At 65.5% G+C, this 57671-nt stretch carries 35 protein-coding genes and 1 tRNA gene (1 of these 36 running past the window's edge); 19 read left to right on the top strand and 17 right to left on the bottom strand.

All coding sequences use genetic code 11. From position 1 onward, the window contains the following. A protein-coding gene (gene ispH / locus ACTJJK_RS02280) for a 4-hydroxy-3-methylbut-2-enyl diphosphate reductase (protein WP_031371904.1) crosses the window boundary here: on the top strand, positions 1 to 541 show its 3' portion. 410 nt of this gene lie to the left of the window's left edge; the window shows 541 of its 951 coding nt (coding positions 411-951); its start codon lies beyond the left edge, outside the window; it ends in the stop codon at positions 539 to 541. A 42-nt stretch (positions 542 to 583) separates the two neighbouring features. Here ispH and ACTJJK_RS02275 read toward each other — a convergent pair whose 3' ends face one another. Then, entirely contained in the window at positions 584 to 1831 is a 1248-nt protein-coding gene (locus ACTJJK_RS02275; protein WP_440729358.1) for a cation:proton antiporter, read from the bottom strand. A 212-nt stretch (positions 1832 to 2043) separates the two neighbouring features. Between ACTJJK_RS02275 and ACTJJK_RS02270 the strand changes: the two genes are divergently transcribed. The 6 genes from ACTJJK_RS02270 to ACTJJK_RS02245 all read left to right on the top strand — a co-directional run bounded on the left by ACTJJK_RS02270 (position 2044) and on the right by ACTJJK_RS02245 (position 17951). Next, positions 2044 to 2119 (top strand) — tRNA-Thr (locus ACTJJK_RS02270). Between the two features lie 617 nt (positions 2120 to 2736). Continuing rightward, positions 2737 to 4896: a type I secretion system permease/ATPase gene (locus tag ACTJJK_RS02265; protein ID WP_440729357.1), complete on the top strand. Its 2160-nt coding sequence runs from the start codon at positions 2737 to 2739 to the stop codon at positions 4894 to 4896. Between the two features lie 4 nt (positions 4897 to 4900). Continuing rightward, a complete protein-coding gene (locus tag ACTJJK_RS02260) occupies positions 4901 to 6322 on the top strand; it encodes an HlyD family type I secretion periplasmic adaptor subunit (protein WP_440729356.1) in 1422 nt (473 codons plus the stop codon). 26 nt (positions 6323 to 6348) lie between these two features. Next, a complete protein-coding gene (locus tag ACTJJK_RS02255; protein WP_440729355.1) occupies positions 6349 to 6954 on the top strand; it encodes a hypothetical protein in 606 nt (201 codons plus the stop codon). Between the two features lie 21 nt (positions 6955 to 6975). Beyond that, entirely contained in the window at positions 6976 to 16917 is a 9942-nt protein-coding gene (locus ACTJJK_RS02250; RefSeq protein ID WP_440729354.1) for a calcium-binding protein, read from the top strand. A gap of 371 nt (positions 16918 to 17288) precedes the next feature. Continuing rightward, positions 17289 to 17951 carry a hypothetical protein gene (locus ACTJJK_RS02245; RefSeq protein ID WP_440729353.1) on the top strand — a complete coding sequence of 221 codons (663 nt, stop codon included), beginning with the start codon at positions 17289 to 17291 and terminating at the stop codon, positions 17949 to 17951. A 105-nt stretch (positions 17952 to 18056) separates the two neighbouring features. Here ACTJJK_RS02245 and ACTJJK_RS02240 read toward each other — a convergent pair whose 3' ends face one another. After that, entirely contained in the window at positions 18057 to 22415 is a 4359-nt protein-coding gene (locus tag ACTJJK_RS02240; protein WP_440729352.1) for an Ig-like domain-containing protein, read from the bottom strand. Between the two features lie 524 nt (positions 22416 to 22939). Between ACTJJK_RS02240 and ACTJJK_RS02235 the strand changes: the two genes are divergently transcribed. From ACTJJK_RS02235 to ACTJJK_RS02225, 3 genes are all read left to right on the top strand, one after another. Beyond that, the gene (locus ACTJJK_RS02235) at positions 22940 to 23233 is read left to right on the top strand and encodes a hypothetical protein (protein WP_031371736.1); all 294 of its coding nucleotides are present in this window, start codon (positions 22940 to 22942) and stop codon (positions 23231 to 23233) included. 279 nt (positions 23234 to 23512) lie between these two features. Further along, positions 23513 to 24928 (top strand): DNA repair protein RadA, encoded by a 1416-nt coding sequence (radA, locus tag ACTJJK_RS02230; protein WP_031371737.1) that lies wholly within the window; start codon positions 23513 to 23515, stop codon positions 24926 to 24928. Further along, on the top strand, positions 24925 to 25515 hold the full coding sequence (locus ACTJJK_RS02225; protein ID WP_440729351.1) for a hypothetical protein: 591 nt from the start codon (positions 24925 to 24927) through the stop codon (positions 25513 to 25515). The genes radA and ACTJJK_RS02225 overlap by 4 nt, the downstream gene beginning before the upstream one ends. Positions 25516 to 25560: 45 nt before the next feature. Here the strand turns inward: ACTJJK_RS02225 and ACTJJK_RS02220 are convergent, their stop codons facing one another. Together ACTJJK_RS02220 and ACTJJK_RS02215 are read right to left on the bottom strand one after the other, a co-directional pair. Beyond that, a complete protein-coding gene (locus ACTJJK_RS02220; RefSeq protein WP_223619380.1) occupies positions 25561 to 25986 on the bottom strand; it encodes a glutaredoxin family protein in 426 nt (141 codons plus the stop codon). A gap of 490 nt (positions 25987 to 26476) precedes the next feature. Next, positions 26477 to 27025 (bottom strand): hypothetical protein, encoded by a 549-nt coding sequence (locus tag ACTJJK_RS02215; RefSeq protein ID WP_152566189.1) that lies wholly within the window; start codon positions 27023 to 27025, stop codon positions 26477 to 26479. 44 nt (positions 27026 to 27069) lie between these two features. On the opposite strand from ACTJJK_RS02215, the gene ACTJJK_RS02210 reads away from it, so the two are divergent. Beyond that, the gene (locus tag ACTJJK_RS02210; RefSeq protein ID WP_200875817.1) at positions 27070 to 28785 is read left to right on the top strand and encodes a hydrogenase maturation protein; all 1716 of its coding nucleotides are present in this window, start codon (positions 27070 to 27072) and stop codon (positions 28783 to 28785) included. A 146-nt stretch (positions 28786 to 28931) separates the two neighbouring features. Here ACTJJK_RS02210 and ACTJJK_RS02205 read toward each other — a convergent pair whose 3' ends face one another. From ACTJJK_RS02205 to ACTJJK_RS02180, 6 genes are all read right to left on the bottom strand, one after another. After that, positions 28932 to 30512 carry a DHA2 family efflux MFS transporter permease subunit gene (locus tag ACTJJK_RS02205; RefSeq protein ID WP_031371742.1) on the bottom strand — a complete coding sequence of 527 codons (1581 nt, stop codon included), beginning with the start codon at positions 30510 to 30512 and terminating at the stop codon, positions 28932 to 28934. Positions 30513 to 30789: 277 nt separating this feature from the next. Then, positions 30790 to 31983, bottom strand: coding sequence for an efflux RND transporter periplasmic adaptor subunit (locus ACTJJK_RS02200; RefSeq protein WP_440729350.1), 1194 nt, complete (start codon positions 31981 to 31983; stop codon positions 30790 to 30792). Next, positions 31980 to 33515, bottom strand: a complete 1536-nt coding sequence (locus tag ACTJJK_RS02195; RefSeq protein WP_440729349.1) for an efflux transporter outer membrane subunit — start codon at positions 33513 to 33515, stop codon at positions 31980 to 31982. Before ACTJJK_RS02195 ends, ACTJJK_RS02200 begins: the two co-directional genes overlap by 4 nt. 3 nt (positions 33516 to 33518) lie before the next feature. Next, complete coding sequence (locus ACTJJK_RS02190) at positions 33519 to 33977, bottom strand: MarR family winged helix-turn-helix transcriptional regulator (protein WP_031371745.1); 459 nt, start codon at positions 33975 to 33977, stop codon at positions 33519 to 33521. A 204-nt stretch (positions 33978 to 34181) separates the two neighbouring features. Continuing rightward, positions 34182 to 34847: a CPBP family intramembrane glutamic endopeptidase gene (locus tag ACTJJK_RS02185; RefSeq protein ID WP_051884831.1), complete on the bottom strand. Its 666-nt coding sequence runs from the start codon at positions 34845 to 34847 to the stop codon at positions 34182 to 34184. Positions 34848 to 34877: 30 nt separating this feature from the next. Continuing rightward, positions 34878 to 35669, bottom strand: coding sequence for a cytochrome C assembly family protein (locus tag ACTJJK_RS02180; protein ID WP_223619386.1), 792 nt, complete (start codon positions 35667 to 35669; stop codon positions 34878 to 34880). Between the two features lie 151 nt (positions 35670 to 35820). Here ACTJJK_RS02180 and ffh point away from each other — a divergent pair, with 151 nt between their 5' ends. The 6 genes from ffh to ACTJJK_RS02150 all read left to right on the top strand — a co-directional run bounded on the left by ffh (position 35821) and on the right by ACTJJK_RS02150 (position 40465). Further along, positions 35821 to 37188, top strand: coding sequence for a signal recognition particle protein (ffh, locus tag ACTJJK_RS02175; RefSeq protein WP_223619387.1), 1368 nt, complete (start codon positions 35821 to 35823; stop codon positions 37186 to 37188). 306 nt (positions 37189 to 37494) lie between these two features. Beyond that, positions 37495 to 37752 (top strand): 30S ribosomal protein S16, encoded by a 258-nt coding sequence (gene rpsP / locus ACTJJK_RS02170; protein ID WP_031371749.1) that lies wholly within the window; start codon positions 37495 to 37497, stop codon positions 37750 to 37752. Positions 37753 to 37796: 44 nt separating this feature from the next. Next, complete coding sequence (gene rimM / locus ACTJJK_RS02165) at positions 37797 to 38312, top strand: ribosome maturation factor RimM (RefSeq protein WP_031371750.1); 516 nt, start codon at positions 37797 to 37799, stop codon at positions 38310 to 38312. 112 nt (positions 38313 to 38424) lie between these two features. Then, complete coding sequence (trmD, locus tag ACTJJK_RS02160) at positions 38425 to 39261, top strand: tRNA (guanosine(37)-N1)-methyltransferase TrmD (RefSeq protein WP_440729348.1); 837 nt, start codon at positions 38425 to 38427, stop codon at positions 39259 to 39261. 136 nt (positions 39262 to 39397) lie between these two features. After that, complete coding sequence (gene rplS / locus ACTJJK_RS02155) at positions 39398 to 39805, top strand: 50S ribosomal protein L19 (RefSeq protein ID WP_223619390.1); 408 nt, start codon at positions 39398 to 39400, stop codon at positions 39803 to 39805. A 294-nt stretch (positions 39806 to 40099) separates the two neighbouring features. Beyond that, positions 40100 to 40465: a hypothetical protein gene (locus ACTJJK_RS02150; RefSeq protein ID WP_152566190.1), complete on the top strand. Its 366-nt coding sequence runs from the start codon at positions 40100 to 40102 to the stop codon at positions 40463 to 40465. 70 nt (positions 40466 to 40535) lie between these two features. On the opposite strand, the gene ACTJJK_RS02145 is transcribed toward ACTJJK_RS02150, so the two are convergent. Beyond that, the gene (locus ACTJJK_RS02145) at positions 40536 to 42080 is read right to left on the bottom strand and encodes an MATE family efflux transporter (protein WP_440729347.1); all 1545 of its coding nucleotides are present in this window, start codon (positions 42078 to 42080) and stop codon (positions 40536 to 40538) included. Between the two features lie 137 nt (positions 42081 to 42217). Between ACTJJK_RS02145 and ACTJJK_RS02140 the strand changes: the two genes are divergently transcribed. Next, entirely contained in the window at positions 42218 to 42637 is a 420-nt protein-coding gene (locus tag ACTJJK_RS02140) for an RNA-binding S4 domain-containing protein (protein WP_408953300.1), read from the top strand. Positions 42638 to 42745: 108 nt separating this feature from the next. On the opposite strand, the gene ACTJJK_RS02135 is transcribed toward ACTJJK_RS02140, so the two are convergent. The 6 genes from ACTJJK_RS02135 to ACTJJK_RS02110 all read right to left on the bottom strand — a co-directional run bounded on the left by ACTJJK_RS02135 (position 42746) and on the right by ACTJJK_RS02110 (position 54530). Continuing rightward, positions 42746 to 43375, bottom strand: coding sequence for a DUF937 domain-containing protein (locus ACTJJK_RS02135; protein ID WP_440729346.1), 630 nt, complete (start codon positions 43373 to 43375; stop codon positions 42746 to 42748). A gap of 256 nt (positions 43376 to 43631) precedes the next feature. Continuing rightward, positions 43632 to 45812: a catalase/peroxidase HPI gene (gene katG, locus ACTJJK_RS02130; protein ID WP_440729345.1), complete on the bottom strand. Its 2181-nt coding sequence runs from the start codon at positions 45810 to 45812 to the stop codon at positions 43632 to 43634. A gap of 594 nt (positions 45813 to 46406) precedes the next feature. Further along, positions 46407 to 49544 carry an AAA family ATPase gene (locus ACTJJK_RS02125; RefSeq protein WP_440729344.1) on the bottom strand — a complete coding sequence of 1046 codons (3138 nt, stop codon included), beginning with the start codon at positions 49542 to 49544 and terminating at the stop codon, positions 46407 to 46409. Between the two features lie 476 nt (positions 49545 to 50020). Next, the gene (gene mutS, locus ACTJJK_RS02120) at positions 50021 to 52564 is read right to left on the bottom strand and encodes a DNA mismatch repair protein MutS (protein ID WP_440729416.1); all 2544 of its coding nucleotides are present in this window, start codon (positions 52562 to 52564) and stop codon (positions 50021 to 50023) included. Positions 52565 to 52759: 195 nt separating this feature from the next. Next, the gene (locus ACTJJK_RS02115) at positions 52760 to 53392 is read right to left on the bottom strand and encodes a hypothetical protein (protein ID WP_440729343.1); all 633 of its coding nucleotides are present in this window, start codon (positions 53390 to 53392) and stop codon (positions 52760 to 52762) included. Positions 53393 to 53516: 124 nt separating this feature from the next. Beyond that, a complete protein-coding gene (locus ACTJJK_RS02110) occupies positions 53517 to 54530 on the bottom strand; it encodes a M15 family metallopeptidase (protein ID WP_440729342.1) in 1014 nt (337 codons plus the stop codon). Between the two features lie 547 nt (positions 54531 to 55077). Between ACTJJK_RS02110 and ACTJJK_RS02105 the strand changes: the two genes are divergently transcribed. Further along, positions 55078 to 57606: a TonB-dependent receptor gene (locus ACTJJK_RS02105; protein WP_440729341.1), complete on the top strand. Its 2529-nt coding sequence runs from the start codon at positions 55078 to 55080 to the stop codon at positions 57604 to 57606. Positions 57607 to 57671 lie beyond the last annotated feature (65 nt).

The following is a 57671-nucleotide window of genomic DNA, read 5'->3' as shown; positions in this document are numbered from 1 at the left end:
AGCCGGTTCCGGTCGGATCTATCTGGTCGAGGACATCGACGACGTCGCCGCGCTCGAAGTCGACCAACCCGAAAACCTGGCCTACACCACCCAGACCACCTTGTCGGTCGACGACACCCGCGCGGTGATCGAGGCCATGCGCGCGAAGTACCCGGCGATCCAGGGTCCGCGCCACGACGACATCTGCTACGCCACCCAGAACCGTCAGGACGCCGTGCGCGCGCTGGCCGCGCGTTGCGACCTGGTGCTGGTGGTCGGTTCGCCGAACAGCTCCAATTCCAATCGCCTGCGCGAGCTGTCCGAGCGCGAGGGCGTCGAGGCCCACCTGATCGACGGCGCGATCGAGATCGACCCGAACTGGGTGCGCGGCCGCAAGCACATCGGCATCACCGCCGGCGCTTCGGCGCCCGAGGTGCTGGTGCGCGGCGTGATCGAACGCCTGCGCGAACTCGGCGCCGAGCGCGTCAACGAACTCGACGGCGAGCCCGAGAACATGGTCTTCGCCCTGCCCAAGGAACTGCGCCTGCAATTGGTCGGTTGAGGGCTCGGCCCGGTCGCTCGAGCGGTTGCTTCGGCCGCTCGCTCAGACGTATTCGCGATCGGCATCCGGGGCGGCGCTGCGACGCCCCACGATCGAACGGAACAGCGGGCCGGTCAGCACGGTCGACAGCACCGCCAGCATGACCAGCGCGGCGTAGGCCGGTTCCGACAACAGTTCCTTGTCGCGCAGCACGGTCGCCGCGACGATCTCCATCAGCCCCTTGCATTGCAGCAGCGCGCCGATCGCCAGCGCATCCCGGCGCGAGAACCGTGCCGACGGCGGGCAGATCAGCAAGGCGGCCAGCTTCGCCGCGACCGACAGGGCCAACAGGGCCACCGTGGCCTGCAGCGAACTCCAACCGAGCGCGTCGCCGTCGATGCGCAGGCCGCTGTGGCCGAAGAACAGCGGCGCCAGGCCGACCAGGGCGAACTGGCCGATCCGTTCGACCGGCAAGCGCCGGATCCAGCTCGGCGCCATGATCGCGCCGCCGAAGTAGGCGCCTAGCAGCGCGTGCAGCCCCAGTTGCGAACTGGCCCATGAGCAGGCGCCGAGGTACAGCGGCATGGCCAGCCAGATCGCGATTTTCGGCGGCACCCAGGCCTTGCGTTCGGCCACCGCGGCGGCCGCGGCGAGAACCAGCGGCACCACGACCGCGAGCGCATCCAGCCCCGACCAGCCGGCGAAGCCGGCGCCGCCGTCGGCGATCAACAGCAGCGCCGCCAGGCCGACCCACAGCACCGCGTCGTCGACGACCGCGATGCCGACCGCTACCTGGGTCAAGGCGCGGTGCTCGGCCTTGAGTTCGCGCACGATGCCGATCAGGACCGGCAAGGCGCTGACCGCGACGCAAAGCCCGATCGCGACCGCGCCGAGCCAGTCCTGGCCCCGTGGCGCAGCCCAGCCGGGCAGGCCGGTGAAATAAGCATGGGCGGCGACCGTGCCGACCAGGAACGGCAGCGCCAGCGCCAGCGCGGCACTGAGCACGAAACGGGGCAGGGACGAGCCGAGCGCACGCGCAGCCGCCGGCGAGGGCGCGGCCGGATCTCCGCCGTGGCGGGTCTCCAGGCCGGCGGTGAAGGCCAGCGCCAGCACCCCGACCCAGCCGAACCGGTCGCCGACGGCCGAGGGCACGCCGACCTGCGCCGGCAGGCCGCCCATCGCCGCCAGCCCGAGGCCGATCGCGATCGGCACTACCGCCAGCGGTATCGAGCGGCCCAACAGGCGCCAGATGCCCCAGGACAACAGGATGAAGATCGACGAATCGACGAGCGCGGCGAGGATGGGTTGCATGGCGCGGATGATAACGGCGCCGCGGAATGTGCTGTGCCAGCGTCGTTGCTGGGCTCATTCCACAGTGCAGGGACTCGTGCCGAGCTCATCGAAGTCGATATGCGCGGCGGCGCTGCGGTAGGTACCTCGGTGGTTCCCATTCGCTCGCCAGGGCCGTTCCGGCCCCGGTCGATTGACCGCGCAGACCGTCGCCGCCTAGAATTGCGGTCTTAGCCGGAATAGCTCAGTTGGTAGAGCGGCGCATTCGTAATGCGTAGGTCGTAGGTTCGATTCCTATTTCCGGCACCACGTAACCCAGAAGGCAAGCCAACCGCCCGGCCAACGATCCAATGGCTGGTCGCCTTCCGGAAGCGCTTCAAAGCCCCGCCCAAAGCGGGGCTTTTTTGTGGAGCGGCATGCGGGCTTGGAAAGATACAGTTGCCAGCCAAAGGTTCCGATAGCCGGCCTTCCTGAGACAGTCCATAGTCCAGCAGGGACTTTTTTGTGAGGGGCGGCTCCATGAATTTTGGAGCCCGGCCCCAGTCTTCGCCTACTCCACTCGCATGACGCTCGTGGCAGATTTTGTAGGGCCGATTTAGAGCAATCGTCATCTGTGCTTTTAAGCAGTTCTCAACGGAACGCCCTCTTAAGCATTTATATGAAAGAAACTCGTCCGGGCGATTTTGATTCGGTCAGTTTGTTCCATCGCCCGATCTCAAGTCCTGACACGAGCTCGCCTTAGACTTATCGGGGTCAGGGGGTTCGCAAGTAAGCACATTCATCTGGCAGGTCGTTTGATGAACAAGCTGAATATGCATGCGAACTGCCGATTATTTCTTGACAGTCGAACCTTCCCGATGTGACGCTGATCGTATTGGGGAAGGCATTCATTGCAGTGCCATAGCATCACTTGAAGGGCGGTTCGAATGTCACAGGGAAGTGCGGCGCTTGCGGTCGTAGACACCGTCGTTGCGCCTGGTAATCCGCCGGATCTCGCTCTGGCCGGGCTGGTCTTGTTGGCCCAGTTTCACGGTATCGCCGCCGATGCCGCTCAGCTCAGCCACCAACACGGTGCCGGTAGCGAAGCGTTCGACGACACTCGACTTTTGCTTGCCGCCAAACAGCTCGGGCTGAAAGCGCGCATCAATGCGCAGCCTGCCGGGCGTATCGGCATGGCGAGCCTGCCGGCCCTGGCATTGGTCGAGAACGGGGAGTCGTTCATCGTCGCCAAAGTCAGCGGCGACACGGTACTGATCCACGATCTCGTGCAGAAGCGGCCGCGCAGCCTGTCGATGGCCGAGTTCGAGTCGCGCTATGCAGGGCGATTGCTGCAGGTCGCATCGCGGGCTTCCGTCTTGGGTGAACTCGCCAAGTTCGACTTCAGCTGGTTCGTGCCGGCGGTGGTGAAGTACCGCAAGCTGTTGCTGGAGGTGTTCGCGGTATCGTTCTTCATCCAGATGTTCGCCCTGATCACGCCGCTGTTCTATCAGGTGGTGATGGATAAGGTGCTGGTGCATCACGGCCTTACCACGCTGCACGTGATCGCGGTCGGGTTGGTATCCATCGCGATATTCGACGTGGTCTTGTCGGGTTTGCGTACCTATGTGTTCGCGCACACGACCAGCAAGATCGATGTCGAGTTAGGTGCGCGGCTGTTCCGGCACATCCTGGCCTTGCCGTTGGCGTACTTCGAGTCGCGCCGCGTCGGCGACACCATGGCGAGAGTGCGCGAACTCGAGAACATCCGTACCTTCCTTACCGGGCAGGCGCTGACCTCGGTACTCGATCTGTTCTTTACCGTGGTGTTTCTCGCGGTGATGTTCTACTACAGCGGCTGGCTCACCCTGATCGTGGTGATTTCGCTACCGGTGTACGCCCTGTGGTCCGCGTCGATCACGCCGGTATTGCGCAAGCGCCTCAACGAAAAGTTCGCCCGCAGCGCCGACAATCAATCGTTCCTGGTCGAGACGGTAACCGGCATCGGCACCATCAAGGCCACCGCGGTCGATCCGCGCGTTACCCGCACCTGGGACAACCAGCTCGCGGGCTATGTCGGTGCCGCGTTCCGCGTCACCCGACTGGCGACGATCGGCCAGCAAGGCGTGCAGTTGGTGCAGAAGCTGGTCAGCATCGCGATCCTGTTCTGGGGAGCCCAGTTGGTGATCGCAGGGGATCTGTCGATCGGCCAGCTGATCGCGTTCAACATGCTCGCCGGGCAAGTCGCTGCCCCGATCATCCGGCTGGCCCAACTATGGCAGGACTTCCAGCAGGTCGGCATTTCCGTCGAGCGCCTGGGCGACATTCTCAATACCCGCACCGAGCTGCCGGGTAGCCGCATGGTCCTGCCGCCCATCCGCGGCCAGGTGACTTTCGAGAGCGTGACCTTCCGCTATCGGCCCGACGCGGCCGAAGTGCTCAGCGGCATCGATCTCAACATTGCCGCGGGCGAAGTGATCGGCATCGTCGGCCGTTCCGGTTCCGGCAAGAGCACCCTGACCAAGCTGGTTCAGCGTTTGTACGTGCCCGAACGAGGGCGAGTGCTCATTGATGGCCACGATCTGGCTCTGGCCGATCCGGCCTGGTTGCGGCGTCAGCTCGGCGTGGTGCTGCAGGAGAATTTCCTGTTCAACCGCAGCGTGCGCGAGAACATCGCCCTGTCGGATCCGGGCATTCCTCTGGAGCGGGTGATTCACGCCGCGAAACTGGCCGGCGCGCACGACTTCATCGTCGAACTGCCCGAAGGCTACGACACCAAGGTCGGCGAGCAAGGGGCGGGGCTATCCGGCGGCCAGCGCCAGCGCATCGCGATCGCGCGAGCGTTGATCACCGACCCGCGCATCCTGATTTTCGACGAAGCCACCAGTGCGCTCGACTACGAGTCCGAGCATGCGGTGATGGCCAACATGCGCGCGATCTGCAAAGGGCGCACGGTACTGATCATCGCCCATCGCCTCTCCACCGTGCGTCACGCCAACCGCATCGTGGTGGTCGAGAAGGGACGCATCGTGGAAAGCGGGTCGCATGCCGAGTTGCTCGCGCGACCGGACGGCCATTACGCATATCTGCATCGCCTGCAGCAGGGATAAGTCGATGAAGCATGTCTTTCAAGCCGTCGGCGATTTCGTCGCGCGCTACGGCCGTGTCTTCAAGGCGGCCTGGTCGGTGCGCCAGACGCTTGATCCGCCCAAACGCAGCCAGGACGAGTTGGTTTTCCTGCCCGCGCATCTGGAGCTGATCGAAACGCCATTGGCGCCGCTGCCGCGCTGGGCGATGCGCATCATCGTCGCGTTCTTCTGCGTGGCGCTGTTGTGGGCCTGTATCGGCAAACTGGACATCGTCGCGGTGGCGCAAGGCAAGACCGTGGTCGGTTCGCGCACCAAAGTGCTGCAACCGGCGGAAACCGCGGTGGTGCGGCGCATCCTGGTGCGCGACGGCGAGCGGGTGAAACAGGGACAGCTGTTGATCGAGCTAGACGCCACCGCGACCACCGCCGATTACGAGAAGGCCGGAGAAACCCTGGTCAACGCGCGCCTTGCGGAATTGCGCCTGAGTGCGTTGGCGGCGGCGATCGATGGGCACGGCGCGCCGATCCTGGCATCGGACCCGGCCTTGCCGGCGGTGCGTTTCCAGTCCGAGCAGCAGCTCGCGCACAGCGAATTCCAGGCCTTCAGCGCCAAGCGCGACAACCTGGAAGCGGCGATCGGCCAGCGCAAGGCCGAGCTGCAGACCGTGCAGTCCCTGATCGGCCCCTTGCAGCAGAGCGCCGTGATCGCCAAAGGGCGCGCTGACGATTACGCCAAGCTGGTCGAGGGCAAGTATGTCGGCCGGCACGAATACCTGCTGCGCGAGCAGGAACGCATCGCCGCCGAACGCGACCTCGCCGCGCAACGCAGTCGGCTGCACGAGACTCGATCGGCTCTGAGCGGTGCGCAGGAGCAACTGAAGGTGCTGGTCGCCGATACCCGTCAGCAAACCCTGGACGGGCTGCGCAAGGCTCGCGAACAAGTCCAGCAGTTCACGCCCGAAGTGGCCAAGACCGGTCAGCGCGACAAGCTCATGCAGTTGCGGGCGCCGGTAGCGGGCACGGTCCAGCAGCTCGCCGTGCATACCGTCGGTGGCGTGGTCACCCCGGCGCAGCCGCTACTGGCGGTAGTGCCGGCCGAAGAGGCGCTCGAGGTCGAGGCGACGGTGTTGAACAAGGACATCGGCTTCGTGCGCGCCGGCCAGCCGGTGACGGTGAAAGTCGAAAGCTTTCCCTATACCCGCTACGGCTACCTGACCGGCACCGTCGAAAGCGTCTCGCACGACGCCGCACAGGACGAAAAGCTGGGGCTGGTATTCCCCGCGCGGGTCAGGCTGGCCCAGACCGCGCTCGATATCGACGGCGTGCAGGTTCGCCTGACGCCAGGCATGGCCTTGAGCGTCGAGATCAGCACCGGCAAGCGCAGGGTGATCGACTACTTGCTGAGTCCGCTGCAGCAGCATACGGGTGAGGCTTTTAGAGAGCGTTGATCATTCGCCCCCATTAGCGGTGATTTATGACGTGCACGAAAAAAGTAATCAAAAAAACCGGGATTGCCCTGATCGTGCTGATCTGTATGTCGGGCTGTGACCGAGAAGACGAAGCAAAATGGAGTGAGGAGGTTCTGCTCAACGATGGCAGCGTTGCAGTGGTCCATCGTCGTGCCACACGGGCGTCCAGTTCGTTTCTAGAGTACGGCCGAGGATATTTAAGAAGGAACGAATTCATTTATCCGCCCGGCAATGTGAGATGGGGCTTCTTCAAGGGGAGCGCGGCTCAATCGATTCTATCGTTCGATGTGCTTGACGGGGTTCCGTTTATCGTGGTCTCTCCAAGTAAGAGATGTCTAAATAAGGCGTCGGAAGATTTCGATGTGCAGTTTCTGCGGTGGCAATCGAATGAATGGCTAGAGATTTCTCAACGAGACTTTTCGGTAGAGCTGCTTAGAAAGAATATGACGGAAAGTTATTGGGGTGGTGCGGCCGATCAGGATATCAAAGGGGTGGTTAATTGGCGCGATAAGCTTCCGAGCGCGGACCTTGATTTTGATAATAAGAAGCCGAAACTCCTTGTGGATTGGTTGACGGAAAGAAAGCATATCTGCGGTATTACGCGCCGCTAACGATTCTATCAGGTGTCCAGAATGGCTATCGACAAAACTGTATATGCGCTGCTTGCAGCCAATGTTTATGGAAACTCGCCGTTAGTTAAGTCGGCTCAAAATAATCTTGGCATACCCGACGATTGGTATGGGTTGCCGGCTCCAGAGGGCTGGGAGACCGACCCTGTCACTGGCTATGTGAGTTCCGAGACAGGGTTCATGGCGAAGGCCTATCAAGGGATGGGCCAGATAGTTATATCGTTCGCTGGCACGACCGATGAAGAATTTTGGCCAGACTGGCGCTACGGAAACGTGCCGGCAGCGACCGCGTCGCACCTTTCGCCGCAAGTGCTGCAGGCCGCGAAGTTCTATCTGGATATGCGAAAAAAAAATCCAGGAGCAACTATTACTTTTACGGGACATTCGTTGGGGGGCGGGCTCGCATCCCTAATGGCTGTGCTATTTGATATTCCGGCTACCGTATTCAACGAAGCGCCATTCGCTAAGTCGGCCGACTCGCTGTCGATCATTGATGCCTTGCGCGCTCAGCTTGTAAGCGATGGATACGAGTTACCCGATAAATTGGTCAATTATGTGGCGAGGGATCCATCTGGGTTCGTTGACAGTCCCACTCGATTAGAGCGTCAGTCTAATGTCCATCAAATATACACCAAAGGTGAGGCATTATCGCTCGTGACCAATGCCGGAGTTCCGGTGATTGGGCCGGTTTCGGATGCGCTAGGATTCATTGTTGTTCCATGGCTTCCATTGTTTGCAGGTGGAATCAGAAAGATATATGGAACGATCGAGGAAATTGATCCTCAGGCAAAAACATTTTTGGGCTGGGGAAGCCAGGTGCCGGCTGGACTTCTGAGTACGCAGGGCGACCCTGTCGCGCTTCATTCGATGGCATTGTTGACGGGGTTTTTGCGCTCCAACGAATTCCTCGAGGTTGTGCAGAATCATCCCGAGCTTTTGCCCAGAGTATTTTCGGGTCTCCTCAATAGCAGTCCAAATAGTGGCATGCCCAGCGTCATCGAACTCTTAGTTCAGCGGCAGTTTCATGGTGAGGGGTCGCTGACCGCATTAGTGCAGGATATGAATAAAGTCGATGTCGATGCGGGGCTGACATCTTATTCCGCTGTTATTGATGCGGGAACTCAAATAAGTATCGCGGCGACGTTGGCCGATGCGGTATTAATGAATCTGTATCAGCAAGGTATTGGCAGATCCCCGCATACCGCGGCGCCGGATCAGTTTGTGACAATTCTGGAAAATGTCGATGGCGGCGTATCTTTCGATGCAAGAAAGATCGACATGGAGAAAATAAAGCCGGGATTGGTCGATGCTGCGCGCGGGCTTCTAAATAATCTTGATATTTTACTTCGTCAACTAGTTCCTGATGGCTGGTTTGGCACAAATCCAGGTGCCGATGCTAGATGGGTTTTTCAATCGGGTGCCGTATCGTTAAATTATGAAAGAGATGATGAGCGCGCCGATGTTGTAATTGGATATGCCGGGAATGACGTGATCCGGGCATTCGGTGGTGATGATATTCTAGTTGGCGGTAATGGGGCGGATGGGCTCTTTGGCGGTAATGGCGCAGACAAATTGTTTGGTGGTTCCGGTAATGATTATCTGAGCGGGGGTGGCGAAGCAGATGTTCTTAACGGCGGCGACAATGATGATGAACTGTTTGGCGGAAAGGGCTTCGATGTCTTGATCGGCGGCGCCGGACGGGATACCTATTATTTTTACTCCGATGAGCTTCGGGACAACGACATCATTACCGACTCTGACGGTAATGGTAGAATCTTGATAGACGATGAAGAGATAACGGGAGCCGGCTTCGAGAAGATCGGAGCGAATGCTTGGCGAAATTCGGCTTCATCGAAGAAATATCGAATGAGTACGGCACAATCCCAAGACGGAACCCGGTTAGTTATTACTGTTGAAGCGACTGGGTCTACGATCGTTGTCGAAAATTGGTCCAATGGGCAAATGGGAATCGGACTTCCGGATATGCCCGTTGTTGGCTCCGATGCCATCGTCGTGAGCGGCAATGACGCCGCTAATTCGTTGGAAACATCCGAATTCACCAAGCGTCATCGCATCAACGGCTATGCCGGAAACGATGGGATTGCCGGCGGTCACTTGGAGGACGAGCTCGACGGCGGTGATGGCGATGATTTCATCGAGGCTGGAGCAGGTTCCGATGTTGTTCGTGGCGGTAACGGTAACGATATTATTATCGAGTCGGATCGTAGCTTCACATGGGCTAAGTCTATCCAGGTATGGCGTGAAAGTGCCTACGAGACAATTTCAATCGAAGATTTTATTGCTGAGCAAGTGGCCGCTAATGCCGATAGTTATGTTTCCAGCGGCCTTGCTTGGATGGTCCGGAGCGGCGCAGTCGATAGAAGTGATGCGCGTTTATTTTATCGTGCAGCGGTTATAGATTCTTTCGCCAGGACGTATGAATACAATCCCGATTTATACAAAGATGGTGGAGATCAGATCGATGCTGGCGAGGGTTCGGACATCGTGCTTTCAGGCGATGGCGCAGATGTTGTCAATGGCGGCAACGGTAACGACGTTCTTGCCGGAGGCAATGAGGGGGATGTGATCAGCGGCGATGCCGGCGACGATGTGATCTACGGGGATCGTATTTTAGGCGGCATGGATTTTTATGACGCTGCTGTTCGGGTGTCGGGAGGCGATCTGCTTTCCGGCGGCGCGGGCGATGATCGGATTTATGGTCAGGGCGGCGGAGATTATATATATGGCGGCGACGGAGCCGACGTCCTTTTCGGGGATCGTTATAATAATGATTCGAGCTCGCTCGATGTCGTTGCGGAAGATGGGGGTGGCGATATTATAGATGGCGGTGGCGGAAATGATCTTATCTTTGGTAACGCTGGAAGTGATCTGCTGACTGGAGGCGATGGTGATGATCATATCGAAGGCGATGATATTGCTACGGCAGCGAGTCTTCACGGTAGCGATGTGATAAATGGCGGGGCTGGGAATGATGTTATTTTTGGGGGAGGCGCGGCAGATAAGATCGACGGTGGCGCTGGAGACGATGAGCTCATCGGGGACGCGTCGGTTGAGACATTGTCGCTGAACTATCACGGAAACGATGTAATCGATGGCGGCGCCGGACAAGACAGAATCTTTGGCGGAGGAGGTAGTGATTTCCTCGACGGCGGTGAGAATGCTGATGTCATATTTGGCGAGCAAGGAAACGATCAACTCATCGGAGGCCTTGGTAATGACAGTTTGCAAGGCGGGGATGGGAATGATCGTCTCGACGGCGGCGAAGGTGGGGATTTTCTCGCTGGGCAGGCCGGTAATGATGAACTGTCTGGCGGGCTCGGTGACGACGAATTGCAAGGTGGCGAGGGGGCTGATTATTTAGCAGGCGCCACCGGCTCGGACTTGCTCTTTGGTGGATCAGGGAACGACATTCTTGATGGAGGAGACAATAACGATCAACTGTCTGGGGAAGGGGGTAACGATATTCTTATCGGCGATCTCGGCGACGATCAGCTATCGGGCGGAGTTGGAGACGATCATCTTCTGGGCGGGGAAGGGGCCGATCAGTTGAGCGCTGGGGACGGCAAAGACAGTGCTGATGCCGGCGCAGGTAATGATTTGATTTGGGGCGGGGCTGGATCTGATCGCCTTATGGGCGGTGACGGTGACGACGAAATATCCGGAGACGACACAGCGATCGTCGCATCGGAGCACGGACGCGACACGATTGACGGCGGCGCGGGTAACGACCGAATCGATGGCCAGGGCAACGACGACATCGTCTTAGGCGGGGATGGCGATGATGTGCTATTTGGCGATGATTTCGAACGTCAGTTCAGCGGCAACGATAGTGTTTACGGCGGCAACGGCTCGGATTACATCGACGGTGGTTCAGGAAACGACAGGCTGTCTGGCGATGCAGGGGCGGACACACTGAATGGCGGTGAAGGCGACGACGTGCTTACTGGTGGCATGGGCAACGATCTCCTGATCGGTGGCCGCGGAGCCGACGTTTTCCGGTTCGAGGCAGGATTCGGTAGCGACCGTATCGTCATCGGCGACGAGGAGAATCCGGCAGCAGACAGTATCCAGTTCGGCGCGAGCATCGCTGCCTCGGATCTGGACTATCGGGCGGTCGGCGGCGATCTCGTGATCACGGTGCTCACCACCGGCGATACGTTGACCATTTCGGGGTTCTTCGCGCCCGATGCGCAGGCTGGTCTGCAATTCTCAGACGGCTCGACGATGAGTCGCGAGCACCTCGCAGAAATTTTAAACGTTTCGGCCCCGATAACAGGTTCGGCGATCGACGATGTCCTCTACGGTTCCGAGGGCAACGACAGCCTATATGGCGGTGCAGGCAATGACACGTTGTACGGACAGGGAGGGGACGACTACCTCAACGGAGGTACGGGCAACGATATCCTGGTCGGCGGTCAGGGCGGCGATCGTCTCGAAGGAGGCGCCGGCAACGATATCTATCGCTTCGACGTAGGCTTCGGTATCGATACCGTGCTCGGCTTGGGCGATCCGGATTCCGGTAACGACATCATCCGCCTCAACTTCAACTATGCCGGCTCGAACATGACCTTCGGCGTGGTCGGAGAGGGCAGCAACGATCTGGTGCTGAACTTCCTACAGTTCGGCAGCATCAACAGTCTGGGCTTGCAGGGCTTCATGACCCCGGGGCGTAGCCACACGATCGAGTTCCTCGATGGTGTGCGCATTACTGCAGTCGATTCGAAGCTGGTCTATAGCTATCAGGGAGGAGACGCTGCGGACCTCTTCAATGGCGGGATGGGCCCCGAGAGTTTTTACGGCGGTGCGGGTAACGACCGACTATACGGCCAGTTCGGCAACGATTATCTCGATGGCGGAGCTGACGACGACGACATTCGGGGCGGTCCGAACAGCGATGTGCTGTACGGCGGGGCAGGCGAGGACAGCTTGAACGGCGGGCAGGGCGACGATGTTCTGGTCGGCGATGCTGGCGACGATGAGTTGATTGGTGACAGCGGCAACGATGTTTACCGCTTCGAACGCGGCTTCGGTCTGGACAGAATCGAGAATGTTTCTGTCAACAGAGACAATGGCGGTTATCTCGACGAGATCAAATTCGGCTCGAGTATCACTCCGGCAGAGGTGTCGCTGCGGCACCTGCGCAACGATGAGGGTGATCATCTCGTATTGACTGTCGCCGGTAGCGACGATGAATTGACCGTCAAGCATTTTTTCCGCGACGATGTCCAGACTGCTTTCGTTGTGGACAGAATCAGCTTCGCGGACGGTACGGTTTGGGATGTTGAGACGATTAAGGCGGCCGTCTTGCAATCTGGCGACGGCGACGATCGACTGTTTGGCTATAGCAGCGACGATGTATTGTCCGGCGGGCAAGGAAACGATGAGTTGCTCGGTCAGGTTGGTAATGACGTGATCGACGGCGGTGCCGGCGACGACATTGTCGCAGGCGGAGAGGGCCACGATACTTATCGTTTCGGCCGCGGTTCGGGCCAGGATTCGTTGCTCCGCATCGTGCGAGAGCCGAATAGTGAAACTGGATCGGAGCATTATCAGAATCTGTTTCGTAAGGCATCTGAAGGCGTCGACTTTGTTGAGTTCGGTGCCGATGTGGCCGATGGGGACATCATCGTCAGCCGGGAAGGCAACGATCTGGTGATGTCTATTCGCGGCACCGACGACGTGCTGCGTGTTCCGCACTACTTCGGCTGGATGGATGATGGTCAGGACGGTGGGGGCGATGGCGGCGGTGCCGCGTTCGCAGCCGCACTGTTCGACGGTGGCGAGAATGGCGAGTTGGCCGCACGTCATCAGGATCTTGCGGTCGAGTTCTTCCGCTTCGCTAACGGCGTGGTCTGGGATCGCGAACGGATTCACTCGTTTTTCAGTTCCAACGGTGAGCTGGCGACGGAAGGCGACGACGTGCTGTATGGCGATGACGGCGACGCCGACACATCCGTGCTGTCTGGGCGAGGCGGAAACGATTCGCTGCGCGGAACGGTGGGCGATGACGTCATTCACGGCGGCTCCGGTAACGACACGCTCGACGGCGGGCAGTTCCAGTCCTGGAGTGAAGATGGCTACGGCAACGATGTGCTTAAGGGCGGCACTGGCGACGACACCTATCGCTACGACCGGGGCAATGACGTCATCGACAACTCGGTCGAGAGCGGTTCGGAGGCCGGCTATGATGTTGTCGAAGTCGATGAGTACGCAGAAGACGTGTCGCTGCAGCGGGTCGGCGACGATCTGCTGCTACGCAATGAGTACGAAGGTTCGGTGCTTACGATCAGCGGCTACTTCTCGCGCCCGGCTGAGGCGATAGACGAGATCCGCTTCGCTGACGGCGCGGTGTGGTACTCGACCGACATCGCCGAGCAGGCCGTAGGCGCCGGTTTGAACCTGCAGGGAACGGCCGACGGCGAAACCCTACTGGGCCGCGGAGGCGATGATGTAGTTCGGGCAGGCGACGGCGACGATACCGTGCGTGGAAAGACGGGTAACGACAGTCTTTACGGTGAGGCTGGTCGCGATTCCCTGTACGGAGGCCTGGGCGATGACGTGCTCGATGGCGGCACCGGGGACGACCGGCTCTACGGCGGCGAGGGCCGCAATGTTTACCGTTTCGGCATCGGCTATGGCGAAGACTATGCCGAGGACGCCGGTAGTGGAGCCGTTATCGAGTTCGGCGAGGGGGTTTCGCTCTCGAACCTGATCCTGCAGGGAAAGAGCAACGACCAGCCAGGCGCTATCGTGCGTCTCCGCGGCATGGATGGGTTCCTGGATATCAGCGGCTCGACGCCTGTTCAGATTCGTTTCGCCGATGGCTCCGTTTACGGCGAGGACAAGATCCGCGAGCTGATGCGCATATCGGCGACCGACGACTCAGATACTTTGCTGGGTGGCTCGGGCGACGATAATTTGTCCGGCGGCGGCGGGCGGGATCATTTGGCGGGCTATGCGGGCAACGATGTCCTGAATGGCGGTGAGGGCAACGACGAACTGTTCGGCGGAAGCGGCACCGACACCTATGTGTTCGGTCGCGGTTACGGCATGGACGAGATCGTCGACCACGGCGGCGATTCGATCATTCAACTCGGCGCGGGCGTTTCTCCGGACGACGTGGCGCTGGTATCGAAGTACTACAGCGATGGTCATGCGCTGCGCATCCTCGGCACCGATGACTTCCTGAGGTTCGAGGGCTCGAGTATCGCCGAGATCCGTTTCGCCGACGGTACGGTGTGGGGACGCGAGCAAATCAGAACCAAGTTCTTGTCTGCGAGCACAGAGGGTGGCGATGTGCTCGGCTTCGAGAGCGACGACGTGATTGTCGGGCTGGGCGGCGACGACCGCATCGATGGCGGAGCGGGCAACGATACCCTCGAGGGCGGAGCCGGCCGGGATTTCCTGCTCGGTGGAGCGGGTAACGATGTATATCGCTTCGGTCGTGGCTCCGGTGAGGACAACGTCCAGAACGGATACAGCGGTAGCGAACCGGGCGAAATCGGCACTATCGAGTTGGGAGCGGACATTGCATCCGCCGACATAATCCTGTCGCGCGAAACGGGCGGTCTGACCCTGAGAATCGGTGGCACCGAAGATCTGCTGTATATCTGGGATTACGCGTTTGTCGAGGGGCAGGACAACGCAACCCCGTACGAGATCGTATTCGCCGATGGAACGCGTTGGTTGGCAGCGGATGTGCGGGCGAAATTGCTTGCTTCGACAGGCGGCGACGATGTCCTCAACGGCTTCGTTGGGGCCGACCAGATCGTGGGCGGCGAAGGAAACGACGTCATCGATGGCGGAAACGGCGACGACCACGTCGCGGGCGATGCGGGGTCGGACAGGCTGCTTGGCGGCTATGGCCAGGATCTTCTGGAAGGTGGGGCGGGCGACGATACTCTGGCGGGCGATCTGGATGCCGACATCCTCGACGGCGGTGCCGGCAACGATGAGATCGATGGCGGTTTCGGCCGGGACGTGATTCGTTTCGGCCGCGGTGATGGACACGATACGGTCGTCTATGGCGAGGGGCGTCTGGAGGATGTCGATTCCGTCGAGCTCAAGGCGGACATCGGTCCGGCCGACATCGTTCTGAGCCGCAGCGGTTTGGATCTGATCATCGCTACCGTCGGCGGCGCCGAGTCGCTGACCGTGAAGGGGCATTACATCGCCGACGGGGAAACGGCTCGGGCCATCAGCCAGATCCGCTTTGCCGACGGTACGGTCTGGGGCACCGCGCAGATCACCGCGCATCTGGCATCTGCGAGCGATGTCCCGCCCGAAGAAGCCGAAGAAGACGCATCGGGTTACGCGCAGGGCTCCGATACGGGGCCGTTCTGGCCCATACGCAAGGACCTTGATGGCGTCGATGTCATGTATACCGATGGGGGCCACCGGTCCGCGGTTTCGGGCGGTCAAGGCAACGACACGCTTTATGGCCGAGGTTTTGATGACGGATTGTTTGGCGGGGTCGGCGACGATCAACTGTGGGCCAGTATCCATGGAAGCTTCATGTCTGGCGGATCGGGCCACGATCGGTTGTTGGGCAATATCGGCGACGACTCGCTTTCAGGCGGCTCCGGTAACGACTTCCTGAACGGAGAAAGCGGGGGCGATAGTCTCAGCGGCGGAAAGGGAGTCGATGTCCTTAACGCCGGTTTCGGCGACGACTCGTTGGCTGGCGACGAGGGCAGCGACATGCTGTTCGGCGGTCAGGGCAACGACAGTCTGGCCGGCGGCGAGGGCATGGATCACCTCAGCGGCGACGAAGGCGACGATACCCTGCTCGGCGGCAGCGGCAGCGATACCTTCTTCTTTACCCGCGGCTACGGTCGGGATCGCATCCTTTCCGAAGCAAGCGACACCGGGGCGACTCGCAATGGCGATGCGACCACCGACGTGGTCAGCCTCGGTTCGGGTATCGTCGCAAGCGATCTGCAAGTTTCGCGCCAGGGACGGGATCTGTTGCTGAAGATCCGCGGCACTGCCGATCAGCTGACCGTCGAGGGGTATTTCGACGACAACGGCGACCGCGATCATCTTTCGATCGATGTCGTCCGTTTCCATGACGGCAGCGAGTGGGGCTACGACCAGATCAAGCAGCGACTGTTGACCGGAGACTCAGCCAACGACACCATCGGCGGTTTCAACGGAGACGACCTCATCGCGGGCCTGGCCGGTGACGATGTGCTGTCCGGTATGGACGGGAACGACCGCATCGAAGGCGGCGAGGGTCACGATCTGCTTTCGGGCGACGCCGGCAACGACACCCTGATCGGCGGAAGCGGGAACGATGCCTTGTTCGGCGGTGCGGGTAGCGACAGCTATCTGTTCGAGCGGGGTTTCGGCTTCGATCGGATCTCGGATTACGTCGATTCGGCGCTGCCGACCGATACCGACGAGATCGTTTTCGGTGCCGGCATCTCGACTTCCGATGTGCGCTTGTCTCGGGTGAACGACGATCTGCGAGTCGAGTTGAACGAGAGCGCGGATGCGATCGTCGTCGCTTCCTATTACCTGTCGCGTTCGTCCGCCAGTCTGCCGAATGCGGTCGAGCGTATCCGTTTCGCCGATGGTACCGTCTGGTCGCAATCCGATATCGAAGCCGTGGTCGGAAGCGGTTCTTCTGCAACGATGAGCGGATCGTTGCCGGCGCAGCAGATGCTTTCCGCGCCGACTGCCGATAGCGGGGCGGACTTGCGAGGTATCACCTGGCAGCAGTGGAGCATGAGGAAGATGGAGGTTGCCGCTCCGCAAGGAAATGCCGAGCTTCAGTCGCTGATCGGTGCGATGAGTGCCTATCCCGCCGCAACCGCGGTGGACCACGGTCTCGACAGGCTTCCGACCGCTGGAGAGCTCGTCGTTGCCGCGTTGCGGGAAGAACGGCTGCAGTGGCGTCAGCACGAGCCGGCCTTGCTCTGAGGCCGGACTTTGGATATGGAGCCGCCAATGGCGGCTCCGTTTTCCTGCATCGTTCACCGCACCGGCTCCGCCTTGTTGCGGAAGCCGCGCAGGGTCGATGGTAGGGCGCAGGTTCGACTCTTCTGCCCAAATCAAATAACGCCGGAGGCGAGCGAGCTGCCTGGCCACCGGCTCGGCAGATATCAGCAGAAATAAGTTTAAGCCCCCGGCCAATACGGGGGCTTTATTGTTGTACGCGCGGCTCGCTTTCACAGATGCTCGAGCACCGCGTTGGTAATAGCGGCCCCCGGCCGGCGCGGCGTTGGCGGGCGGACCGCAGGGACGGCGACGGAGCGGGGAGATTTCGCCGTTCCGACACGAGGAATACCGTCATGAGCAATTACTGGCCCGAGCAGAATTTCGATGCGGGTAAGTTTCACCTGCAGTTGCATCCCTACCTGGCTGCGCCCGAGAACGTGTTCGCGCCGGACGCTGCCTTGCAGTACGGCGGCGACTTCAAGACGCGTTTTGCACGCGCTGCGCCTCAGAACAGCGAGATCGGGTTGATCCAACTGATCTTCCCGCAGACGGCGGTGTTCCCGCATACCCAGATCCGTCAGTGGAACGTCGACAAGCGCGACCCCACTGTGGGGCAGCAACCGATGCGCAATTGCTTGTATAGCGAGCCGGGCGTCTTCATAGGCGCGCATTCGCAGTACTACGCGGGTCAGCCGACCCGCCATCTGTCGCCGACCGAATGCTGGCTGATCGATACGCCGCGCGAGTTCAACAACCGCTTCGTCAATGGCCGCTTCGAGGGCGACACCACCACCAAGTTCGCCAATTACGTGGTCGACATGCCCAGCGGCAAGGTGTTCGACCAGGGCATGGTGTGGGGTTATCACGTGGTACAGAACTCCAAGAAGCCCAACGAATTCGAGCCGGTGGTGGTCGCACCGAAGGAATCGCGTCTGCGCGAGAACAACGAGCACCTCGATGCCATCGCGCGTTTTCTGCGCATCACCCGGGATCAGGTCAAGCGCTATATCGCCTAGCGTTGAGGACTCGCGAATCGCGCAACGGAATCGTTCGACGGTCGCCAAAACAAAGCCCCGCCGGAGCGGGGCTTTGTGCGGTCCCTTACGAATGCACCGCTCGCTTTACTGCGGTGCCTGCTCGACCACCACCTGCATCTGCGCACTCGTCGCGTGCCCATTGGTGATCGTCACCAGGTAGTCGCCGCTGGTGGTCAGGTAGTTCAGGTTGAAGGTCGCGGCCTCGTTGGCGTTGCCGCTCGACACCACCGGTCCGCCGGTCGGCGTCTGGACGCCATAGCCGACGACGCTTCCCGTGGGAGCGGTCGATTGGCCGGCGACTTTCAGCAGCAGCTTTTGTCCCGCGACCACAGGCAGGGTCATTCGCATGACTTGGCCGTGGCGTGGAATCGTCACGGTCTGCGGCTGGTCGAGGCTCAAGGTTCCGGAGAGTTCGCGGCTGAGGGTCGCGGTCGTGCTGAAGGGGCTGTAGCGGTCGGGGTCCTGCCAGTACGGCTCCAGGGCGACCAGATAACGGCCGGCCGCGAGGTCCTTCAGACGCATGCTGCAGGGACCTTGCATGACGCAGTAACCCTCGCGCGTGGGGCCGTCGGCCAGCGGAACCACGAAGATCTTGTAGTCGCCCGAAGCGCCGTCGAGCTGGAACTCGCTCAAGCCCAGGTCGAGGTATTCGCCCTGCGCCGCATCGAAGGTGAAATACAGCGACTGACCGTGAAGCTGAGTGGCGAAGTTGACCGGATCGCCGTCGGCGACGATATGGCCGCTTTCTCCGAGCACGAGTCCGATCTTGCCGCTCAACTGCATCGCCTTGGATGGATCGACGAACAGCATGTATTCGCCGGTCAGCGCAAGCGCGTCCAGGTTGAAGGTGTAACCCTTTTGCGACCTGCCGGTGCGCTGACTGCCATCGGGCAGATACAGGGTGTAATCGACATCCCCGAACGCCGGCACGGTCGCGACATTGGAGATCGTCAGTGCCAGGTTCTGTCCGGCCACCGCATTGAAACGGTAGCGGCCATTGAGGCCCGGGCGGTTCAAGGAGATCGTGGTCGGGGCGTTCGCGCCCACGCTGCCTTCCAGGTCTGAGCTCAGTGTCGCGAGCAGCGAGCGGGCCGGCGGCGGTGGAGCGCTATCGGAAATCCGGACCGTGTAGATACCCGCATCCAGGTTCTTGAAGTTCATGCTGCAGCCCGGCGGTGCGCACGACTGCGAATGCAGTTGAGTGCCATCCGGTCGGTAAGCCTTGAGCAAGGCCGCAGCCGAAGTCGAGCCGCTCAATTCCGAAATGCCGAGGCCCAGGTTGGCGCCTTGTTGCGCTTCGAAACTCAGGTGGATTTCCTGGCCCGCGGCCTGGGTGGACATCGGCACGGAATCGCCGTCGACCGTCAATACACCGGTCTTGGGTGTGTGCAGGATCAGTTGCGCGTTGGCGGTTTCGCCTTCGGTGGGGTCGATTCTGATCGTATAGGCGCCTGCGGCGAGACCTGGCAGAAAGAGCGATTGGTCGGCATCGACCGAACGGTGCAGGATCAGGCTGCCATCGGGCTTGTAGACGCTGTAGGCGACGCTGCGGCCGACCGGTTGGGTCGCGTGTTGGTAGACGCCCAAGGCCACGTCCTGTGCCTGGGGCAGGTTGAAGCCGAGCAGGGCATCCTGGCCGGGGCGGGTAATGGCAAGGGCGAATGGAGTTTCCCCGAGCAGCGACCCGGTGAGCTGGGTACTGGCGGTCGCACGCAGGCTCAGTTTCTGCTGGCCCAGCGGTTCGACGACGATGCTGTAATTGCCGCTGGCGAGATTCGTCAGGTTGAGGTCGCAACCGCCCAGCGAGAGGCTGCACTCTTCCGTATGCACGCTGGCGCCGCCGCTGGACAGGACGCTGACTTTGACGCGGCCGTTGCCGAGGTCTGGGGCCGACAGTTCGCTGAAGCCGAGGCCGATATTGCCGGTCTGCGGGTTCGACATACGGAAGTAGAAATTCTGTCCGGCGTTCTGTGCCGCGGCGTCGATGCTGCTGCCGTCGAGCGCAAGGCTTTCATCGACGCCGGTCGCGAGCCACAGGTCCATCGACACCGTGGCACCGAGTTCGGTATCGACCAGTACCGAATAACGTCCGGTCGCCGGCAGGCTGGGCAGATTGAGGGTAGCCGCCGGCGAGCGCGAGCTGTTGGTTTTCAAGGCGATTCCGTCAGGCCGGTACACGGTGATCGCGACCGCCCGATTGGCCGGGGCGCTGAGCAACTGCGAGTACGCCAGTGCCACGGTTTGCCCGGCGCTGGCATCGAACCACAGGCGCGCATTCTGGCCACGACGATCCAACGCGAACGGCGTCGGGGTCGAAGGCAGGGGACCTGTTTTGTCGTTGCTCAAGGTCGCGGTGACCGAGACCCGGGCCGTGGCCGAATACGAGCCGAGTCGGATGTTGTGCATACCGGCCGCCAGGCCGCTGAGATTGAAGTCGCAACCGCCGTTGGCGACGAAACAATTGCCCAGCGTGCTTTGGCTGCCATCGGGTTTGGTCAGCACTGCGATCGCCGGGTCTCCCGCTGGCGCACCGGTAAGGGCCAGGTTGCTGAAGCCCAAGCCCAGCTTGGCCCCCGCGGTGACGTAGAAATCGACCGCAGCCGATTTGCCTTCGGTCGGCGAGGCCAGGTCCATCGAATCGCCGTCGGCGACCAGTACGTCGCTGAAGCCCTGGGTCAGAGTGATCTGAGTATTCGCGGTTTCGCCATAGAGCGGGTCGACCAGGACGGTGTAGCGTCCGGTGCTCGGCAGCACGAGGTTGATCGAGGCGGTCGCCGCGGAAATCACGCTGGTCTTGATGGCCGCGCCGGCCGGGTTGTAGACGACGTAGCCGATGTCGCGGCCGGCCGGCAGCGTGGCTTGCCCGGCGATGCGCAGGCTGACTTGCTGATTGGCGCTGCCGTTGAACACCGGACGGCCGTTCTGGCCGCGATAGCTCAGGCTCAGCGGAAAGGCGGCGCCGGGCTGAAGCAGCGTTCCAGCGTCGCGACTCAGCGTGGCCTTGAACTTGATCGTTGCGGTACTCGAGGTCGGACGCGCGCTCAATACATAGCTGCCGGTGCTGAGTTTGGCCAGGTTGAGCGCGCATCCCGCGTATTGAGCCGTGCAGTTGGTGCTGACCACGGTGCTGCCGCTGCGGGTGACTTTCACGGTCGCCGAGGTGCCTGCGCTCAAGTTCAGCTCGCTGACGCCCAGGCCGTAGTCGCCGGTTTGCGAGATCGTGAACGGCACGGTGATCTCTTGCCCCGGCGTCTGCGACTCGACGTCCACAGGGTTGCCGTCGGGTGCGAGCGTGCCGCTGACCGATGCCGTCGTCGAAGCGGCCGCCATGCGCGGTGCGGTCGCGACCGGCGCTGCGGGTTGCGGCGATGGGCGCGGGCCGGCCGTCCCGGTTTCGAAATCGATCAGCGTCGTCGCCAGCGATTTGCCGTTGCGCGCGTGCACGCCGTCGACCAACAGCGAATACGCTGCGTTGGGTTGCATCGGTTGCCGCGGCGTCACGAACAGCAAGCGGCCGGCCTCGGCTGGAGTGACCTGGACGGCGGCGAAGCCGCGCGGGCCGAGCAGGGTGACGCTGGCGGCGTTCAATTCCGCCACGCGCAAGGGTTGGTCGAAGCGCAGCGACAGTCGCGAGTCCGGCGCAACACCCTGAGCCAGGTCCTGCGGGAAAGCCGCCATCAACTTGGGGGCCCGGCCGTTGTCGGTGGCCTGGGCAGAAGCTACGCCGGCGGCCTCGAAGCTCTGCCGAGCCGGGTCGTAGCGTTGATCCTGGGCGATAGGGCGGCCTTGGCCGTCGACGCCGCCGGAAAGGCGCACACGGCCGTCGTTCTCGATCCGGCTGCGATGGCCGATGCGCGGTGGAGTCGAGAGCCCCTTCGGCACCGATACCGAAGCGCTGCGTTCGTCCCACAGCTCGGCCTGGGCGATGCCGACGCTGCCCGGGGTCCAACCGCCGGTGAGCAGCAGGCGGCCGTCGCTGAGTACGGTGGCGGCATGGCCGGCACGCGGCAGCAGCTTGAGCGGGCCGCTGCTGCTCAAGCTGCGCGATGCCGGGTCGAACCACAGACCGCCTTGATGTACATGACCCTTGCCGTCGACGCCGCCCCAGATCAATACCCGTCCGCTCGGCAGCAGGCTCAGGCTGGCCCAGCGGCGCGGCGAGGAAAGCGGCCAGCGACGCAGGGCTGCGCCGCCTTCGCGGTCCTCCATCAAGACCAATGCGGCGCCGCTGCGCTCAAACACCAGCCAGCGGCCGTCCGGCAATTGCGCGCGGCCTTCGCGCGCATCGGCCGCCAAGCGGTGAGCGAGCGTTTGCGGCAGTGGCTCCGAAGCGGCGCCGGCGCTGCTCGACAGCAGTGCCGACGATCCCATCGTCAGGGTCAGGGCCAAGGCCGCTGCGCTCCAACGCCAATTCCTGCGAACTTCCTGTTGCTTGGGCCTCATGGCGGGTTCCTTGTGTAGAGACGTTTCGATGGAGGCGGGCAGCCACCTTGGCGATGACGCACGAGCGAACCGAGACGGAACACGGTCGGTCCGAATGCGTGCGTGCATGTCGCGGGTGCTCTCCCCAGAGCGACCCCGGAGAAAACGGGGCCTTGAACTAATGACGGATGGATGGCGGCCGGCATGGGTTCGGATGCCAAGCGAAGCTCGCTGTGCACCGACCGAGCGACGGGTCGCGCCGCTATTTAACCCGAAGCCCGGGCGCGACGGTAGACGGGTGAATGTGCTTCATCCTCGCCGTGGCGTTCAGTTTGAAACGCTTGCGTCGCAATGCCTGAGACCTTGTCTTGTCAAGCTGCAGGGCAGCACGGAGTCCTGCGTTTCTGTCATCAACTTGCATAGATCTTGAATCCAAGATCAGCAACCCGCGGCGCTTCTGCAAATCGCTAATTCCTTCTTCACCTTTTTTTATCGGGCCGATCGACACCATGCGCCGGCTTGCAGCAAATACAGCAAAGGCACTGATGAAAATGCGCGTAGACGTATTCGTGGTGGGTGAGGACGAGGGTTATGTGGTCGCACCTGCCGACAGCTGGTTGCCGCTGGACGAAATGAAGGCCCTCGGCGCCTTGCGCTTCGGTTGGACCATCGACACTTCGATGGCGATGCCGAAGCTGGACTGGCACACGATCGCCAAGGACATCGATGCGCGCGGCTACAGCATCGTCGCCTCGCACGACGTCGGCGGCCTGCTGGCGATCCCGCAGCAGAATCTGCGCGCGATCTATCCCGAACACCACCAGCCCTTCGCGGCCTGAGCTCTCGGCGCCGCGGGGTCGCCTGCGGGCGGTCTTCGGGCGCGTTCGGCGAAGCGAACGCTGGCTCGATCGATTCAGGTGGGGCGGCGAGGCTCCGGCGCCGTTTGGAGCGGCGCGCCTTTGGTTCTGTCGGCTCATCGATCCTCGGCGAAGCCGCGGACCGTGTCGCTTGCCTCGGCGGATCAATGAGTTGCGCGGCCAATCTCGCAGCATGCGACTGCGAGCGGCTACAGTGCGGCTTCGTGCCGCATCGATTGTCAATCGCCACCCATGTCGAATATGTCCAAATCGCCCGGCAAGTCCGCCGCCAAGGCCGCCCGCACCGCCTACGTTTGTTCGGAGTGCGGCGCCGACTACAACAAATGGCAGGGGCAGTGCGGCGAATGCGGCGGCTGGAACACCCTAAGCGAGTTCATCGTCGAACCGGCGGCCAAGGCCGGCGCGGGCGGCGGCGTGGCCGCCAGCCGCCGTTCGAGTTGGGCCGGACGTGTCGATGCGCCCGCGGTGACCGCTTTGAAGGACGTGCGCCATAGCGAAGAGTCGCGGGTCAGCACCGGCATCGGCGAGTTCGACCGCGTTCTCGGCGGCGGCCTGGTGCACGGCGCGGTCGTGCTGGTCGGCGGCGACCCCGGCATCGGCAAGTCGACCCTGTTGCTGCAGGCGATCACGCGCATGGCCCAGACCCTGCCGGGTTTGTATGTCACCGGCGAAGAATCGCTGTCGCAAGTCGCCGGCCGGGCCGCGCGCCTCGGCCTGCCGCTCGACGGCGTGCATGCGCTGGCCGAGACCGGTGTGGAGCGCATTCTCGAACACGCCGCCGCGACCAAGCCGGCGCTGATCGTCGCCGACTCGGTGCAGACCCTGTGGACCGAACAACTCGGCGCCGCGCCGGGATCGGTCAGCCAGGTCCGCGAAAGCGCGGCACGGCTCGTGCGCTACGCCAAGGAAACCGGCACCGCGGTGTTCCTGGTCGGCCATGTCACCAAGGAGGGCGGCATCGCCGGCCCGCGCGTGCTCGAACACATGGTCGATGCGGTGCTGTATTTCGAAGGCGAGAGCGGCAGCCGTTTCCGCGTGCTGCGCGCATTCAAGAACCGCTTCGGCGCGGTCAACGAGCTCGGCGTGTTCGCGATGAGCGATAAGGGCCTGCGCGAGGTGCCGAATCCTTCGGCGATCTTCCTGTCGGGCAGCCGCAGCCCGCAGCCGGGCAGCTGCGTCATGGTGACGCGCGAAGGCACCCGGCCGTTGCTGGTCGAGGTGCAGGCACTGGTCGATTCCTCGCCGCTGTCGAACCCGCGCCGGGTCGCGGTCGGCATGGAGCAGAACCGTCTGGCGATGCTGCTCGCTGTGCTGCATCGCCACGGCGGCATCTCGGTCGGCGACCAGGACGTGTTCGTCAACGTGGTCGGCGGCATCCGGGTGCAGGAAACCGCGGCCGACCTGCCGGTGCTGCTGGCGGTGCTGTCCTCGCTGCGCGATCAGCCATTGGCCGAGCACACCGTCGCCTTCGGCGAAGTCGGCCTGTCCGGCGAGATCCGCCCGGTGCCGAACGGCGAGGACCGTCTCAAGGAAGCCGCGACCCACGGCTTCAAGCGCGCCATCGTGGCCAAGGGCAACGCCCCGCGCGGCGGCCGTATCGGCGAGATGGAAGTGATCGCGGTCGAACGCCTGTCCGAGGCCTTGGACGCGGCGTGAGCGGCAGCGAGCGCGAACTCGGCAAACCAGGCGGGTTCGCCCGCTGGGTATCGATCGTCCTGCATCCGTTCGCGGTGTTCATCGCCTTGACGATGGTCAGCGTGCGGGTGCTCGCGCCGCAGGCGTTCTGGTCGGCGGTGTGCGGGGTCGCGGTGGCGGTGTCGGTGAGCTGGGCTTTCGTGGTCCAGCGTCGCCGGAGCGGGCAGTGGTCGACTGTGGATGCCTCGCATCGCAGCGAGCGGCCGCTGCTGTATGCGGTGTTGCTCGCGGTGCTGGCGATCTGTTGGTGGTGGATGCGCGAACGCGCGGCACCAATGGGGCAGGGGATACTCGCGGTCGCGGCGATGCTGGTCGCGGCGGCCTTGCTCAACCGCTGGATCAAACTGTCCCTGCACATGGCGAGCCTGGCGTTCGCCGGGGTGTCGCTGTTTTCGCTGCGGTCGGCGCTGGCAACCGTTGCGCTGTTGCTGCTGCCGTTGTTGGCGTGGTCGCGCCTGAAACTGGCGCGACACACCCTGGCCGAAGTGATCGGCGGAACGCTGCTCGGCGCAGCGTTCGCCTGCGGCCTGCAGGTCCTCGCCGGCTAAGCCGGTGGAGGCCGGGCCGGCGAGGTAAGTCGAACCGCGCCGGCCTCAGGCCGCCGGCTTGGCCGCCTTGCCGTGCGCATTGATCAGTTCGACCAGCTTGGCTTCGTCGTAGCCCTGCAAGCTCTGGTCGCCGATGTACAAGGTCGGCACGCTCTTGATCTTCAGGCCGTCGGCCTCGACCTTGGCATCCTTGTCCTGGTCGATGATGCGTTCGACGAACTTGACGTTCTGTTTCTCGAGCACGGCACGCGCCTGTTTGCAGAAGGGGCAGGTCGACAACGAATACATCACCACCTCGCCGCCGGCCTTGGCGTAGACCGACGAGTAATCGCCCTGGGTCACCACCGCACCGCCGCCGCCTCCGCCGTTGCCGAGCAGGCCGCTGTTGCGGACCAGGTAGCCGGCACCAACGCCGAGGCCGAGCGCCAGCGCCACGACCAGGATCGTCGTCAGGATCGATTTGAAGTTCATTCCATGTCCTCGTAGAGCCGGAGCGTGCGCGGGCCGGCGGTGGCTGTGATGGGGTGATCGCGCAGGCCAGCGAGCGCGGCCGCTGCAGGGCGGATGCGTTCGCCGACAGGCGATGGGGGTATGCGGGTAGCGGCCAGTACGGCGATCCGGGCGGGTGCCGGGCTTCGGGAGCGGTGTAACGGAAGCGATGCGGCCTGCGGAGATAAGCCGGTGGAGGGCGTCAACGTCACTGTTGCTCCTGGTCCGTCACTGGACGCTCGGAGTTATAGCACCGTCGCGATCCGGCGCGATGGCCCGGCCGCTCTGCCGATGTGATCGGCGTTGCTAAACACCGCTCCGGTCGCCAGTTGGAGCGTTCGGCGCGTTCGTGGCGAACGTTCCGACTGCCGCGCCCGGTGCGCCGAAGACGGTCTTCGCTGCGATGCATCACGATCTTGCGCATCGAACGCGGCCGGCAGGCGTGTTGGCGCCTGCCGGCCGCGCGAGCGGCTCAGGGGATCGGGCAACCGCAGGAAATGCCGCAGCTGCGCCAGGTGATCTGGCAATTTTGCGCGGGGTAGCCGGCGTCGATGCAGTAATCGAACTCCGCCTGGCAAGCATCCCAACAGCTCTGGCAACCGCCGGAGCCGATGGCGCTCAACGAAAACGCCATGCCGAAACAGAACGCGCAGATGGCGAACAGCTTGGTGGTCGTGCGCTTCAACATCAGTCCTCTCCTTGAGCCCGTCATGGGCGATGAGGCCGCGATCGCGGCCGTTCCTGGACGCTCCACGAGAACAGGCGGCGTTGCGTCCCCGGCGCCGCGCGTGCAACGGATCCGCCGTCGCCTGGCGAGGATGCCGAATCGGCGCGGCGCGCGCCGGGCAACTGTCAAAACAGACGGTCGTCGCCCGTAGCCAAACGTAGCGTGGCAGCCGCGACGGTCAACGAAAGCACCTGTTTTCCGCAGTTCTTCCTGGAACGGCGATGGCCGTCGAGAATTCGCGATCCCGCTGCGGCGCAGCAGAAATTTGTGATCGCCGCTCAGGAATATGAACATGCGATGGCACAAATTCGACGCTTCGTCGTGACATGGAGCGTGCGATGGCGCTGCGTATCCTGTTCCTGTGCACCGCGTACAACGGCCTTGCGCAGCGCGCCTGGGTCGAGCTGACCGATCTCGGCCATGAGGTCAGCGTGCAAGTCGCCGCCGATGCCGACACGATGCGTGCCGCGGTCGCGCGCGAGCGGCCGCAGCTGATCGTCGCGCCGATGCTCAAGTCGGCGATTCCCGACGACATCTGGACCCACCACACCTGCCTGATCGTCCACCCCGGCATCGTCGGCGACCGTGGGCCGTCCTCGCTGGACTGGGCGATCCTCGACGGCGAACACGACTGGGGGGTAACGGTGTTGCAGGCGGCGGCCGAGATGGACGCCGGCGACATCTGGGCCAGCGCCGGCTTCGCCATGCGCGGCGCGTCCAAGAGCCAGCTGTATCGGCACGAAGTCACCGATGCCGCGATCCGTGCTTTGCTGCAGGCGGTGGAACGCTACGCCGAGGGCGGCTATCGCCCGCAGCCGCTCGACTACGGTAGGGCCGAGGTGCGCGGACGCCTGCGCGCCTCGATGCGCCCCTCCGAACGATCGATCGACTGGCAGCTCGACACCGCGTCGGTGCTGGCGCGCGTGCGCTGCGCCGACAGCTATCCGGGCGCGCGCGCCGAACTGGCCGGACTGCGTTGCCAAGTGTTCGGCGCCCACCCCGAGCGCGCCTTGCGCGGCCGTCCGGGCGAGCTGCTCGGATGGCGCGAAGGCGCGGTCTGTGTGGCGACCGGCGACGGCGCGGTCTGGCTCAGCCATCTGCGCGAAAAGGACGGGATCAAGCTGCCGGCGACCCAGGTGCTCGGCGAGCGGCGCATGCAGGGGGTGATCGAGCGCGCATCGAGGCCGGCCATGTCGGTCGCCGGGCGGCGCGACCACGGTTACCGGCAGATCCGTTATCGCGAAGTCGGCGCCATCGGCTACCTGCATTTCGACTTCTACAACGGCGCGATGTCGACCGCGCAATGCGATCGGTTACGCACCGCTTTCCTGCAGGCGCGGCAGCGCCCGACCCGGGCGATCGTCTTGATGGGCGGCGCCGACCTGTGGTCGAACGGCATCCACCTCAACACCATTCAGGCCTCGAACGATCCGGCGCTGGAGTCGTGGCGCAACATCCTGGCGATGAACGCTCTGGTGCGCGAGATTGTGCTGACCGACAGCCACCTGGTGATCTCGGCGATGCAGGGCAATGCCGGTGCCGGCGGGGTGATCCTGGCCTTGGCTGCGGACCAGGTGTGGGCGCGGCGCGGCGTGGTGATGAATCCGCACTACAAGAGCATGGGCGGGCTATACGGCTCGGAGTATTGGACCTATCTGTTGCCGCGTCGGGTCGGCGACACCTTGGCCCAGGAGCTGACCGAGGGCCTGCGTCCCATCGGCGCCGCCGGTGCTGAGCGCATCGGCCTGATCGACGCTGCGTTCGGTTCGAGTGCAGCCGATTTCGTCGCCCATGTCGAACAGCGCGCGGAGCGCGCGGCCGATCCGGCGAGTTGTCGCAAGGCCTTGGCGCTCAAGCGTCGCCGCCGCGCCGCCGACGAACGCCGCAAGCCGCTGGAAAGTTACGGTGCCGAAGAGCTCGCGCACATGTACCGCAATTTCTTCGGCGCCGATCGCAGCTACCACGAGGCGCGGCAGCGTTTCGTATTGAAGTGCGCGGCGGAGGTCTGCGAGGCGGCGCCGGTGGCGCAGCCCACGGTGCGGGTGCCGGCCTGAGTCCGGCATCGATACGGCTGCGGCCGTGAGGGAACAAGACGCGAAAGGCGACAGGCCGGACGAACCCGGCCTGTCGTTGATAGCATCCGCTGCGGCGTTACCAGTGCGGCAAGGTGCTGGATCGTGGGGGGAGCGATTCGCCGCGATCAATGTCCGCCGGCTGCGGCCGCGCCGCCGCCGAGCTTGGCGGTGAACGGCGGTTTGGCGAACCAGACGATGACGATCACCGCCAGGAACAGGATGCCGAGCAGGTGGAAGATCTCGTTGAAGCCGATCTGGGCGGCCTGCTGCGAAATCATCTGGTTCAGGCTGACCGCGCCGCGTTGCAGGTCGCCGCGGCCGAGCGTATCGACGGTCTGCAGCACCGCCGGGTCGTAGGCGCCGATGTGCTCGGTGAGTTGTGCATGGTGGATAGTGCTGCGCTGGTTCCAGCCCCAGGTGGTCAACGAGGCGGCGAAGCTGCCGCCGAGGGTGCGCACGAAGGTGGCCAGGCCCGAGCCCGCGGCGATCTCGTGCGGCTCCAGGTCCGACAACAGGATCGTCAGCACCGGCATGAAGAACAGTGCCACGCCCAGGCCCTGCCACAGCTGCACCATCGCGACGTGGTTGAAGTCGACGTCGAGGTTGAAGCCTGAGCGGATGAAGCTGGTGAAGGCCATCGCGATGAAGGCGAAGCTGGCGACCATGCGCAGATCGAAGCGGGTCGCGTACAGGCCGACGAAAGGCGTCAGCAACACAGGCAGGATGCCGATCGGCGCGGTGGCGAAACCGGCCCAGATCGGGGTATAGCCCAGGTTGCGCTGCAGCCACAGCGGCACCAGCAGGCCGACCGCGAAGAACGCCGAGTAGGCCAGCACCATCGCCGCGGTGCCGGCGGCGAAGTTGCGATGGCGGAACAGGCGCAGGTTGACGATCGGGTCGCGCTCGGTCAGCTCCCAGATCACGAACACGGTCAGCGCGATCACCGAGACGATCGCCAGGATCACGATCTTGGTCGAGTTGAACCAGTCTTCGTCGTTGCCCAGGTCGAGCAGGACCTGCAGCGCGCCCACGCCGACGATCAGGGTCATCAGCCCCATGTAGTCCATCTTCGGGCGTTCGAGTTTCTCCGGGCGGCCGCGCAACTGGCTGCCGACCACCAGGCTGGCGAAGATGCCGATGGGAATGTTGATGAAGAAGATCCATTCCCAGCTGTAGTTGTCGGTGATCCAGCCGCCCAGGATGGGGCCTGCGATCGGCGCCACCACCGTGACCATCGCCAACAATGCGATCGCCTGTCCGCGTTTATGCGGTGGGTAGATCGAGATCAACAAGGCCTGGGTGACCGGGTACATCGGGCCGGCTACGAAACCCTGCAGGGCGCGCGCGGTGACCAGCAGGCCCATGCTGCTGGCCAGGCCGCACAGCAGGGATGCGACCACGAACGCCAGCGTCGCCCACATGAACAATTTGCGCTCGCCGAAGCGGCGGGTGAAGAAACCGGTCAGCGGCAGGGCGATCGCATTGCTGACCGCGAACGAGGTGATGACCCAGGTCGCCTGGCTGCTGCTGCCGCCGAGGTTGCCGGCGATGGTCGGCAACGAGACGTTGGCGATGGTGATGTCGAGCACCTGCATGAACGACGCCAGGGCCAGGCCCAGCGTGGTCAGCGCGATGTTCGGCGGGCGGAAGCCCGCTTGCGTGGGCGCTGCGGGGGCGGCGCCGGCATTGGCCGTGGTGGCGGACATGGATCTGCCTGTCTGTTCGGTTGGGCCGCGCGGGCGCGGGACCAAAAGCGGGAACCAAAGCGTCCGATTCCCGCCATTCCGGCTTGTGCCGGAATGGCGGTCTCAGAGCTCGCGACGCATCGCCGGGGGAGGGGACGAAGCGGCGCCGATGGCGCGGCTGCTTCGATGCGATGCGTCGCGACAGACGAAGAACGACGTGGGGGAGGCGCTTCGTCTTTGCTGCGGGGTAGTTGCGTGACCGGATCGCGCCTGAGAAGCGGATCCGGTCGCGCGTTCGTCAACCGTGGTGCGTGCCGGGCAAATTCTCGCGGACGATGTTCGCGATCACCGCATCGGCTTCGGACAACTGCTTGGCATAGGCCTGGGTGCTCAGCAGCGGCTTGGCCGGCGGCGCGGCGGCGAGCACGGCGCCGCCGCGTTCGCGGATGCCGACGTCGACGTGCATGCTCAGGCCCAGGCGCAACGGGTGTTCGACGAGTTGCTTGGGCTCGATTTCGATGCGCACCGGCACGCGTTGGATGATCTTGATCCAGTTGCCGCTGGCGTTCTGCGCCGGCAACAGCGAGAAGGCGCTGCCGGTGCCCATGCCGAGGCTGACCAGCTTGCCCTGGTAGGTCACGTCGCTGCCGTACAGGTCCGAGTGCAGTTCGACCGGCTGGCCGATGCGCATGTCGGCGAGCTGGGTTTCCTTGAAGTTGGCTTCGATCCAGACCTGCTCCAGCGGCACGATCGTCATCAACGCGGTGCCGGGCTGGACGCGTTGGCCGAGCTGCACGCTGCGCTTGGCGACATAGCCGTCGACCGGCGCGACGATGGCCGCGCGCTGCAGGTTCAGATAGGCCTGGCGCAATTGCGCCGCGGCCGCGGCGACTTGCGGCTGCTTGGCGACGGTGGTGGCGTCGACCAAGGCGCGATTGCGCGCCAGCGAACCGCGCGAGGACGATAGTGCCGCTTCGGCCGCGGCGAGTTCGTCGCGGGCGTGGGCGAGCTCTTCGGCCGAGACCGCGCCGCCGGCGACCAGGCCTTCGCGGCGCTTCACGTCGGCACGCGCCTTCTGCACCGCGACTTGGCGTGCCGACAGATCGGCTTGGCCGGCATCGACCGCGCTGAACAGACCGCGCACTTGGCGCACGGTGTTGGCGAGGTTGGCGGTGGCCTGGTCGTAGGCGACCTGGGCGTCGTTCGGATCGAGCTGGACCAGCACTTGGCCGGCGCTCACCTTCATGCCGTCGTCGGCGCCGATGCTGACCACGGTGCCCAGGGTTTGCGGGGTGATGCTGACGACGTTGCCCTGTACGTAGGCGTCGTCGGTGTCCTGATGCCAACGCAGCACCAGCATGTAGTACAGGCCCCATGCGATCGCGGCGACCGCGACCACGCTGAGCAGGATCAACAGCGCCTTGCGGCGCTTGCCGTTGGACGGCGGGGCGGCGGCTGCGGCCGCGGCTTGCGGATTGATTTCGGTGGTCATGGCGTGGAGGCCTTGGCGATAACGCTGGAATCGGAAATGGCGACGGGGTGCTTCGCGGCGACCGGGTCGGGCGCGCGCAGTTCGAGACCGCCGCCGAGCGCGCGGTCGAGTTCGATCGCCGCGGCCAAGCGTTGTGCGCGCAAACCGGCGAGCTGTTGGTCGAGCTGCAACAGCGGGCGCTGCGCCGACAGCACGTCGAGCTGCGTGCCCAGGCCGGCGCGGTAGCGGGTACTGGCGATCTGCCAGGCCTGTTGCGCGGCATCGCGCGCCTGCTGCGCCGAAACCAACTGCGTATCGAGCGAACGCGAGGCCTGCAGGGCATCGGCGACTTCGCGCAAGGCCGCGACCAGGTTCTGGTTGTAGTTGGCGACGGCGAGGTCGTACTCGGCATCGCTTTCGGCGAGTTGGTTGCGCAGACGGCCGCCGTCGAAGATCGGCAGGCTGATGGCCGGGCCGCCCTGGATCAGCACGGCATCGCTGCCGAACAGATCCGACAGGCCGCCCGAGGCCAGCCCGAGCATCGCGCTGAGATTCACGCTCGGATAGAAATCGGCTTTGGCGGCCTTGATCCCGTGCGATGCGGCTTCCACGCGCCAACGCGCGGCGACCACGTCGGGACGATGGCCGAGCAATTCGCTCGAGGTCACCGCCGGCACCGCCGGCGATTTCGCGCTGAGTAGGGACGGGCGCGCGATGTCGAGGCCGCGGTCTGGGCCCTTGCCGAGCAAGGCGGCGATGGCGTTGCGGGTGGCATCGATCTGCTGCTGCGCCGATTGCATCTGCTGATCGGCGGCGGCGCTGGCGCTTTCGGCGTTGCGGATCTGCAGTTGATTGTCGAGACCGGCCTTGACCCGCTGGCGGCCGAGGCCGAGCAGATGCTCGGAGCGTTGCTTCTCGGCCTGGGCGACGTCGAACCCGGCATAAGCCTTCGCCAGCGAGACGTAGGCGCGGGCGATGTTCGACGACAGGGTCAGGCGCGCGGCCTGGGACTCCACTTCGGCGGCGCGGGCCTGGCCGAGTGCGGCATGCCAGCGCGCGCGTTTGCCGCCCCACAGATCGGGGCTGTACTTGAAGCTCAGCGACAGCACTTCCACGCCGCTGTATTTGCCGCCGAGCGGTTCGGGGGCGACCGTCTCGGGCAGTTGCAGGCCGGAATACTGGGCGCTGCCGCCGAGGGTGGCCTTGCGCGCGGCATCGGCGAGGCCGGCCTGGGCGACGGCCTGGCGCACGCGCGCGTCGGCGGCGTCCAGGCCCGGCGTGCCGGCCAGGGCTTCGTCGATCAAGCCATTCAATTGCGCGTCGCCGAGCGAGGTCCACCAGTCGCGCTTGGGGAACGTCGCCTCGGATAGCGACGTCTCGGACCGCGGGGCGCCGGCGAAGCTGCGCTGGGTCGCCAGGTCGTCGGCGTCGAGCGCGCGCCCTTCGGGGACAAGGCCGCGGGTGCTGGCGCAGCCGGCGAGGATCAAGGCCGCGGCGAGCGGCGCGAGCACGAGGAGCAGCCCGCGGCGCGGGCGAGTGTCGATGGGTGACATGGCTCAGGAACCGGAAAGGGAGAGGTTGTCGCGAACCTGTTCGAGCAGACGGTAAAGCTGGTCGCGGTCGTCTTCGCTTAGGCCGGCCATCGCGCGTTCGCGCACGCGTCGGCCGCATTGGTCGATATCGCTCCAGATCGCCGAACCGGCCTCGGTCAGGTGGATGTTGATGGCGCGGCGATCGTCGGGATCGGCGACGCGCGCGACCAGGCCGCGGCTTTCCAGCTTGTCGAGCAGGCGCGTCATCGCCCCGGGATTGAGCTGGGCGGCGCGGGCCAGCTCGGTCACGCCGGCGGTGCCGATCGCGAGTTCCTTGAGGGTGATGAACTGGCTGAAGGTCAGATCGTGGCCGGCCTGCGCCAGCTCGCGTTCCATCTGTGCCCACATCGCGTCGCGGACCTGGCGGAACAGCAGGCCGAGGTTCGAGGTCGAGCAGGGCTGGTTCGGATTGGGGGTGGTCATGGCGCCGAATAATCTGCGCCCAGGCAATAGTTGTCAAGGCAAATATTGTTCCGGCAAGCGCCGGTTAAGCCAAGTCGACGAATCGTGCACACAGGCGCTGTCCGCCTCATGCTCGCCGGCAGGTGGCTGATTTGTTGGGTTATTACCTGGCAAGAGCAGGTTCGACGGGCCACGCGGCGGGGCGCCGGCTGCCGTCGGGAACACTCAGCTCGGAAGGCTCAGTGCCCAAACATCCAGGACGATATGGGCCACCACCAGTGGCCAGAGCCGGCCGGTGCGGGCGTACAGCCAGGCGTACAGCAAGCCCATCGGCACGATCGAGATCACCCCGACGCTGCCCTGGTAGAGGTGGTAGGCGGTGCGGATCGCGGTGCTCAGGTGGATCGCGGTCCAGGTGCTGCGGCGCTCGCGCATCGCCGTGATCAGATAACCGCACACCAGGGCTTCCTCGTAAAAGCCGTTCACCACCGAGGCCGCGAGCCGCATCGGCCAGCCGATGTCGCTGGCGACCGGCACCGCTTCGTCGACCGGCGGCAGGCTCAGGCCGAACGCGAGCGCCAGGGCCTGCAGCAGCCAGAACAGCATCGCGGTCAGTACGGCCAGGGCCAGGCCCAGCGGCAGGTCGGTTTTCGCCGGTGCCGGGCCGAGCCTGGCCAGGTTCCAGCCGCGCAGCGACAGGAACACCGCGAGCACCGCCAACACCGGGATTTCCAGGCTCAGGATCGAAGCCAGCCCGGCGCCGTCGATCGGTGTCGGCGGTTGCGGGTAGGCGACGGCGGTCAGGCTGCCGAGGACCGGCCAGGCGAACGCCAGCACCAGCACGAAGACGAATTCGTTGCGCGCCGAAAGCGACTTGATCCAGCGGTCCATGCCTGTGCCGGTCGTGAGTGAGGCGGTGACTCAGGTCCTGCGCAGGACCAGTTCGAGGACGAACTTACTGCCGAAGAAGGCCAGCACCAACAGGATCATCGCCGCCAGGGTCCAGCGCACCGCAGTGGTCCCACGCCAGCCGTAACGCCAGCGCCCCAGCAGCAGTCCGCCGAAGGCCAGCCAGGACAGCACGCTGAGCACGGTCTTGTGCACAAGATGCTGGGCGAACAGGTTCTCGACGAACAGCACCCCGGTCAGCAGGGTCGCGGTCAACAGGGCGAAGCCGACCGCGATGGTGCGGAACAACAGGCTTTCCAGCTCGACCAGCGGCGGCAGGGCGCGCAGCCAACCGTGGAACTCGCGCCGGCGCAGGGCGCGTTCCTGCAGCCACAGCATCAACGCGAACAGGGCGGCGACGGCCAGGGTGGCGTAGGCGAGCAGGGCGAACCAGGCGTGCAACTGCAGGCGCCAGTCCAGCGGCGCGGGATGCTGGACGTGGCCGTTGAACTGATAGGCGCCGAGCATCAGCGCGGCGAGCGGGAACACGACCACCCCGAGCGCGGCCATGCGCCCGGAGGCGCCGACGATCGCGGTCAGCGCGGCCATGCCCAGGCCGACCAGCGACAGCGCGGCGAAGAAATGCAGGTCGGCACCGCCAGCGGCGCGCCAGGCGAGGAAGTGGGCGGCGCCGTGCAACAGCACCGCCAGATTGGCCGGCAGCAGCCACAACCGCGCCTGTCGCCCGACGTCGTGGCGCACCGCTGCGATCAGCAGTCCGCTGGCGACGAGGTAGAGCGCGACGGCGATGAGAACGATTGTCATCGCGGCAGTGTGGCATAGCGGCATGGCGATCTGCAGCGACCGGATGGCGGATTCGCGCGCCGGGCTATACTTCGCGGTCTTATCAGACCCATACGGCAAGGCCGCCCGGCATCGTCCCGGTCGCGCCGGCCCCAACGCAGGTAGCGCGCGCATGTTCGAATCCCTGACCCAACGCCTCTCCGGCACCATCGAGCGCCTGCGTGGCCGCGGCCGTCTGACCGAGGAAAACATCCGCGAATCGCTGCGCGAGGTCCGCATCGCCCTGCTCGAGGCCGACGTGGCCCTGCCGGTCGTGCAGGCCCTGATCGAGCGCATCAAGATCCGCGCGGTCGGCCAGGAAGTGCTGAAGAGCCTGACCCCGGGCCAGGCCCTGATCAAGGTGGTGCGCGACGAGCTGACCACGGTCATGGGCTCGCAGGCCGCCGACCTGAACCTCAACGTGCCGGCGCCGGCGGTGATCCTGATGGCCGGTCTGCAAGGCGCCGGCAAGACCACCACTGTCGGCAAGCTCGCCAAGCATCTGCGCGAGCGCCGCAAGAAGAAGGTCATGGTGGTCTCGGCCGACGTCTACCGCCCGGCCGCGATCGAGCAGCTCAAACAGCTTGCCGAGCAGGTCGAGGTGTTGTTCTTCGCCTCGGACTCGTCGCAGAAGCCCGTGGACATCGTCCGCGCGGCGATCGCCGACGCGCGCAAATCGTACGTCGACGTGCTGCTGGTCGATACCGCCGGCCGCCTCGCCATCGACGAAGCGATGATGAGCGAGATCAAGGCGCTGCACGCCGCCGCCGCGCCGGTCGAGACCCTGTTCGTGGTCGACTCGATGACCGGCCAGGACGCCGCGATCACCGCCAAGGCCTTCAGCGAAGCCCTGCCGTTGACCGGCGTAGTGCTGACCAAGACCGACGGCGACGCCCGCGGCGGCGCGGCCTTGTCGGTGCGCTACGTCACCGGCCGCCCGATCAAGTTCATCGGCGTCGGCGAGAAGCCCGACGGCCTCGACGTGTTCCACCCCGATCGCGTCGCCAGCCGCATTCTCGACATGGGCGACGTGCTGTCGCTGGTCGAGCAGGTCGAGCAGCAGGTCGACAAGGACAAGGCGCAGAAGCTCGCCGAGAAGGTCGCCAAGGGCAAGAAATTCGACCTCAACGACATGAAGGACCAGCTCGAGCAGATGCAGAACATGGGCGGCCTGCACGGCCTCATGGACAAGCTGCCGGGCATGGGCCAGATCCCCGAGTCGGTCAAGAACCAGGTCACCGGCAAGGAAGTGCCGCGCATGGTCGCGATCATCAATTCGATGACCAAGAAAGAGCGCCGTAACCCGGGCCTGCTCAACGGTTCGCGCCGCGCGCGCATTGCCAAGGGCGCGGGCCTGACCCCGGCCGACGTCAACAAGCTGATGAAGCAGTATCAGCAGATGGAAAAGATGATGAGCAAGCTGTCCGGCGGCGGCATGAAGGGTTTGATGCGCGGCATGAAGGGCATGATGGGCGGTCGCGGCGGCATGCCGTTCCGCTGATCGTGCGTCGCGCGTGCCGATAAAAAACGGCGGCCGTTCGGTCGCCGTTTTGGTTTTATGCGGATTCGATGTGCAACGAGTTCGGCCTGAGCCGAGCCGGCGGCCTGACCTCTGCGACAGCCGGCTCAGCTGCAGCCACTACGGGGCTGGAAGCGGCTTTGTTCAGGAATGAGGCCCCGGAAGCCCACGATTCGGCCCGATTCGGGCTTGGGGCAGGGCCCGGGTTTGCCCAAGCCGCGGAATCGGTTAGACTTTCCGGCTTACCCCGTCATTCCGACGGCTGGGCAACACAGGAAAGCAGACCCCATGGTCAAGATTCGACTGACCCGCGGCGGCGCCAAGAAGCGTCCGTTCTACCACATCATCGTCACCGACAGCCGCAGCGCCCGCGACGGCCGCAACATCGAGCGCGTCGGTTTCTACAACCCGGTGGCCGCCGGCGCCGAAAAGCGCGTCGAGCTCAACGTCGAGCGCGTGAAGCACTGGGTCTCCCAGGGCGCGCAGCTGACCGAAAAGGTCGCCGACCTGTACAAGCAGGCCGTCAAGGCCGCTCCGGCCGCCTGAGCCGGCGGGCCGCGCGCCTGGCGCGCGGCCCGATTACCGCACCGATGACAGATTCCACGCGCCGCATCCTGCTGGGCAGGGTGCTTGGCGCTTTCGGTCTTCGCGGCGAAGCCAAGCTCGAGTCCTGGACCGAGCCGCGCGTTGCGATCTTCCGCTACCAGCCCTGGATCGTGCGCGACCCGCAGGGCCGCGAGCGCGAGCTTTCGGGCGTGCGCGGGCGCGAAAGCGGCAAGTACCTGATCGCCAATTTCCCCGAAGTCACCGATCGCGACACGGTCGAGGCCATGCACGGCACCGAGATCTACGTGCCGCGTTCGGCGCTGCCGCCGCCCAAGGCCGGCGAATACTACTGGGTCGACCTGGAAGGCCTGCGCGTGGTCACGACCGAGGGCGTTTCGCTCGGCACGGTCTCGCACCTGTTTTCCACCGGCGCCAACGACGTGCTGGTCGCCCGCGACGACACCCGCGAGCGCATGATTCCGTTCGTACTCCCGCAGTACGTCACTTCGGTCGATTTCGACAACAATACGGTCACGGTCGACTGGGATCCCGAGTTCTAGGAACGAGTGAAGAGGAACGAGGAACGAATGCGTTCCCGTCTCTCTCGCAGCGTTTCGGCAGTTCCCGCATTGCCACTCGTTTTTCTTTACTGGGCACTCGTTCCTCGCTCCCATGCGCATCGACGTCATCAGCCTGTTCCCCGAATTCGTCGCCCAGTGCGCCGCGTTCGGCGTGGTCGGCCGTGCCGGCGAACGTGGGCTGCTGTCGCTGCACGGCTGGAATCCGCGCGATTACGCCGAGGGCAACTACCGCCGCGTCGACGAACGTCCGTTCGGCGGCGGTCCCGGCATGGTGATGCTGATCGAGCCGCTGCGTGCCGCGATCCGCGCCGCGCGCGCGGCCGATCCGACCCCGGCGCGGGTGGTCTATATGAGCCCGCAAGGCGTGCGCCTGGACCAGGCCAAGGTCCGCGAACTGGCCGCCCACGAGCGCCTGATCCTGTTGTGCGGCCGCTATGAAGGCGTCGACGAGCGCCTGATCCAGGCCGAGGTCGACGAGGAAGTCTCGATCGGCGACTACGTCCTGTCCGGCGGCGAACTCGCTGCGGCGGTGATCGTCGATGCGGTCGCCCGGCTCCAGGACGGCGCCCTCAACGACGCCGAGTCGGCGGTCCAGGACAGTTTCGAGGACGGCCTGCTCGACTGCCCGCATTACACCCGCCCGGTCGAGCACGAGCTCGGCGGCGTGCCGGTGGTGCTGATGTCGGGCAACCACGCCCATATCGCGCGCTGGCGCCGGCAACAGGCGCTGGGCCGGACCTGGCAGCGCCGGCCCGACCTGCTCGACGAGGCGGCTTTGTCCAAGGCCGACCGCAAGCTGCTGGAGGCCTACCGGGCCGAGCTGGCCGCCTCGCAGGCCGCCGCAGAGCCGGGCGAGGGCGGGGCTGGAAGCGTTTCCAGTGCCGATCAGGCCCCGGCCAAGGCTCCCGGCCCGGGTCGGACGGCCTGAGACGGGCAGCCCAAGCTGGCAACCCGATAAAAAATGCCGCTATAATTAGCCGCTTAGCCGTACCCATTTGCTGTACCGATGCCATGACGCGGGTCCACGTGCACTCGCGCAACAACTAATCCAACAGGCCGCACCCATGAACAAGCCCTCTATCCACACCCTGCTGCAGAACTTCGAAGCCGAACAGATCCAGCGCAAGCTGCCCGACTTCAGCCCCGGCGACACCGTCGTGGTCAACGTCAAGGTCAAGGAAGGCAACCGCGAGCGCGTCCAGGCCTATGAAGGCGTGGTCATCGCCAAGAAGAACGGCGGCCTGAACTCCTCGTTCACCGTTCGCAAGATTTCGCACGGCTTCGGCGTCGAGCGCGTCTTCCAGACCCACAGCGCGATCATCGACTCGGTCGACGTCAAGCGCCGCGGTAAGGTTCGCGCCGGCAAGCTGTACTACCTGCGCGGCCTGGAAGGCAAGAAGGCCCGCATCAAGGAAGACCTCGCTGCCTACGCGCGCGCCAAGAGCGCTGCCGCGGCTACCGCAGCCGAGTAATCCCGTCGCCGCGCCTCACCGCGCAGCGCATCGAACGGCCGCCGCAAGGCGGCCGTTTTCGTTTCCGGCGGCGTCAGGCCGAAGCGAAACAGCGGCGGCTGGAACGGGCCGGTTCTCGCCGGCTTTCGACGTCGCCGCCGCGCTGCTGACGCAGCCGCCGAGCGCGTCCGCGACATAGGCCGCAACGGCCCCGCTTTTCGACCGCTCCCGGAATATACGCCGGGGCCGGTTCGCGCTAGATTCCCGACGCGGCGCCGCCCGCACGATGCCGCCCCCGCGGCAGGAGAGCGCAACGTGAATCCCGGTTTGTCCGAAGGCGATATCTGCACCTATCTGCGCAGCGACGGCGCCTGGGGATTCTTCTGGGTGCAGCGTATCGATGCCTTGCCCGACGGCCGCGACGCCTTGTCGCTGCGCAAGTTCGACACCCACACCGCCGAGGAAGTGCTGCGCGAGCACGTCGACGAGGTCGCCGAACTCAAGAGCCTGCGCCTGCTCGGCCATTTCCCCATCGTCGGCACGCGCGTGGCCGAGGTCGAGCCGCGGGTAATCGGCCATCTGCCGGTACGCGAGAGCGACCTGGAGGGCTACCGCATCTGGCGCGAGGCCTTCGACAAGGGCGAGGCCGGGGTATTTACGCTGCCGTTGCAGGACATCTGACCCTGCACGCCGGCATGGCGGCCCACGAATCTGCAGCGTCTACGCGCCGCAATGCCGAGCTACGCGGCCGTCAGCGAACAGGGCGCTCGCGCGCAGGTGTGCCGACGCTGTCGATCTCGCCGCTCTCGTCGTTCTCTTCAGGACTCGCATCGGCCACCGGCGCAGGCGGTGGCGCGGCGATTTCGGCCGGAGTGGCGATGGTCCGGGTGGCGATCGGCGCGACGACGCGCTCGGGCGCGGCCATCATCCGCGAACGTCGCCAGCCGCCCCAGCGGTAATAGGCGATCGACATCAGCATCGAGCACAGCGCGCTGACTGGGAAACTCCACCACAGCGCATCGGTGCCGATCACCGGCTGCAGCAAGGTCGCGAACGGCACGCGGATGCCCCATAGCGCGAAACCGAGGATCAACAACGGCGGCACCACCGCGCCGGTCGCGCGCACCACGCCGGAAATCACGAAGGTCACGCCGAAGAACAGGAACGACCAGATCGCGATGTGGTTGAGATGGCGCGCGATCTCGAACGATGCGCTGCCTTCCGGCAGGAACAGCGCCAGGGTGTAGCGGTCGAACAGGATCAGCGGCACGATCAGCGCGCCGGTCATGAGGAAGTTGAAACCGGTGCCGGTGCGCGCGGTCGCGTCGACGCGGTCCCAACGCCCGGCGCCGACGCTCTGCGCGGCGATCGACGAACAGGCCGCGCCGATCGCCATCGCCGGCATCTGCACATAGGTCCACAACTGCAGCGCGGCGCCATAGCCGGCTGCGGTGCCGGTGCCGTGGGCGTTGACCAGGCTGATCATCGCGATCATCGCCAACGAGATCAGCACCATCTGCAAACCCATCGGCACGCCCTTGACGATCAACGCGCGTAACACGGTCGGGTCGATCTTCAGCAGATGCGCGTCCTGGCGGCCGAGCCAGAGCACGTGGCGCTTGCGTCGCAGATACAGCAGCATCGCCATCAGGCCCAGGCCCTGGGCGAAGAAGGTCGAGGCCGCCGAGCCGGCGATGCCGAGCGCGGGGATCGGCCCCCAGCCGAAGATCAGCAAGGGGTTGAAGGCGATGTCGAGCACCACCGCCATCAGCAGGAAGCGGAACGGCGTGCGCGAATCGCCGGCGCCGCGCAGGGCCGCCGAGATGAAGGCGAAGGCGTACAGGAACGGCATCGACAGGAAGATCACCCGCAGGTAGTCCTCGGCCAGCGGCAGCGCCGCCGCCGGCGTGCCCATCGCGCGCAACACCGGATCGGCCATGAACCAACCGGCCGCGGCGATCAGCGCCGACAGGCCGATGAAGAAGGTCGCGCTGGTGCCCATGACCCGGCGCGCGCGCGCGGTGTCCTTGGCGCCGATCGCCTGGCCGATCAGGATCGTCGCGGCCATGCCGATGCCGAAGATCGAACCGATCAGGAAGAACATAATGTTGTTGGCGTTCGCGGTCGCGGTCAGCGCGGCTTCGCCGAGATAACGCCCGACCCAGATCGAGTTGATCGAGCCGTTGAGCGACTGCGCGGCGTTACCGGCCATGATCGGCAGCGCGAAAGCGATCATCGTGCGTCCGATCGGACCTTCGGTCAGCAGATGGCTGCCGCGTGAGGGGCTGGGGGCCATGACGGGATCCGTGCGGAGTCGGCGCAGTATGCCGGCTGATCGGTGAGCGGGTCGTCGCCCTGCCTGCGTCGGCAGCGGGAACGTCGGCCCGCGGCCCTCAGTTGCAGTGTAGGAATGCAGTGGTATCTTTCGCGCCGATGAGCAAGCAAGAGATTCCTTCGCCGCCGCCGCAGGCCTCGGTCCGTCTGGATCTGTGGTTGTGGGCGGCGCGTTTCTTCAAGACCCGCAGCCTGGCGCGGCAGGCGGTCGAGACCGGCAAGGTCGAGATCGGCGGTCAGCGCGGCAAGGCCTCGCGCGCGCTGCGCGTCGGCGACGCCTTGCGCATCGCGCGCGGCGAGGAAATGTTCGAGATCGCCGTGACCGGGCTCAGCGATACGCGCGGGCCGGCGAGCGTCGCCCAGACTCTGTACGCGGAAACCGAAGCCTCGCGCCTTGCCCGCGAGCAGGCGCGGGCGATGCGCGTGGCCGAACGCAATGGCTATCGCGCGCCGGAGACCAAGCCCGACAAGCGCGCGCGGCGCTTGATCAAAGCCCTGGGCGATATCGACGCGCTGTGAGTCGCGCGCGTGTCGCCGTTCGATAACGGCGAATCGATGGCGGCGAAAACGAAAACGGCTGCGCCTGGGCGCAGCCGTCGTCGATACATCGGGAAAACCAGCCTGGATTCAGCGCTGGCCGCCGCCGAGCAGGCCGCCGCCGATCTTGAGCAGATCGCCCAGGCCCAACTGGCCGTCGCCGTCCTGGTCGAGCACCGCGCCGAGCAGGCCGCCGCCGAGGCCGCCCTGCTGGGAAATACGCTGCTCTTCCTGGCCGAGCACCTGGCCGAGCGCCTGCGGCGATGCCGCCTGGTTGCCGCCCGACATCATGCGTTGGGCGAGATAGGACAGCACGATCGGCGCCAGTACCTTCAACAGCGTATTGGCCTGGCTGCCGCCGAGACCGGTGGCCTGGCCGAGACCTTCCGCCGCGGTTTCCTGGCGGCCGCCGAAGATGTGGCCGAGGATGCCGGCGCCGTCGGTCTGCCGGCTTGCGCCGCCGCCGAGCACCGCACCGAGCACGCTGCCGATGTCGAGACCGCTGCCGACGCCGGCGTGGTCGCGTTGCAGCGCGCCGAACAGCGCCTCGGCGCCTTGCGGCTGGCTGGCGTTGCGGCCGAGCGCGCCGAGCAGCAAGGGCAGGGCGGCGCTCACCGCGTTCTGCGTCTGCGGTTGCGACAGCCCGAGCTGGCTGCCCAGTTGCGCCAGCGGCTGGCCCTGGAGTTGGTTGAGAAGGTCGTCGGTCAGCGAAGCGCTCATCGGGGTCGGTCCGTTGCAAGGAACCCAGATGCTAGCGCCGGCCGGTGAGCTTGGGGTGAGATTCGCGGGTTTTTTTCGATAGCACACTTACCCGCCGATAAGCGGGCGATAGAAGGGCGATAAACGAAGATTCATGCGCTCCATGGCGATCCGTCGCTCGGGCCGCGAGGCGCCGACTCGCGCAGCTACCGGCTCGGAAACGCAACGGGCCGGCCATCCGGCCGACCCGTTCGAGTGGAAGCCGTGCTGGCCAGGCTCAGGCGAGGTCGAAGCGATCCGCGTTCATCACCTTGTTCCAGGCGGCGACGAAGTCGTGGACGAACTTCTCCTGCGCGTCCGAGCTCGCATACACCTCGGCCAGCGCGCGCAACTGCGAGTGCGAGCCGAACACCAGGTCGACGCGGGTCGCCGTCCACTTCAGTTCGCCGCTCTTGCGGTCGCGCCCTTCGAACACGTCCTTGGCGTCCGAAACCGGCTTCCACACCGTGCTCATGTCGAGCAGGTTGACGAAGAAGTCGTTGCTCAGCGCATCGGCGCGATGGGTGAACACGCCGTGCCGGCTCGGGCCGACGTTGGTGCCGAGCATGCGCAGGCCGCCGACCAGCACGGTCAGTTCCGGTGCGCTCAGATCGAGCAACTGGGCCTTGTCGATCAGCAACGATTCGGCGCTGACCTCGTACTTGCCCTTGAGGTAGTTGCGGAAGCCGTCGGCGATGGGTTCGAGCACGGCGAAGGAATCGACGTCGGTCTGCGCGGCCGTGGCGTCGGTGCGTCCCGGAGCGAACGGCACCTTGACCGGATGGCCGGCGTTCTTCGCCGCCTGCTCGACGCCGGCGGCGCCGGCCAGCACGATCAGGTCGGCCAGCGAAACCTTCTTGCCGCCGGATTGCGCGGCGTCGAAGTCTTGCCGGATCGCTTCCAGGGCCGACAGCACCTTGGCGAGTTGCGCCGGCTGGTTGACCTCCCAATCCTTCTGCGGGGCCAGGCGGATGCGCGCGCCGTTGGCGCCGCCGCGCTTGTCGGAGCCGCGGAAGGTCGAGGCCGAAGCCCAGGCGGTCGAGACCAATTGCGAGATCGGCAGGCCCGAAGCCAGGATCTTGCTCTTGAGCGCGGCGATGTCCTGCTCGTCGATCAGCGGATGGTCGACGGCCGGAACCGGGTCCTGCCAGATCAGTTCTTCGGCCGGGACTTCCGGGCCGAGGTAGCGCGCGCGCGGGCCCATGTCGCGATGGGTCAGCTTGAACCAGGCGCGGGCGAAGGCGTCGGCGAGTTGATCCGGGTTTTCCAGGAAGCGGCGCGAGATCTTTTCGTAGGCCGGATCGAAGCGCAGCGACAGGTCGGTGGTCAGCATGGTCGGCGCGCGGCGCTTGTTCGGGTCGTGCGCGTCGGGAATGGTGCCGGCGCCGGCGCCGTCCTTCGCGATCCACTGGTGCGCGCCGGCCGGGCTCTTGCTCAGTTCCCATTCGTAGCCGAACAGGTTTTCGAAGAACTGGTTGCTCCACTGCGTCGGCGTGCTGGTCCAGGTGACTTCCAGGCCGCTGGTGATCGAATCGCCGCCGAGGCCGCTGCCGAAGCTGCTGGCCCAGCCCAGGCCCTGTTGTTCGAGATCGCCGCCTTCGGGCTCGCGGCCGACGTGCGATTCGGGACCGGCACCGTGGGTCTTGCCGAAGCTGTGGCCGCCGGCGATCAGAGCGACGGTTTCCTCATCGTCCATGGCCATGCGCGCGAAGGTCTCGCGGATGTCGCGAGCCGCCGCGAGCGGGTCGGGGTTGCCGTTCGGGCCCTGCGGATTGACGTAGATCAGGCCCATCTGCACGGCGCCGAGCGGGTTCTCCAGGACGCGGTCGCCGGAGTAGCGCTTGTCGCCGAGCCAGGTGGTTTCGGTGCCCCAGTAAACGTGTTCTTCCGGCTCCCACACGTCGGCGCGGCCGCCGGCGAAGCCGAAGGTCTTGAAGCCCATCGACTCCAGGGCGACGTTGCCGGTGAGGATCATCAAGTCGGCCCAGGAAATCTTGTTGCCGTACTTCTGCTTGATCGGCCACAGCAGGCGGCGGGCCTTGTCGAGGTTGCCGTTGTCCGGCCAGCTGTTGAGCGGGGCGAAACGCTGTTGGCCGGCGCCCGCGCCGCCGCGGCCGTCGAAGGTGCGGTAAGTGCCGGCGCTGTGCCAGGCCATGCGGATGAACAAGGGGCCGTAATGGCCGAAGTCGGCCGGCCACCACTCCTGCGAGTCGGTCATCAGCGCGTGCAGATCGTTCTTGACCGCGGCCAGGTCGAGGCTCTTGAAGGCTTCGGCGTAGTCGAAGCCCTCGCTCATCGGGTCGGCATGCGGGGTCTGTTGGTGCAGGACCTTGAGGTTGAGCTGGTTAGGCCACCAGTCGCGGTTGGAGGTGCCGCCACCGGCGGTGTGATTGAAGGGGCATTTGCTTTCGTTTGACATGGCTACGTGCCTTTGAGGATGTGGATCCGGCGACTGGGGACGTGGGGCTGGGGGGCGCAACGATGTGCGCACGGGCCGCCCTGGAGCGGCTCGTGCAAGTTCTTCAGGAGGGGGGCGACGGATCGGTCGATCGATCGTCGTGCGATGAAAGCGATCCGTGCGAGTGCGCCGAGGCAAGATGCGGACATTCGCGTACCGGACCGTCGAGGGCGGTGGTCGGCGACATCGGGTGTGGTTCGTCCTGTTGGCTCATCGCTGGCGTTCCGTGTCACGAAGGGACGAGGGAACGATAGGCCGGGACCATCCGCATGTGAAATCGATCCTTTCGACTTATCCGATAGAGAACGGCTATGGACGGCGATGCGCGACGGCGGCACCGCCGTTCCATCCAAGACGGATCATGGAAGGCTTATCGCTGCGAGGCCGTGACCGCCTGACGGATTCGGAAGGGTCGTACAGCCTGCCGATTCGATCGCGGCCGACGGCCGGGAGGAGCAGGAGCGACTCGAGCCGCGACCGCGTGGGCACGGCCGGTGATGCTCTCGCGGCTTGCGCCGCTCCTACCCATGAGATGTGCGGCGCATCAGGCGCCCATCAGCCGCCCTGCATGACGTCGAACTCGCCGCCGAGCACGCGGTCGAGGCGGCCGCTGCGCCAGCCGCGCACGCCGTCGCGGACCAAGGGCGAGGGCGACTCGCGGTAACGCCGGCTGATGCGCCGCTCGCCTTCGGCCGCGGCCTGGGCGACGCGCGCGCGGCCCGGCAGGTCCGGCGCCACCTGCACCGACAACGAGACGCGGCGGGTGACGCCGTCCTCTTGGTCTTCGAGCACGTGCAGGCCGGACTCGGCCTGCAGCAGGTCGAAGGCGCCGAAACCGCTCACCGCCAGCCAGGCCTTGCAGCGCTCGGCGTCCTGGCGCAGCACTTCCACGCGCATGTTGCGGCGCTGCGCCCAGGCCAGGTACATCGCCAGCAGGCGCTGCCACCACAAGCGCAGGTCGGGGCCGTGGCGCAGGTGCGCGGCTTCGTCGGTATCGATTTCGATCAAGGCATCCTGCGGGCGCTGTTCGCGAACGGCGTCGACCGCCAGGCCGAGCAGGAACAGCAACTGGGCGATGCGGCCGGCGAATTCGTCGTTGCCGCCGTCCTCGCGCAAACGATGGTGCATGCGATGGGCGGTATCGAGCGCGCTCTCGATGCGGTCGCGACGTTCGATGCGGTCGAGCACCAGATGGCGGTCGCCGGCGTTCCAGAAATCGGCTTCGGCCATGCGCGCGTAATCGGCTTCGCGCGCCGAGACCCAGTCCTGCGAGGTCACGGTGAGGTCGAGCTGCTGCAGGCGGGCATCGAGCCGCGCCACCGACGCCGCCGTGGCCGACGGCGCATGCACCAGATCGCGCAGGTCGCCGGCGTCGGCGGGCGCGGCGACTTCGGCCACGGCGCCGTCGTTGCGCCGCGACGCGTCGGGATCGATGAACTGCACGTCGAGCTGGTCGCCGGCGCTGCGCACGAACAGGAACTGGTCGCCCTGCGGCGCGCGGTGTTCGACGATGCTGCGCGCCAGGGGGGCGAGCAGGTAGTGCTCGATCGCGCGGCGCAGCGGCCGCGCGCCGAGGTCGGGGGTGAAGCCGCGGTCGAGCAGGAACTCGATCGCCGAGGGCTCCCATTCCACCGCCCAGTCGCGATTGCGCAGGCCGCGCCGGGTCAGCACGCGCTTGAGCTCCTTGTGCAGGATCTCGCGCATCAGGCTGCGGTCGAGCGGATTGAACAGCACGATGCGGTCGAGTCGGTTGAGGAACTCGCGGCGGAAGGTCTCGAACAGCGCCTTCTCGACCGCGTCGCGCGAATAACCGCCGCGCGCCGAGGTGAAACCCGGGCCGGCGCTGCGCGAAATGGTCGAGCCGACGTTGCTGGTCAGGATGATGATGCTGTGGCGGAAGTCGGCGGTGTGGCCGCTGCGGTCGCTCAGGCGAGCATCGTCGAACACCTGCAGGAACAGATCCCAGACTTTCGGATGGGCCTTCTCGAACTCGTCCAGCAACACCACCGAGAACGGCTGCTCGCGGATGCGCGAGGTCAGCGAACGCACGCCGCTCTGGCCGCCTTCGTCGGCGGTCAGGCGCCAGGCCGAGTCCTCGGACTGGAACTCGCTCATGTCCAGGCGCAGCAGGCGCTCGTCGCTGCCGAACAAGAGCTCGCCGAGCGCTTTGGCCAGTTCGGTCTTGCCGGTGCCGGTGGGGCCGGCGAACAGGAACACGCCGATCGGGCGGCTGCTGTCGATCAGCCCGGCCTTGAGCATGGCGATGCGGTCGAGCAGGGCGTCGACGGCTTCGTCCTGGCCGATCACGCGCTGACGGAAAAACGCGCGCAGACGGTCGAGGTCGAGGCTCTGGCGGTCGTCGATGACGTCGAGCGGCAGGCCGCTGCGCTGGGCGATGGTCGCCAGCAGGCGCTCGGCGTCGAGCGGCAGCGCCGGCGGCGCTTCCGCCAGCGCGCTCTGCAGCGCGTCGTTGAGCAGGCGCAGCAGGCGGCCGGGTTCTTGTTGCTCGGGGAAATACTGGGCGGCCATGCGCGCGCCCTCTGCCAGCGCGCGCGGGTCGGCGACCGGGCGACCGAGGCGTTCGCCTTCCAAACGCGCCCACTCGGCGGCGATCGCCTCCAGCGCATCGGCTTCGGTCGGCAACAGCGGCACGATTTCGACGTGGTGCTTGATGACCGGACGTGCGATCAGCAACTGCGCCAACTGGCGCGGGGTGATCTCGCCGATCACCCGCAGCTGGCCGCGCTCGATCGCCGGCAGCACCAGGTCGAGCAGGCCGCGCGGGTCGCGCGAGTGCGAGCCCTTGGCGAGCAGGTCGAAGAACTCCGGCGCGCGCCACACCGCGCGCTTGCGGTTGAGCACGCCGAGCATCTCGCGTACCCGCTCTTCGAGCTCGCCGATGTAGCTCTGGCCGGATAGGATCTCGGCCGCCGAAGCCTCGAACACCAGCCAGCCTTCGGCCTGCAGGCGCTCGGCCAACAGGTCGATCAGCACGGTCTTGCCGACGCCGTGTTCGCCGGAGACCAGCACCGAGGCGGCGTCGTCGCCCGACAGCAGTTCGTGCAGGCGTTCGAGTTGGCGGGCGAGGGCGTCGTGGACGATGCGCGTCTGCGCCTTGGCGCTGGCGTTGACCCGGCCGAAGGCGCCGAGCACGCGGCTTTCGCGGCGCGCATTGGTGGCGTGTTCGGCCTGCTCGATCAGCGGTTCCAGCAGCGGCGACTGGAAGCGCTTCAGGGTGTCGCGCAACTGCGTCGCGGCGTGCTCCTCCAGTTCCTCCAGCACCGGCGCGGCCGGCGCCGGCCCGAATTGTTCGGCCCATTGCAGGTAGTCGCGCAGTTGCTGGCGCACCGGGGCGAAGTCCCACCACCACGGCTGGGCATGGCGCAGCAGCTTGGGCAGCTCGCTGGCGTCGGGGCGGGTGCGCAGGTACTCGACCAGGAAGTGCAGCGGGTAACCGCCGAACTGGCCGACGTGCTCGAACACCGGGTCGAGCGCGACGTCGCTGCGGCGCGGCAGGGCCTTGGTGATCATCGATTGCAGCACGTAGCCGGTGCCGCTGAGCTGGCGCACCAGGTCGGCGGCGCTGAAGGCTTCGCTCGCGACCAGATCGACGCCTTGGTGGAACTCGGGCAGGGCGAGCAGCTCCTGCGGACGCTGGATGCGTTCGTCGATCGCATCGATGGAACGGACCAACCGAAGTAAGCGATCCTCTGGTGCTTCGGCCGTTTCCGAAGTCGATTCAATCGGTGCTTCGGCTTCGTTTTGGATTTGCTCGACAGCCGGCGTGTTTTCCGTATCCGCCCGCGGCGTATCCGTCGAGGCAGCGACGATCGCCGCCTGCGGCCGATACAGACGCGCGAGAATCAGGCCGGCGATCAGGCCGACGACGAGTAATAGGGCTTCCACATGCGCTCCGGTGTCCGTTCCGGGCATTAGTTTAGCGGTTCGTCCGATAGGGACCGTGCGCTATGACTGTCGGCGGCGATGTGGCTTGCAGCCGCTATCGATCTTCCCGCCGTCCTCCCCGCGCAGGCGGGGATCCAGAGACTTCAGAGTAATGCCGCGGTAGAGCCCTGGATCCCCGCCTTCGCGGGGATGACGGGATTATCGGGGCGGACCGCGGCGGGCAACCAAGCGGCACCCGTCTGCGTCGTCACGGTACTCTGCGCTCAAGCCAGCGCTTTGATTCGATACAGCGCTTCCAAGGCCTGTTTCGGCGTCAGTTCGTCCGGATCGACTTCGGCCAGCGCATCCAACGCCGCCGACGAGGTCGCGAACAGACCGAACTGCTGCGGTTGGTCGAGCGCGGCGGTGGCGAACGAGGGCTTGGGCGTCTCGCGACCTTGTTGTTCCAGCTCGATCAAACGCCCGCGCGCCTGCTTGACCACCGACTTCGGCAGGCCGGCCAACGCGGCGACCTGCAAGCCGAAGCTGCGATCGGCCGGGCCGTCCTTGACCGCATGCATGAACACCAGTTGGTCGCCGTGCTCGACCGCGTCCAGGTGGACGTTGGCGATGCCGTTGCCGGGCTCGGCCAATGCGGTGAGCTCGAAGTAATGCGTCGCGAACAAGGTGTAGGCGCGGTTGCTGTGGGCCAGGTGGCGCGCGCAGGCCTCGGCCAGGGCCAGGCCGTCGTAGGTCGAGGTGCCGCGGCCGATCTCGTCCATCAGCACCAGCGACTGGTCGGTGGCGTGATGCAGGATGTAGCTGGTCTCGCTCATCTCGACCATGAAGGTCGACTGGCCGCGGGCGAGGTCGTCGCCGGCGCCGATGCGGGTCAGGATGCGGTCGATCGGGCCGATCAGCGCGCGCGAAGCGGGCACGAAGCTGCCGATGTGGGCGAGCAGCACGATCAGCGCGTTCTGGCGCATGTAGGTCGACTTACCGCCCATGTTCGGGCCGGTGATCACCAGCATGCGGCGGCCATTGTCCTCATCGAGAATCAGGTCGTTGGGCTCGAACGGGTCCTTGCGCACCGCCTCGACCACCGGGTGGCGGCCGCGTTCGATGCGCAGGCCGGGCGTGTCGCCGAGTTCCGGCTGCGACCAGTCCAGCGCCTGCGCGCGTTCGGCGAAACCGCACAGCACGTCGAGCTCGGCCAGGGCCGCGGCGCAATGCTTGAGCGGCTCCAGGCGTTCGTTGAGGGCATCGAGCAATTGTTCGTACAGCAGCCGCTCACGCGCGAGCGAGCGCTCGCGCGCCGACAACACCTTGTCCTCGAACTGCTTGAGTTCCTCGGTGATGTAGCGCTCGGCGTTGCTGAGCGTCTGCCGCCGGGTGTAGTGGGTCGGCGCCTTGTCGGCTTGGCCCTTGCTGATTTCGAGGTAGTAACCGTGGACGCGGTTGTAGCCGACCTTGAGCGTGGCGATGCCGCTGCTGGCGCGTTCGCGCGCTTCCAGGTCGACCAGGAACTGATCGGCGTTGGTCGACAAGGTGCGCAGCTCGTCGAGCTCGGCGTCGTAGCCGGTGGCGAATACGCCGCCGTCGCGGGCCAGCACCGGCGGCTGCGGCACGATGGCCTCGGCCAGCAGATGCGCGTGGGCGTCGTGTTCGCCGAGTTCGGCGCCCAGCGCGTTGAGGCGCGGCGCATCGAGCGGCGCCAGAGTGGCGCGCACGTCCGGCAACAGGCCGAGGCCGTCGCGCAGAGTCGACAGGTCGCGCGGGCGCGCGCTGCGCAGGGCGATGCGCGAGAGGATGCGTTCCAGATCGCCGAGCGCGCGGAAGCGTTCGCGGATGTCGTCGCCGGCGCGGCTTTCGATCAAGGTCGCGACCGCCTGGTGGCGATGACGCAGGACGCTGCGGTCGCGCAGCGGGCGGTGCAGCCAACGCCGCAGCAGGCGCCCGCCCATCGGCGTCACGGTGCTGTCGAGCACGCCGAGCAGGGTGGTGCGGCTGTCGCCGTCGACGCGGCTGTCGAGTTCGAGATGGCGGCGGGTGGCCGCGTTCATCGCGATCGCGCCGTCGCCGGATTCGATCGCGATCGAAGTCAGGTGCGGCAGGCGTTGCTTCTGGGTTTCCTCGACATAGCCGAGCAGGGCCGCGGCGGCGGCGATCGCCAGCGGCTTGTCTTCCAGGCCGAAGCCGCTGAGATCGTGCAGGCCGAAGAAACGCAGCAACTGGCGGCGGCCGCTGTCGACGTCGAACAGCCACGGCGGACGACGGCGCATGCCGTTGCGTTCGGCCACGAACGGCGGCCAGCCGTCTTCGTCGGCGACCAACAGTTCGGCCGGCTCCAGCCGGGCCAGTTCGGCTTCCAGCGCGTCTTCGCTGGCGACTTCGTTGACCAGGAAGCGGCCCGAGGCCAGATCGGCCCAGGCCACGCCGTAAGAGTGCTTGCCGCGAGCGACCGCCAGCAACAAGGTGTCGCGGCGTTCGTTGAGCAGGGCCTCGTCGGTGACCGTGCCCGGGGTGATGATGCGCACCACCTTGCGTTCGACGATGCCCTTGGCCAGGGCCGGGTCGCCGATCTGTTCGCAGATCGCCACCGACTCGCCGAGCGCGACCAGGCGGGCGAGATAGCCTTCGGCCGAATGGTGCGGCACGCCGGCCATCGGGATCGGTTGCCCGGCCGAGTTGCCGCGCTGGGTCAGGGTGATGTCGAGCAGTCGCGCCGCCTTGCGGGCGTCGTCGTAGAACAGCTCGTAGAAATCGCCCATGCGGAAGAACATCAGTACGTCCGGATGCTCCGCCTTGGCGGCGAAGAACTGGCGCATGAGCGGGGTATGGGCGTCGAGATTGCGGGCGCTGGAGGAGTCTGGGGCGGACACGAAATACCGGGTGTTCTGATGCGGGAGGAGCCGGCGCGCTGGGGCTGCAGGCGGGCGCACAGTATGCCAGCCGGGCTGAGGGCCCGCGCCGCGCTGGCCTGTGTTGCCGGGGCGGGACTGGCCCGCGTGCGATGCGCACGCTCAGCGGCCGTTCGCGGTCCGATACAGCAGCAATCGTCCGGCGTCCTCGCCGACCCACCAATGGCCGTCGTGCGACACCGCGACCGGCTTGGCCGAGCTGTCGGCCGGGGCGACGAATCCGGCCGGCACGGCGCGCGGCGGTTGCGTGCGTTTGCCGGCGACGCCGCCCGGGTCGCTGGCGGCATCGGCGACGCCGGCCGGTAACGGCTCGGCCGGATAGCGGGTGAGACCGCAGTGCAGGTCGATCCAGACCGGATGGCGCAAGGGCCCGACGCCGTCGGAATGGCCGTAGCCGGCGGCAGCGAGGCCGTCGCCCGCGGTGCCGAGCGCGCGGCTGAGGTCGGCGGCTTCGCTGCGGCAGCCGAGGCGGCCGTCGCGCCAGCGCTCGGCATGGTCGCCGACCAGCCACAGGTCGCCGTCGGGCGCGTAGGCGAGGTCGGCGATCTCGCTGTCGGTGGCGAAGTCGACGACGCGGTCGGTGTGCAGGTCGAGCACGTGCCAGCGTTTGCCGTCGCTCCAGGCGAGCAGCGCCCGACTCGGGTGAAACGCGACCGCGCCGGCTCCGGCGAGCAGACGCGGCGGTGCGGCTTCGGCGGTGGCCGACGCGGTGGGCGATGCAAGGGCAGGGCGCACGGCGCCGGCCCGGCAGGCCGGCAACAGGGCGACCGCACAGGCGATCGCGAGACAAAGGCGGTGCGCGTGGCGACTCATGTGCGGACCAGTCTAGCCATCGCGAGGCGAGGCGCCGCGGCCTGGGTCACGGTACCTGGCCGATGCCCATGCGATCCCAGACCGCCTCCAGCCCGCCCTGGCGATGGCTTTGCATCATGTTGCGCGCATCGCCGGCGTCGAAGCCGGGGTGGTATTCGACGTGCGGACGGTCGGTAAACCCTTGCCAGTTGCCGCCCCATTCCAGGCCCTGGGCGACGGCGATTTCGCCGTAACGGTCCCAGTTGTTGGTCTCGGCCCAGCTCGGCCGGCCGTTGGCGTCGTTGAAGACCAGGTCGACCGCGACACCGTAGTTGTGCCAGGACTGGCCGGCGCGCGCGTTGGTGACCCGGTTGCCCGGCGCGGTGCGGCCCTGCGCGTACAGCGTGTCCTGTTCGGCGAAGGTGCGATAGGCGGTGTCCACGCGCATGTTCATGCCTTCGCGGCGCGCCTGTTCGATCACCGCGGTGACGCGATTGGCGACTTCCTGATTCAGATTGGGGTCGGCGAGGCGGCCGCGCGGATCGGCGGCATGCAGGTCGACCAGGGTCCGGGTCTGCGCGCCGATTTGTTCGGTCAGTTGCACGCGGGTGCCGATGTTGTCGTAGACGCTGCGCGCGGCGGCTTCGTTGGCGAGCTGGACGGTGCCGTCGTTGCGGATCGTGCCGACGGTGCGGCCCTCGGCATCGAGCAGATTGCCGTTCTGGATGCCGTAGGTGACGCCGTCCAGGGTCAGGGTGCCGGCGTCGGGCGTCAACGAGGACGGTGTCGCCTGCGGGTTCAAGCTCACTTCCGCTGCGCCCTGCAGATAGGTCGCGGTCGCCGCGTTCGGCGCGCTCATGAAGGAATTGAGCGATTCGACTTTCTGTTCTTCGCTGAGCTGGCCGAAATTGCGGTCGGCGACCAACTGGTCGAGCGCGGCGACCGCCTGCGGGTTCTGCGCCAGCTCGGCGCGGATCTCCTCCTCGCGCTCTTCGCTGATGCTCGGCGTGGCCTGGGCCTGGGTGGCCGAGGCGGTGGATTGCGATTCGCTGCTGTGCGATGCGCCGTTGACGCTGTCCATGGGCGTAGTCCTTGTTCGGGGGAACGGCCGGAACTTCGCTGCCTGGGCGAGGTTCCACGGAAGGTTCGCCTGCATTGCACGCCGCATGCATCGCTGTCGCCACCTGGGATCGACCCTAGCGCCGGCGGACCGATGACGCAGTTTTCGTGCACGGCTGTGCAGTCGCGTTTGCGCATTCCGACACGACGCTGTCGTGCCCTCGCTTCGCGAACGCGCGAACGTTCGTTCGTTTTTAAGCCGCGAACCACGATGCGACGCGCTTCTGCGCTTTTGCTTGCGTTTGCCTACACAAAGGTGTTGCATCGCCGCATGACGTTCGTTAACAGCGTGCTAATTTCCGCACGCCGATTCGATCCACGCCTTACAGACTCAGGCCGCAATCGCTCACGGATTACGTATCGAACAAGGATGTGATCCGCGCAGGGGACGGCGCGGTATCGCAGACACGGGTCGGACCCCCGGACGCATGCCTTCATCTTGCGCACCCGCCGCACCGGACATCGAAGTCCAGCACGTCCCGAACGTTTTCAAACTTGGGGGAAACCAGATGATCGCTCGTCAGCCGGGTCGCAAGTCCTTGTCTTTGGCCATCGCCTTGTCAGTGGCGTCGCTCGCCGCGACCGCACAGGCGCAACAAACCGGTGCTGCCCCCGCCGAAGAGGAGGCCACGACCTTGGCCGGCCTCACCGTGACCGCGCAAAAGCGCGAGGAGGCCATGCAGGACGTGCCGATCTCGATCACCGCCTTGCCCGAGCAGTTGCTGCAGGACACCGGCGTGCGCGACGTCAAGGACCTGCAGGTGCTGGTGCCCGGCCTGACCGTGAGCAGCACCCAGAGCGAAGTGCAGACGGTGGCGCGCATCCGCGGCATCGGCACGGTCGGCGACAACGCCGGCCTGGAGTCCTCGGTCGGCGTGGTCATCGACGGCGTCTACCGCCCGCGCAACGGCGTCGGCTTCGGCGACCTCGGCGAGATCGAGCGTATCGAAGTGCTGAAGGGCCCGCAGGGCACGGTGTTCGGCAAGAACACCTCGGCCGGTGTCATCAACGTCATCACCCGCCGGCCGAGCTACGACACCACGGTCGAGGGAGAGCTGACCATCGGCAACTACGGCGCGGTCGGTCTGGCCGGCTCGTTCAATACCGCGATCGGCGAGAACGCCGCCTTCCGCGTCTACGCCGGCAAGCGCAAGCGCGACGGTTTCACCAACGTCGAGATCGGCCGCGGCCCGCGCGGCGAGCGCGAGGACGGCGACCAGAACTTCCACACTTTGCGCGGTCAGCTGCTGTTGGAGCCGACCGAGAACCTCGACATCAACTTCATCGCCGACTACAGCAGCCGCGAAGAGAACTGCTGCGTCGGCCTGACCACGGTGCGTGGCCCGACCTCGGCGATCATCAATGCGCTGGTCGGCGGCACCGGCGTCGCGCCGGTCGCCGATCCGTTCGCGCGCGTGGCCTGGAGCAATCGCCCGACCACCCAGGACATCAAGGACAAGGGCATCTCGGCCGAGGTCAACTGGATTACGCCCTGGTTCGGTGGCGCCACCCTGACCTCGATCACCGCCTCGCGCGACTGGCAGGCCATGAACGGCCTGGACTTCGATTTCACCACCGCCGACCTGATCTACCGCAATCCGGACCCGGACGAATCCTTCACCGGCTTCAAGCAGTTCAGCCAGGAGTTCCGCCTGACCGGCGCGACCGACAAGCTCGACTGGATGTTCGGCTTGTTCTATGCCGACGAAGACCTCAAGCGCAACGATTCCTACAGCCTCGGCGCGCACTACGAGCCGTATCTGTCGACCGCGGTGCTGAGCCAGATCGCCGCGCGCTTCCCGGCCGGGCTGATCAACACCGCCAATGCCGCGACCTTCTTGTCGCAGGCTTCGGGCCGCCCGTTCGGCAGCAGTTTCGGCGGGCTCGGTGCGCTCGACCGCTACCAGCAGAACAGCAAGAGCGTGGCCTTGTTCACCAATAACACCTGGCATGCGACCGACGCCCTCGATATCACCTTGGGCCTGCGCTACACCAAGGAGAACAAGGAACTCGACTCGGTCTACAGCAATCCCAACGGCGGCCTCGGTTGCGGCGCGGCGCTGGCCAACCCGACCCGGGTCGGCGCGGCCCTGGCCGCACGCGGCGTGCCGGCCGCGGCGCGCGCGGCGCTGGTCCAGCAGGTGGTCGGCTTCATGTGCCTGCCGTGGGCCAACACCCTGCACAACGGCCGGGTGACCAACCAGGAACGCGACGAGAAGGAATGGTCGGGCACGATCAAGGCGGCCTACCGCTGGAACGAGCACGTCATGGGCTACGCCTCGGCCGCGCGCGGCTACAAGGCCGGCGGCTTCAACCTCGACCGCGTGCAGTCCTCCAACGGCCTGTCCTCGGGCACCGCCGGCATCGCCCCGGTCAACGACACCTCGTTCCCGGGCGAGTTCGTCGACAGCTACGAGCTCGGCGCCAAGACCACCTGGGCCGACGGCAATCTGCTGCTCAATGCGACCTTGTTCCACCAGACCTACACCGACTTCCAGCTCAACAGCTTCCTCGGCACCAGCTTCGTGGTGCGGTCGATCCCGGAGGTGGTGTCGCAGGGCATCGACACCGAGATCCTGTGGCAGACCGGGCTCAAGGGCCTGATGCTGCAGGGCGGCTTGATGTACGCCGACACCAAGTACGGCAACGACCCGCTGCCCGACGCCGACCTGGCCAAGTTGCCCGGCGCGCGGGCGAGCTTCGCGCCGCTGTGGTCGGCCTCGGCTTCGGCGACCTACCAGTGGGACTTCGGCGCCTCGCTGGTCGGCCGCTTCAACATCGGCGCCAAGTACTCGTCCGACTACAACACCGGTTCCGACCTGGACCCGGAGAAGGGCCAGGAGGCCTACACCGTGGTCAATGCGCGCCTGGGCATCGGCGCCAAGAACCGGCGCTGGATGGTCGAAGCCTGGGCGATGAACCTCACCGACGAGGAGTACAAGCAGGTCGGTTTCGACGCCCCGTTGCAGACCGGTTCCTGGAACGCTTTCCTCGGCGCCCCGCGCACCTACGGCGTGACCTTGCGGGTGATGTACTGAGCAATGCGGGAGCGGCGGCGACGCCGCTCTCTTTTTGCTGATCGCTCCAGTCTTTTGTAGGAGCG

Source organism: Lysobacter sp. 22409, from assembly GCF_052045105.1.
Classification (GTDB): Bacteria; Pseudomonadota; Gammaproteobacteria; order Xanthomonadales; family Xanthomonadaceae; genus Lysobacter; species Lysobacter antibioticus_B.
The sequence above is the reverse complement of the archived record's forward strand: the minus strand, read 5'-3'. Positions and strand labels throughout refer to the sequence as shown.

Bases quoted from the DNA above. Each gene is read 5' to 3' on its own strand.
- ACTJJK_RS02275 (WP_440729358.1), bottom strand. From the start codon at position 1,831: ATGCAACCCATCCTCGCCGCGCTCGTCGATTCGTCGATCTTCATCCTG.
- ACTJJK_RS02265 (WP_440729357.1), top strand. From the start codon at position 2,737: ATGTCACAGGGAAGTGCGGCGCTTGCGGTCGTAGACACCGTCGTTGCG.
- ACTJJK_RS02260 (WP_440729356.1), top strand. From the start codon at position 4,901: ATGAAGCATGTCTTTCAAGCCGTCGGCGATTTCGTCGCGCGCTACGGC.
- ACTJJK_RS02255 (WP_440729355.1), top strand. From the start codon at position 6,349: ATGACGTGCACGAAAAAAGTAATCAAAAAAACCGGGATTGCCCTGATC.
- ACTJJK_RS02250 (WP_440729354.1), top strand. From the start codon at position 6,976: ATGGCTATCGACAAAACTGTATATGCGCTGCTTGCAGCCAATGTTTAT.
- ACTJJK_RS02245 (WP_440729353.1), top strand. From the start codon at position 17,289: ATGAGCAATTACTGGCCCGAGCAGAATTTCGATGCGGGTAAGTTTCAC.
- ACTJJK_RS02240 (WP_440729352.1), bottom strand. From the start codon at position 22,415: ATGAGGCCCAAGCAACAGGAAGTTCGCAGGAATTGGCGTTGGAGCGCA.
- ACTJJK_RS02235 (WP_031371736.1), top strand. From the start codon at position 22,940: ATGAAAATGCGCGTAGACGTATTCGTGGTGGGTGAGGACGAGGGTTAT.
- radA (WP_031371737.1), top strand. From the start codon at position 23,513: ATGTCCAAATCGCCCGGCAAGTCCGCCGCCAAGGCCGCCCGCACCGCC.
- ACTJJK_RS02220 (WP_223619380.1), bottom strand. From the start codon at position 25,986: ATGAACTTCAAATCGATCCTGACGACGATCCTGGTCGTGGCGCTGGCG.
- ACTJJK_RS02215 (WP_152566189.1), bottom strand. From the start codon at position 27,025: ATGTTCATATTCCTGAGCGGCGATCACAAATTTCTGCTGCGCCGCAGC.
- ACTJJK_RS02210 (WP_200875817.1), top strand. From the start codon at position 27,070: ATGGCGCTGCGTATCCTGTTCCTGTGCACCGCGTACAACGGCCTTGCG.
- ACTJJK_RS02205 (WP_031371742.1), bottom strand. From the start codon at position 30,512: ATGTCCGCCACCACGGCCAATGCCGGCGCCGCCCCCGCAGCGCCCACG.
- ACTJJK_RS02200 (WP_440729350.1), bottom strand. From the start codon at position 31,983: ATGACCACCGAAATCAATCCGCAAGCCGCGGCCGCAGCCGCCGCCCCG.
- ACTJJK_RS02195 (WP_440729349.1), bottom strand. From the start codon at position 33,515: ATGTCACCCATCGACACTCGCCCGCGCCGCGGGCTGCTCCTCGTGCTC.
- ACTJJK_RS02190 (WP_031371745.1), bottom strand. From the start codon at position 33,977: ATGACCACCCCCAATCCGAACCAGCCCTGCTCGACCTCGAACCTCGGC.
- ACTJJK_RS02185 (WP_051884831.1), bottom strand. From the start codon at position 34,847: ATGGACCGCTGGATCAAGTCGCTTTCGGCGCGCAACGAATTCGTCTTC.
- ACTJJK_RS02180 (WP_223619386.1), bottom strand. From the start codon at position 35,669: ATGACAATCGTTCTCATCGCCGTCGCGCTCTACCTCGTCGCCAGCGGA.
- ffh (WP_223619387.1), top strand. From the start codon at position 35,821: ATGTTCGAATCCCTGACCCAACGCCTCTCCGGCACCATCGAGCGCCTG.
- rpsP (WP_031371749.1), top strand. From the start codon at position 37,495: ATGGTCAAGATTCGACTGACCCGCGGCGGCGCCAAGAAGCGTCCGTTC.
- rimM (WP_031371750.1), top strand. From the start codon at position 37,797: ATGACAGATTCCACGCGCCGCATCCTGCTGGGCAGGGTGCTTGGCGCT.
- trmD (WP_440729348.1), top strand. From the start codon at position 38,425: ATGCGCATCGACGTCATCAGCCTGTTCCCCGAATTCGTCGCCCAGTGC.
- rplS (WP_223619390.1), top strand. From the start codon at position 39,398: ATGAACAAGCCCTCTATCCACACCCTGCTGCAGAACTTCGAAGCCGAA.
- ACTJJK_RS02145 (WP_440729347.1), bottom strand. From the start codon at position 42,080: ATGGCCCCCAGCCCCTCACGCGGCAGCCATCTGCTGACCGAAGGTCCG.
- ACTJJK_RS02140 (WP_408953300.1), top strand. From the start codon at position 42,218: ATGAGCAAGCAAGAGATTCCTTCGCCGCCGCCGCAGGCCTCGGTCCGT.
- ACTJJK_RS02135 (WP_440729346.1), bottom strand. From the start codon at position 43,375: ATGAGCGCTTCGCTGACCGACGACCTTCTCAACCAACTCCAGGGCCAG.
- katG (WP_440729345.1), bottom strand. From the start codon at position 45,812: ATGTCAAACGAAAGCAAATGCCCCTTCAATCACACCGCCGGTGGCGGC.
- mutS (WP_440729416.1), bottom strand. From the start codon at position 52,564: ATGCGCCAGTTCTTCGCCGCCAAGGCGGAGCATCCGGACGTACTGATG.
- ACTJJK_RS02110 (WP_440729342.1), bottom strand. From the start codon at position 54,530: ATGGACAGCGTCAACGGCGCATCGCACAGCAGCGAATCGCAATCCACC.
- ACTJJK_RS02105 (WP_440729341.1), top strand. From the start codon at position 55,078: ATGATCGCTCGTCAGCCGGGTCGCAAGTCCTTGTCTTTGGCCATCGCC.